This window comes from Streptomyces sp. NEAU-W12 (assembly GCF_026242095.1).
Lineage (GTDB): Bacteria > Actinomycetota > Actinomycetes > Streptomycetales > Streptomycetaceae > Streptomyces.
In genome coordinates this window covers 118,513-176,183 of sequence record NZ_JAPJDM010000007.1, presented here as the reverse complement: position 1 = coordinate 176,183, position 57,671 = coordinate 118,513, and the positions used below count along the sequence as shown (strand labels likewise).

Genomic DNA, 57,671 nt, shown 5'->3' with positions numbered 1-57,671 from the left:
GATCTTCCAGATCGACGTCGGCGCGAGCGGCTACTACGGCCACGAGGTGATGGACACCTGCAGGCCGCTGCCCGACAGCGAGGCGGGCAACGCCGAACTGTCACTGCTGTCCTACCTCGACTGCTGCGAGAACGCCTTCCTGGAGTACCAGCGGCGCGTGGGCCACGTGGACTTCGTCGACACCTTCGGCTACCTGGCGTTCCACACCCCCTTCGGGGGCATGGTCAAGGGCGCGCACCGCAACCTGATGCGCAAGCTGAACAAGGCGCGCCCCGCGGTCATCGAAGAGGACTTCACGCGCCGCATGGGGCCGGGCCTGACGTACTGCCGACGGGTCGGCAACGTCATGGGCGCCACCACGATGCTCTCGCTGGCCAGCACCATCGACAACGCGGACCTGTCCGGCGGCGCCCAGCGCGTGGGGTGCTTCTCCTACGGCTCCGGGTGCTGCTCGGAGTTCTTCAGCGGCGTCGTGCGGCCGGAGAGCCAGCAGCACCTGCGCCGGATGGGCATCGCCGCGTCCCTGGACGACCGGTACGAGCTGGACATGGACCAGTACGATCTGCTGCTCAAGAACAACGACGCGGTCAGGTTCGGCACGCGCAACGTCGAACTCGCCGGCTCCACGCTCCCCGAGGCCAGGGCCTCGCGCAGCCGTGAGCGGCTGTTCCTGAAGCGGATAAACGAGTTCCACCGGGAGTACGAGTGGAGCTCCTGACCGGCGTCGCGTACGAGACCGTCGAGGTCCGGTTCGCCAACGAGATCTGCTTCCTGCGGATCAACCGGCCCGAGGCCGAGAACCGGATCAGCAGCCGCCTGGTCGAGGAGTGCGCGAGGGTCGTCGAACTCTGCGAGCAACACGCCAAGGTGCTCGTCCTCGAAGGCCTGCCCGACTTCTTCTGCACGGGTGCCGACTTCCAGGAGATCAGCTCGGCGCCGCAGGGCGACGGCTACCAGCGGTCGCACGCCGAGGCGCTGTACGACCTCTGGCTGTCGATCGCCCTCGGCTCGTTCGTCTCCGTCGCGCACGTGCGCGGCAGGGTCAACGCCGGGGGAGTGGGCTTCGTGGCCGCCTGCGACGTCGTCCTGTGCGAGGAGAAGACGGTCTTCAGCCTGTCGGAGCTGCTGTTCGGCCTGATGCCCGCGTGCGTGATGCCCTTCCTCATCAGGAAGGTCGGCGTCTCCAAGGCCAACTACCTGACCCTGATGACCCAGCCGGTCACCGCGAGGCAGGCGCTCGACTGGCAGTTGGTGGACGCCTGCGAGGACAACAGCGCCAACCTGCTCCGCAGGCACCTGCTGCGGCTGCGCTACCTGTCGAAGAGCGGCGTCGCGCGTTACAAGAAGTACCTCGGAGCGCTCGACGACAGGCTGGTCGCGTCCCGCGAGAAGGCGATCGAGGCGAACCGTGAGGTGTTCTCCGACCAGGAGAACCTGGCCAGGATCTCGCGTTACGTGCGTACGGGACAGTTCCCCTGGGAGGAGGAGTAGCGCATGCAGGACGATCCGGTGGGCTACACCGACGTCGGCGACGGCGTGGTGCAGATCACCATGCAGGACAGGGAACACAAGAACACCTTCTCCGGCCGGCTCATCAACGGCCTCAGCGAGGCGTTCGAACGGGTGGCGGCCGACAGCCGGTGCAAGGCGGTCGTCCTCACCGGCTACGACAACTACTTCGCCAGCGGCGGCACCAAGGAGAGCCTGCTCCAGATCCAGGATCGCCAGATCAGCTTCACCGACTCCCACATCTACGGGCTCGCCCTGGACTGCCCCGTCCCGGTCATCTCCGCGATGCAGGGCCACGGCATCGGTGGCGGGTTCGCCATGGGGCTCTTCGCCGACTTCGTCGTCCTCAGCCAGGAGAGCGTCTACACGACGAACTTCATGCAGTACGGGTTCACCCCCGGCATGGGCGCGACGCTGATCCTGCCCACGAAGCTCGGCTTCAGCCTGGGCCAGGACATGCTGCTCTCCGCGAGGACCTTCTACGGGCGCGACCTGAAGGAGCGGGGAGTCCCCTTCCCCGTACTGCGGCGCGCCGAGGTCCTGCCCTACGCGCTGGAACTGGCGGAGAACCTCGCAGAGAAGCCGAGGGTGTCCCTCATCACCCTCAAGGACCACCTCGTGTCGGACCTGCGGGCCGAACTCCCCTCGTACATCGAGCGCGAGGTGGCGATGCACGACAAGACCTTCCACCAGCCCGAGGTTCGCGACCTCATCCAATCCCGGTACCTAGGCGGTTGACGAGATGTCCATTCAAGAAGTGTTCGACCTGGTCGTGAAGCACACGTGCGAGGTCATACCCGAACTCGACGGCCACACCTTCGTGGCCACCGACTCGCTGCGCGAGCTGGGGGCCAACTCCATGGACCGGGCGGAGATCATCGTCATGACGCTGGAGGCGTTGTCGCTGTCCGTCCCGCTGGTCGAACTGGCCGGCGCGAACAACATAGGTGAACTGGCGAAACTCATCCATGACAAGTCCTGACCAGCGCGATGTGGTGATCACCGGCCTAGGGGTCACCACCGCGGTGGGGCAGGGCAAGGACGACTTCACCGCAGCGCTCTTCGAAGGCCGCCACGCCTTCGCCCCGATGCGCAGGCCAGGCCGGTCGCTGCCGGGCGACGAGTCGGCGACGCCGTTCCTGGGCGCCGAGATCGCGGAGCTGTCGGTACCCGAGGCGCTCCCCGCCCGGGTGCTGCGCACCGCGTCCCTCTCCGCCCGCGTCGCCCTGGCGACGATCTCCGAGGCATGGCACGAGGCGAGTCCGGACGACGTCGACCCGACCCGCATCGGCCTGGTCGTCGGCGGGTCCAACATCCAGCAGCGGGAGTTGACACAGGCGCACGCCCGGCACGCCGACCACCCCGAGTTCGTACGCCCCACGTACGGCCTCGCCTTCATGGACAGCGACCTCTGCGGTCTGTGCACGGAGCTGTTCCCCGTCCGCGGCTTCGCCCACACGCTGGGCGGGGCCTCGGCCAGCGGCCAGCTCGCCGTCCTGCAGGCCGTGCGGGCCGTGCGGTCGGGCCAGGTCGACGTGTGCATCGCCCTCGGGGCGCTGATGGACCTCTCGTACTGGGAGTTCCTGGCGTTCCGGTCCATGGGCGCCATGGGCTCCGCCCGCTTCGCCGACGACCCGGGCTCGGCGTGCCGGCCGTTCGACCGGCAGCGCGACGGGTTCGTCTTCGGCGAGGCGTGCGGCGCGGTCGTCGTGGAGCGGGAGGGCGCACGCCGCCACCCCGAGCCCTATGCCCGGGTGCTCGGCATGGCCACCGCCGTGGACGGCAACCGCAACCCCGACCCCTCGCTGGCGGGAGAGATCAGCGTCATCGAGGGAGCGCTGGCGGAGGCCGGTCTGACGGCGGGCGACGTCGAGTACGTCAACCCGCACGGGACCGGCTCGGTGATCGGTGACGACACCGAGCTCCGCGCCCTCGCCGAGTGCGGCCTGGGCCACGCGCGGATCAACGCCACCAAGTCGATCACCGGGCACGCGCTGACCGCCGCGGGCGCGGTGGAGGTCGTGGCGACGCTGCTGCAGATGCGGGAGCGGCGGCTGCACCCCACCCGCAACCTGGTGGACCCGGCGGACCCGTCCTTCGGGTGGGTGCGCGAGGAGTCACTGCCGTACGAGTTCGAGACCGCCCTCAGCCTCAGCATGGGGTTCGGCGGCCTGAGCTCGGCGATCTGCCTGCGGAAGTGGCGATGACCAGACCCGTCGTCTTCATGTACTCGGGACAGGGGTCCCAGTACTTCCACATGACGCGTGAGCTGTACGAGCACAACGCCCGCTACCGGCTCTGGCTGGAACACTGCGACGAGATCGCCTCGCCCCTGATCGGGAAGTCGCTGCTGGACACGGTCTTCGACCCCCGGCGGGACAGGAGCGACCCGTTCGACTCCCTGCCGGACTCCAGCGCGGCGCTGATCTGCGTCGAGTACAGCCTCACGCGCGTCGTCCAGGAACTCGGCCACGAGTGCGACTTCCTCCTCGGCTACAGCCTGGGGGAGATCACCGCGGCCGTGGTCGCGGAGGCGCTGCCCCTGGAGGACGGCATCGGCTTCGCGGTGGAGTTCGCGCGGCTGCTGGAGCGATGCAGCCCGCGCTCCGGCATGCTGGCGGTCGTCGGCTCGCAGGGCCTCCTGCGGACGCACGAGTCCCTGTTCGCCGACTGCTGGGTGACGGGGCGCAACTTCGAGGGGAACTTCGTCGTGAGCGGGCGCGCCGCCGACATCGACGTGCTCGAACGCGCGCTGGAGGCCGAGTCGGTCCTGTGCCAGCGGTTGCCCGTCGACTACGGCGTGCACACCGAGCTGATCGACCCCGTCGAGGAGCAGGCCCGGCGCCTCATGGACTCCCTGAGCTTCGCGCCCCCGCAGACCCCCGTCATCTCCTCCGCCACGGCGGAGAGGGTCGACGAGGTGTCGGCCGACGGGATCTGGGCGGCCGTGCGGGAGCCCGTCGAGTTCTCCCGCACCATCGAGAAGGTGACCGCCGCGGGTGGCGCGACGTTCGTCGACCTCGGCCCCAGCGCCACGCTGGCCACCTTCGTGAAGTACATCGTCGGACCGGGCGGCGGCTCCTCGCACGTGAGCGCCGTCAACCGGTTCGGCAACGACGTGAAGTCGATGGACGACTTCCAGGCGTTCATGGCAGCGCTGTGACGTTCCCACACCATCCGTTCGGCACGGTTGCCCGATGTCGACAGAGCATGATGGAGGAGTTGTGCCGATGAGTGACGGCAGCCCGATGCCGAGCGATGCCGAGCAGCAGGCGTTCGAGCAGAACCCGCACCTGCTGTACAGCGCCCTGCGGGCGGAGGCCCCGGTCAGCAAGGTGACCGCGCCAGGCGGCCTCGGCGTGTGGATGGTGACCCGCTACGCTGACGCCCGCCCCGCCTTGAGCAGCACCAAGCTGTCCAAGAACGTCGAGGTCGGACAGAAGGTGATCGAGCAGAACACCGACAACGAGGAAATGCGGCTGATGTTCGCGACCGAGCTGTCGGCGCACATGCTCAACTCCGACCCGCCGGTCCACACCCGCCTGCGCAAGCTGGTCAACAAGGTGTTCACCCCGCGGGCCGTGGAGCGGCTCCGCCCCCGGATCGAGGAGGTCACCACGGACCTGCTCGACGCGATGGAGCGCGAGGGCCGGGTGGACCTGATGACCGCCTTCGCGGCCCCGCTGCCGATCGCGGTGATCTGCGAACTCCTCGGTGTCCCGCTGCTCGACCAGGACAAGTTCCGCGGCTGGGTCGCCGCACAGCTCTCCGGTGACCCGGAGCGGCTCGCCGAAGCCGCACCCGCCCTGCTGGCGTACCTCGACGGACTCGTCGAGAGCAAGCGCACCAACCCCTCCGAGGATCTTCTCACCGACCTGGTGCACGCCAGCGACGGGAACGACAAGCTCAGCGCCCAGGAACTGGTCTCCATGGCGTTCCTGCTGCTCGTCGCGGGCCACGAGACGACGGTGAACCTCATCGGCAACGGCGTGCTCGCGCTGCTGCGCCACCCGGACCAGCTCGCCGCGCTGCGCGCCGACCGCTCGTTGCTCCCCGGCGCCATCGAAGAGTTCCTGCGCTACGAGGGCCCGGTCAACACCGCCTCGCTGCGGTTCACCACCGAGCCGGTCGAGCTGGGCGGGGTCGTCATACCGGAGAACCAGCTCGTGGTGGTCGCCGTCGCATCGGCCAACCGCGACGAGGACCAGTTCCCCGATGGTGACAAGCTGGACATCACCCGGGAGACCGGCGGCCACCTGGCGTTCGGCCACGGCATCCACTACTGCGTGGGCGCCCCGCTGGCCCGCCTTGAGGCCGAGATCGCGTTCGGTCGGCTGCTCGACAGGTTCCCCGACATCCAGCTGGACGTCGACGGCGAGGACGTGCGCTGGAAGCCCGGCACGGTGCTGCGGGCGCTGAAGGAACTGCCGGTGCGCGTCAGCACGCAGTAGCCGGGCACGGGGCCGCGGGGGGGGGGCGCCCCCCCCCCCCCCCCCGCCCCCGGGGGGGGGGGGGGCGCCGGGGGGGGGGCGCGGCACCACGCAGTCGCGGGGCCCGGGCCCGGGGGGCCCGCGCCCCCGCGCGGCCCCCGCGGCCCCGTGGCAGGGGATCAGCCGGCGCGGTGCTTGGCCACGACCTCTTCGAGCTGCGGAACCAGCCCGTTGAGCGAGGGGGCGGCCAGGATCTCGTCGCGCAGCGCGGTCGCGCGCTCGGTGAACCGGGGCTCGGTCAGGAGGCGGTGGACGCTCTCCTTGATGTTCTGCCCGGTCGCCTCGGAGGTGTGGATCTCCAGCCCCGCGCCCTGCTCGGCCAGCTTGCGCGCCAGGAGCGGCTGGTCGAAGTGGTAGTGCAGGGACAGCTGCGGCACCGGGTGGCGCGCGGTGGTCGCGAGGGTCGCTGCCCCCGCGTGGTGGATGACGGCCGAGCACGTGGGAACGATGGCGTGCCACGGCACGTAGGAGACGAGGCGGACGTTGTCCGGAACCTTCCCGAGCTTCTCCTGCTCGCTCTCGGCGATGGTCGCGACCAGCTCGATGTCCAGCTCGGCCAGCGATTCGAGGATCTCACCGAGCGGGATGTTGTAGCCGTTGAAGACCTCGGTCGCGGTCAGCCCCAGGGTCATGCCGACCCGCGGACGCTCCGGAGCCGTCTTCAGCCAGTCCGGTACGACCGCCGGGCCCCCGTACCCGATGAACTGCGTCTGCAGGACGTCCAGGCTGGTGTCGAGCTGCAGGCTGCGTGGGAACTGGTCGATCGTCACGTGGCCGGTCGTCATGTCCTCACTGAACTCACCGCCGAACGCGCGCGCGTGACCGCCCAGCCAGTCAGCCAGCGGGTCCAGCTGCTCCGCTTCGGGCTGCTGCGCCTTGAGCCGCAGGTAGATGTCGCGGGTCGCGCCGAACACGTCGGCGCCGAAGACCACGCGCGCGTGCGCCGCACCGCACGCCTTCGCCGTGATGGAGCCGATGTAGCTGAAGGAGTCCCAGACCACCAGGTCCGGCTTCCAGTAGCGGGCGAACGCCACGAGGTCGTCGATCACCGCGGCGGCCTCGCCGCCGTGCGCGCCCTCCACAGCGGCCTTGTGGCTCTGCGAGGTGCGCTCCCAGGTCGTGCCCTCCGGGTCCTCCGCCACGTCCCACGGCGGGGTCAGACCGGGCCGGATCGATTCCAGCAGCTCCGGGTACTGGCGGCCGAACTGCCACTTGTCGAAGTCGTCCCCGACGGGCACCGCGGTGAGCCCGGCCTGGGTGATGGTGGGGGCGAAGCGCGGTTGACTGGCGATGAGTACCTCGTGCCCGGCCGTGCGCAGCGCCCACGCCATCGGCACGAGGTACATGAATATGTTCTTCTCAGGGTTGACGGTGAAAAGCACGCGCATGATGAGGACTTCCTCGGTTCGGTTCGGCGGAAGCAACGGTTACGCGGCCTGGTGGGACCCGTTTCCGGTTCAGGCTCCGGCACCCCGGTGGTGTGACGAGAACGTCCCCCCAGACTCCTGGGCCACACATTACGCGTGATGCCTCCGAAGATGGAAAGATCATCGAAGTTCCTCCTCCCTCCCGGCTCATGTGGAGTTCCGGTGGAGTTTTGGACCTTGAACCGCTGCCCAACGGACGGGCCCACTGGTAGCGTTCGAGGAGTTTCGGCAGGTGGAGCCGTGTCTACTGATCTACTGAGGAGCTCAGATGAGCACTGGTATATCGCTTCCCAAGCCCGAGGAAGTCGGTGCGTTCTACGATGCGGCCAACGGTCTGATCGCCCAATTCCAGGGCGGCAGCATGCACTACGGCTACTGGAACGGCCCCGAGGACAACAGCACCTTCGAGGAGGCGTCCGACCGGCTGTCCGACATCATGATCGACAAGTTGGGGCCCGGCCCCGACGACCGGGTGCTCGACGTCGGCTGCGGCGTGGGCACGCCAGGCGTGCGACTGGCCACCAGGACGGGTGCGGAACTGGTCGGCATCTCGATCAGCGCCCGCGACGTGGAACTGGCCAACGCCCGTGCTGAGCGCGAGGGATGCGCGGACCGGGCGCGCTTCCAGCACGCCAACGCTTTGGAGATGCCCTTCGACGACAACTCCTTCGACCACGTCCTGGCACTTGAGTCCATCGTGCACATGCCGGACCGGGTACAGGCGCTCCAGCAGATCGCGCGGGTGCTGCGGCCCGGGGGTTCACTGGCGCTCACCGATTTCGTGGAGCGCCAGCCCGTCTCCGCCAACCTGCCCAAGCCCTCGCTGCTGAAGAGGATCCAGGGCAGCATGGTCGAGAAGGTGCAGCAGGCGGCGCTGGCCAAGGTCATGGAGTCGTGGCACACGGCTCCGCTGGTCAGGGCGGCGGACTACACGTCGTTCGCCTCCGCCGCGGGCCTGGAGGTCGTAGAGGTCACCGACATCAGCCAGCACACCAAGTACACCGCGCAGCGGTTCTACGGGGCGGTCTACGAGTACGCCAAGCACAACGAAGTCCCGCCGGAGGTCAAGAGGATCCTGCAGGCGGGCCCCGGCGAGAAGCGGCTGCACTGGCTGATCGAGGACGACCCGGCGGTCGGTGTGATCATCGCGGTGCTGCGCCGCCCCTCGCGGGGCTGAGCCGGCTACCGGCCGTCGGTCCGCTGGGCAGAGCGGGCGGGTTCCCGCACCGCGCTCAGGTGGTACCGCCAGGTGTCGGCCAGCCCTTCGGCGATGCCGATCTCCGGCCGCCAGCCGAGGACTTCCGCCGCGCGTCCGATGTCCAGCCACACATCCCTGCGGTCGAACGGGCGAGCCGGTTCGCGTTCCACGGGAACCGGCCGCCCCACCGTGGCTTCCAGGAACTTGTGCAGGTCGTCCAGCGAAGTCGGCTCACCGGCACCGATGTTCAGCACGGTCGTCCGGTCCGCAGCGCGCAGCGCGTCCGCCCTGCACAGCACGGCGAGCATCGAGTTCGCCACGTCGTGGACGTGCACGTAGTCCCTGCTCGACCCGCCGTCGCCGAGTATTCGCAACTGTTCGCCGGCGAGCACTGCCTGCATCCAGTGTCCGATCACGCCGTACCCCGCAGCGGTTCGCTGCCCGGGGCCGTACGCGTTGGACAGTCGCAGCACAACGGGAGCGAGCCAGTCCGACGCGGCGGCCAGCGCTTCCTCCTGCTCCAGCTTGGCCTTGCCGTAGGTGTTGCTCGGACCCACGGGTGACTGCTCGTCGTACGGCGGTTCGCACCGCGATTCGTACACGGTGCCGCCCGACGCCGCGAGCGTCACGACCGGCCGGCGCGGATTCTCGCGCAGCGCGTCGAGGAACGTCCGGAAGGAGGCGACCTCCTGGGCGGCGCGCTCGGGTTCATGCTGGGCGATCGCCGGACTGATCCGGCTCGCCAGATAGAAGACCGCGTCGCAGCGGCGGAGCGCGGGGTCGAGCCGGGTACCGTCAACGGCCGGTGCCGCGCTGGTGAACGCGAGTGCCTCTACTCCGGCTCTGGACAGTGTGCGCATGACGCTTCTGCCGAGGAAACCCCCTGCGCCGACGACGGCCACGACGGGCGCGGGCCGGTGGTGGCCGTCGTGCGGCAAGAGTGCTGCGGGCATCCTTATCCCCCCAATGAAGAACCGGCGACCTGTCACCGGTCAGGAAACTGGGACCAGACCGCCCGCGCGCTCGGAGACTTCCGGATCATGAAACCGAACGAATGGCGCTGAAGATCGGCAATTCTGGTCAGAGAAGGTGCGGTCAGGGATAAGCGGATGCGCACCTTGCAGTGCGGCGACCCGCTCTTCGTCGATACGACACCGTGTCGATACGGAACAGTGGGGCACGAGGTCCTGCCCGCCGGTAGCCGCGATCACCGTCAACGCACCTTACCAGTCCCCTGGTTTCACTACTACACCTCACCAATCAACAACTAAGGCGCGGATGGTGTCGATGTCCGGGCCGAAATGCTCTTGATGCGGGAGCTGTTCAGGAGGACCGGATGAACCCCAGGTGGCGGGCACCCGGTTCCGTCGCACCGGACCTCCGGCGCGTTGACCGATGCCGTCCAAATCCGTTCAAGATCGAGCCGAGTTGACCACCAACAGCTAGTATCGCGCGCATGACCACGAGAAGTGATGCGGTCGCCGAGCGCCGACCGGCCTACCTGTCAGACCTCGCCGCCGGAACCGAGCGGTTCTTCGAGGAGCGCAGCGAATCCTGCCCGTGGTGCGATTCCAGGCAACTCGGTGTCCTGCTGCGCACGACGGACGTGATGCAGCACAAGCCGGGCGTCTTCGTCCTGGAATCCTGCAAGGAATGCGGGCACGTCTTCCAGAACCCCCGGCTGAACGACGACGGGCTCGAGTTCTACTACCGGGACTTCTACGACGGTCTCGGCGAAGAGAACATGAACAAGATCTTCGCGACCAAGCGCGCCGGGCACGACGGGCGGACCCGCATGGTCGCCGCCCAGGTCAAGCCCAAGCAGTGGCTCGACGTCGGCACGGGGCACGGGCACTTCCTGGCCGACGCGAAGAGGATGCTGCCGGACACCGAGTTCGACGGGCTCGACCGGACCGACGGAGTACTGATAGCCCAGCAGAAGGGCCGGGTCCGCAAGGCGTACCAGGGCAGCTTCGTCGACTTGGCCCCCGGGTTCGCCGCTGAGTACGACGTGATCAGCATGTACCACTACCTGGAACACACCGCGGACCCCAAGGCGGAGATGGCCGCCGCAGCGGCGGCCCTGCCGGCGGGTGGGCACCTGGCCATCGAGCTGCCCGACCCGGAGTGCGCCTGGGCCAAGCTCCTCGGCAAGTGGTGGATCTCCTGGCTGCAGCCCCAGCACCTGCACATGATCCCGATCGCGAACCTGCGCTCCGAGCTGAGGTCCCTGGGGCTGACCGTCGTCTCCGAGCAGCGGGCCGAACCGCACAACGGGCAGGACGTCGTCAGCGCCGCGGTCCTGGCGATCAATGCCGGGCTGATCGGCGGGGAGGACCTGGCGTGGCGACCGGCCCCGCCGACCCGCGCCCGTGCGCTGCTGCGCAAGATCTCCTTCAACGCGAGCGTGCCGGTGCTGGCGCTGGCCTACCTGGTGGACCGGGTCTCCGCGGCGGTCGGAGGCGGTCGCGGCCTGTCGAACACGTACCGGGTGCTCGCGCGCAAGACATCCTGACGGGACGAGGTGACCGGGCGCCCGGCCACTCCTCACTCTCTCCTCACCCCCTCCATGCGCTCACCCATTGCGCCCGGCCTCTCACTCAGTGTTGCCGGTGTGTCGACTTCAAGTCTGTGACCAGCTGCTTTCCGAGTTGGCTGAGCACGGGCTTGACCTTGACACGGTGAGAAGCTTTCTACTTGGGCGCAGGAGGTGGTCCCGATCAACACGACCAACGCGACCGCGCAGCACACCCGCTTGATCAACGCTCTGGGTGCCCAGGACTCTTCGGTCCGGCTTCAGGCGGCCCTGACGGCCGGCTCGAACCCCGACCCCGTCTTCCTGGAGACCCTCGTCGAGCGGTGCGCGGTCGAGCCCGACTTCTTCGTACGAGACATGCTCTCCTGGGCACTGATCCGTCTCCCGCCGGAGATCACCCTGCCCCGGATCCGCAAGGAGCTGGACTCCGAGCGCAATCAGGCCCGCAGCCAGGCGCTGCACACGCTCTCCAAGATCAACGACAAGAGCACGTGGGCCTGGATCACCCGCGACATGCTGCGTGACGCCGACGACGAGGTCGCGCGGACCGCGTGGCGCGTGGCGGTCGTCCTCGTACCCGAGGACGAGAGGAAGGGCCTGGCCGAGGAACTGGTCCTACAGCTCGGCCGCGGCAACCGCAACGTGCAGCTCAGCCTGAGCCGGGCCTTCGTCGACCTCGGCGAGGTGATCAAGCCCGTCCTGGAGAAGGCCGCGAGCCACCCGGACGCGGACGTGGCGGCGCACGCCCGTGCCACCGAGCTGCTCCGGCAGAACCCGGAGACCGGTTTCGACGCGGCGATCGAAGAGGCGAAGCGCACGGTCAGGCTCGGCCCGGACCGCGCGGCCGCGGCCGAGGCGGCGGCGGCGGGCATCCGGGCGGGGGAGACCACGGAGTCCGCGGCGGGGGCCGAGCAGACCGAGTCGGCCGACCGGACCCGGGCCGCCGAGTCCGCGGAGAGCTAGGAGACCGCAGGTTGCTGATCGGCGATGTGGCCCGTCATTCCGGGGTGAGTACCCGGATGCTCCGGCACTACGACGCCATCGGGCTGGTACAGCCGACGGGCCGCACCGTCGGCGGTTACCGCGAGTACTCGGCCGACGACGTCCGCAGGATCTTCCACGTGGAGAGCCTGCGGTCCCTCGGGTTGTCGCTCAAGCAGGTCGGACGCGCGCTCGAGGATCCGGCCTTCACGCCGTCCGCCCTGGTCAGCGACCTCATCCAGTGGACGGAGGACCGCCTGGCGCGCGAACAGGAGCTGCTGGAGCGACTCCGGGTGATCGACGCGTCGGCGCCCACCGGTTGGCAGGACGTGCTGCGCGTCGTCGAACTCATGCGGGAACTCAACTCGACCAGCCCCGCGCGCAGGCAACAGGCCGTCCTGGCACGGCCGGAAGACGTGTCGGTCCCGGCCGAGCTGCTGGTCGGGGCGGTCCTGGCCGAATCCGACCCCCATGTCGCGGGGGCGTTGCGCTGGGCACTCGCCCGAGCGGGCGGCGAGGGCGTGGCGGCGCTGGCGGCCGTCGCACGCTCGGAGGACGCGGCCATCAGGCGGCGCGCGGTGCTGGCGATCGCCGAGATGCCGGAGAGCCCGGGGGCGATCGCGGTGCTCGCGGACGCCCTCGGGGACCCGGACGCGGTGGTGCGCGGGCGCGCCGCTCTGGCTCTCGGCAGACAAGGAGTGGCAGCGGCCGGGCCGGTGCTCGTCGGCATGGTGGTGGAGGGCCGCAACGACGTGGACGCGGCCGAGGCCCTGGGAACGCTGTCCAGGGACCCTGAATGCGGGGCCCGGATCGCGACTGCCCTGGCCGACGAACTCGCCGCGCCCACTGCGGACTCGGAGACGCGGATCCGCCTGACCCAGGCGCTGGTCGAACTGGAGGGGACCACTGCGCAGGAGATGCTGCGCCACTTGGTCCACGACCAGGACCGAGCAGTCGCCCTCGTGGCATCGGCCCTGGTGGGGGTCCTGGACGAGCGAACCGACGACGGCTCCTGAAACACATCGGAGAGGCGGTCCGTGGCCTTCGCGATCAGAGCCGATCGACTCGCCTGCGGGACCGGAGCCGTGCGGTCGCAGCCGATCACCTCCACCTCCACCTGTCTCGCGTTCCGCGGACGGCGTTTCCTTGATCATTCTCTTGTGTCCCCGAGCCTCGAGGCCAGGACACGCCATCGGAACTCCGCAGGTGATCAATGAAGGCATCCGGTGTCTTCACCAACCGCCGGGCAGGTTCGACGAGAGTGGCCCCGTTACCCGACCGCCCAGCCTCAGGGGGCCGGCATCCCGCCGTGCCGCGCGGCACCTGCCCGCGTCGGCCCCGGTACCGCGGTTCCGGTGGCGGCGCAGGAACATCACGCGGTGCGTCCGTGCGCCCTGCATCCGGCTGAGAGAACGGGGAGATGCGAAAAGCACGGGAGCCTGAAACGAGGGCGGTCCATCGTCGGGAGACCGATGACGATGGCGATGGTTCTCCTGCGTCCGGTTCTCCTGCCGGCCCTGATCCTTTTCGGCGCGGGTTTCGCTCTCGGGGCGGTGCGGTGGATCGCGGTGCTCGTTCTCGTCGTGTGGGTGCTCGGCTTTGTGGTGCGGCCGGCGGGACCGCTCCTGCCGTCCGTGGGTGACCAGGCACGGGACGGGGTGACGCGGTGGGGCCGCGGTCCGTGACCGTGTGCCCGAGGGGGAAGGCGGGCGGGGCGGAGCAGGGCGGATGCGCCTCGTCGGAGCCCGGCTGCCCCGCCCCGTGGCCGTGGCTACGGCCCGGCCGGAGACGGCTGCGGCACCACCGGCTTCGGCAGCAGTGCGATCAGGACGGTGCCGGCCACCAGGAAGGCCGTGCCGATCTGGAAGGCCAGCGAGTAGCCCGCGGTGAGCGCCTGCGCGCCGGTGGTCGCTCCCGGGAGCGAGGAGACCCGGTCGGCCGCCGCCGTGGCGAGGACCGTCAGGCCGAGCGCGCCGCCCAACTGGCTGGACGTGTTGAGGAGTCCGGAGACGACCCCCTGATCGGCCGCCGGAACCGAGGAGGTGGCCGCCGTCGTCATCGGCGTCATCAGCAGCCCTGTCCCGAGCATCATCAGGACGCCCGGCCCGAGGAGCGTGCCGACGAAGGTGCCGTGCGCGGTGAGCGTGCTCTGCCAGGCCATTCCGCAGGCCGCGAGCAGGCCGCCCCCCGCGCCGATCAGCCGCTTGTCCAGGTGGTTCATCAGCCGGGGAGCCAGTTTGGCTCCCACGATGACCGAGACGGTGTGCGGGAGGAAGCAGAGCCCGGTGCGCACGGGGCCGTACTGGAGCACGTTCTGCATGTACAGGGAGAGGAAGTACCAGACGGAGAAGGTCGCCGCGCCCACGGCCAGCAGAACCATGTTCGCGGCCGACACCGAGCGGATGCGGAAGAGGCGCAGCGGGACGAGGGGTTCGGCGGTCCGCGCCTGGACCCGGACGAAGAGCCCCAGGGCCACCGACCCGGCGGCGATCGGCAGCATCGCACGACCGGAGAACCAGCCCTGCGACTCGCTCGCCGTGATTCCGTACGCGAGTGCGGCGACGCCCGAGGTGACCAGGACGGCGCCGGACACGTCGAGCCGCCGGGCGAGGCCGCCGCGGTGCACGGGGAGACAGAGCAAGGCGCCCGTCAGCAGCACCACACCGATCGGCACGTTGACCAACAGCACCCAGCGCCAGGAGAGGTAGTCCGTGAGTAGTCCGCCGACCAGGCCGCCCGCGGCCCCTCCACCCGCGCCGACCGCGGTCCAGGTGCCGATGGCCCGGGTGCGCCGGGCACCGTCGGGGAACGAGGTGGTGAGTATCGACAGGGTGGTCGGCGCGAGCACGGCGCCACCGAGTCCCTGTACGGCGCGGGCGGTGACGAGTGTCCACGGGCCCTGGGCGAGTCCGCCGGCGAGACTGGCCACGGTGAACACTCCGAGGCCGATCAGGAAGGTCCGCTCCCGGCCGAAGAGGTCGGCGATCCTGCCGCCGAGCAGCAGGAAACCGGCGAAGGTGAGCACATAGGCGTTGACCACCCACTGCAGTCCGGCCCCACTGAGAGCCAGGTCCGAACGGACCGACGGCAACGCCACGTTGACCACGGAGACGTCGAGCACGACGAGGAACTGCCCACCGCACACGACCGCGAGCACCGCCCAGACCGGCGGTACGCGTCCGGGGCCGCCCCCTTCCGTGTGCTGCCGTTCACCGGGTAAAAGGCTCATGCCGCTCACTCTTCCTGTGCAATCGACCGCGGGGCGCATGGATCCGACCGGCGACCCAGGACCCGGTGCTGCTCCACGCCGATGCGTGAGGGGTGTCGGTCACGCAGGTGGGCCGTCGAGGTGGAAGTGGCATCCGCAGTCTAGTCCTGCGACCGGAGGCCTTCACCGGCTCGCCATGCCCGGCACGGCACCTCGCCGCGTTGTCGCCTCACCCGAGTACGTCCGGTTCAGTACGCGGGTGACGCTCCGCCGTGCGATGCACCGCACCGGACGCCGTGAGCCTCCGGCATACCTTTCCGGTCACCGCACCGGAGGCAGTGCGGGACCCGTTCCACGCGTCCCGCCGGGTACGGGATCTCGCGGGCGCACCTGGGCGCACCGGTGCGACACACACGTGTCCGGTGTCCCGGGCAGGAGGCGCGGCGAGTGCTCCCGGGGGAGGCCCTTCCAAGGGGGCGACGCCTCCCCGGCAGTGTGGCCGTGCGACCGGGAACGCGCCGGAGGCACGCCACGGCAACGCCGCAGGTGCCGCGGCGGTCCGCGACTGTCGTGGGGCGTCCGGTCGTCGAGGGGCCCGCGGCAACCCTAGCCGAGGCGTCACGTGTTCAGGCGGCCGTCCGCGGTCACCGCCCCGTCGAGCGGGACACCTCTGCGTGCGGGGAGAGCCGGTGACGGACTGGCAGGCGTGATCGAACACCATGGTCACGTACGGATCCGCTGTATTAATCTCGCTCGGGAACGGCCCACGGGAGCCGGGCATTCAGTACATACGGGTCGCCGAGCGGACCGTGCTCAGAGGGACGAGCGAAGGGGCGTCCGAGCCGAGGGCCGTGCCGGGGACGCGGCCGGTCCCCGGGGCCGCACCGGACTCCCTCACGGTTCGGTGGAGGGGGCAGCCGTGGAACCGGTTCCGCAGCGGACCCCGTCGAGCGGTGCCTCGGCTGCCATCTGACCTGGGAGTGATGCGATGGGCGAGTCCGCCCCTGCTTCGATACCGCCGGCCGCCTCCGGCACCGCGAGAGAAGACGGGTCCACCGGCGGCAGAACGGAAAAGTCCCTCACCGTCCTCGACGACGAGAGCCCCGAGCCGGACGCCGCTGCCGGCCGTGGAGAGGCGGCACTGGAACTGAGCGGTGCCGTCAAGCACTTCCCCCTGGGCCGGCGTACCCTCGTGGCGCTCGACGGAGTGGACCTCACCGTTGGCAAGGGCGAGTTCGTGAGTCTGCTCGGACCATCCGGCTGCGGTAAGTCCACCGTGCTGCGGCTGCTGGCCGGCCTCGAGGAGACCACAGCGGGACAGGTGCACGTCCACGGCCGTATGCCCGCCGCCCTGGTCAAGGAGCACCGGCTCGGCATCGCCTTCCAGCAGCACGCGTTGCTCCCGTGGGCGAGCATCGCCGAGAACGTCGCCCTGCCCTTCCGGGCCGCGGGGCGCCCGGTGGACCGTGCCAGGATCACCGAGCTCCTCCGGCTGACCGGACTCGCGGACTTCGCCGACGCACGCCCCCGCCAGCTGTCGGGCGGCATGCGCCAGCGGGCCGCCATCGCCCGCGCGCTCGCCCTCGACCCCGAAGTGCTGCTTCTGGACGAGCCGTTCGGCTCGCTGGACGCGGTGACGCGGCGCCGCCTGAACGTCGAACTGGCCCGCATCTGGTCGGAACAGCGCATCACCACCCTCCTGGTGACCCACGACGTCGAAGAGGCCGTGCTGCTCGCCGACCGCGTGGTGGTGCTGACCGGCCGACCGGGCCGGGTACGGCACGTGGAGCGGATCGGCCTGCCCCGCCCCCGCGACGGCCGACTGACACGGGAGCCCGAGTTCCACGACATCGTCGACCGGCTCACGGAGCTGCTCGACGGCGACCTGGCGAGCGGTACGGGCCCCGGCAGGGGCGGCGCCCCGGGACCGACCCACCACCCGGCACCACGGCGGCCGCGATGAGACCCGCACGGACCGGCCGGGTGCGCGACACCCTGCTGGTGACGGCGGGCGCCGTCCTGGCGATCGCCTCGATGGAGGTGGTGGGCCGCCTGCAGCTCTTCGGCACCAGCTGGCCGCCGCTCAGCGACGTGCTGGACGTCCTGCGCGTCCCGGCCACCCGCGCCCTGCTCGCCAGGGCGCTGGGCGCCACCGCCACCGAGGCCGGGATCGGGCTGCTGGCAGGGACGCTGGCGGCGGCCGCCGTCGCCGCGCTCGGCGTCCTGCTGCCCGTGCTCCAGCCCGGCCTCGACCGGCTGGCCGCCGTCGTCAACGCCATTCCGCTGATCGCCCTCGGCCCCCTGCTGATCGCCCTCGTGGGCCGAGAGGACAGCCCGGCGGTGGTCGCGGCGCTGGCCGTCGGGTTCGTCATGTTCGTCTCCCTCACCTCCGGGCTCGAGGCGGCGAGTCGGGCGCACAGCGACGTGTTCGCCGCCCTCGGCGCGTCCCGGGCCACCACACTGCTGCGGCTGCGCCTGCCCGCCTCGGTGCCGACCGCGCTCGACGGCCTCACCCAGGCGGCTCCGGCAGCCGTTCTCGGAGCCGTCATCGGCGAGTGGTTCGGCGCACCGCGAGGGCTGGGGACGCTCCTGGTCAGCACCATGCAGAACTACCAGACCCTGTTGCTGTGGGCAGCGGGCACGACCGCCGCGCTCCTGGCCATGGCGTCGTACGCGGTGGTGGGCACCGCGCGCTCCCTGATCGCGTGGAGGTTCCAGTGAGCACCCCCGGCGCGCCGCTGCGGCGCCTGACGACGGCGCTGGGAGCGCTGCTCAGCAGGTACTGGACCGTGCTGGCGCTGGTGCTCGCCTGGGAGTCCTGGGTCCGGGTCCGGAACCTGAACGAGATCGTGGTCCCCGCCCCGTACTCCGTGGTGAGCGACATCGTCGGCAGCCCCTCCGCCTACACGAGCGCGGTCGCGCACACGCTGCTGAACACGGTCGTCGGGCTGGCCCTCGGCATGGGGCTCGGGGTGTGCTGCGCCGTCGCCGTGTGGTCCTCGCGGGTGCTGGAGGGCCTGCTGACGCCCCTGATGCTGGTCATGCGGTCGGTCCCCGTCGTGGCGATGATCCCTGTCATCGCCTTCGTCGCCGGGTACGGCGCCGCCGCGGTGACCACGGTCACCACCCTGGTCTCGTTCTTCCCCACCTTCGTCATGGTCCTGTCCGGACTGCGGTCGGCCCCGGCCGCGACGACCGACATGTTCACCGTCCTCGGCGCCTCCCGGACCCTGGTCCTGCGCAGACTGCTGCTGCCGCACGCGGTCCCCCAGCTGCTCGTCGCCCTGCGGCTGACGGCTCCCTCGGCGGTGCTGGCCGCGATGCTGGCCGAGTACCTGCTGGGCCGGGAGGGCCTGGGCACGCTCTTCGCCGACGCGACGATCTTCGTGGCACCGCAGCGCGCCTGGGGCGGCGCGCTGATCGCGACCGTGATCTCCACCGCCGGGTTCGTGGCGGCCCGTGGCGTCGAGCGCTGCTACTCCGGCCTGTTCCGTTGACCTTCCCCCGAGCAGGCGACCCGTCCTCGGGCGCCCCGCGTTGTTCTCCTCCCGCTCCACACGAAAGGGCCGCACATGAAGCCCACAGCCCGCAGTTCTCGGCAGAACGAGTCCACGCCCGCCTGGTCCCGCAGACACTTACTGAAGGCGGCCGGTGCCACGGGGGCCGTGGCTCTGGGGGGCGGTCTCCTCGCCGGATGCAGTGACGCCGGCAGCGCTCAGGCGTCGTCGTCGACCGACAAGGTCCGGGTGGCACTCGGCTGGCTCAAGGACATAGAGTTCGCCGGATTCTGGAACGCGGACGCCTCCGGCTACTACGCCGAGGAGAACCTCAGCGTCGAGTTCCAGGCCGGCGGCCCGAACGCCCCGGACGCCACCGGCCTGCTGGCCAACGGCCAGGCCGACATCGGCGTGCACGCGAACATGCAGATCCTGCTCCAGGCCATAGCGAAGGGCAACGACTTCAGGATGGTCGGGGCCGCTCTCCAGACGAACCCCGGCGGCCTGCTCTCCCTCGCGTCCGATCCGGTGCGCGAGCCCCGGGACCTCGTGGGGGCCAAGGTCCTGGGCCAGGTCGGGGCCAAGCCCCAGCTCAACGCGATCTTCGCCCTCGCCGGCCTGAAGCGGGACTACGAACTCGTCCCCGTCGGCTTCACCGTCGACCCGCTCCTGCAGAAGAAGGGGAAGGTCCTCACCTGCTACATGACGGGACAGCCGGTCACCCTGGAATCCAAGCACAAGATGAAACCCGGCAAGGACTTCGTCGCCGTCACCTACGAATCGCTGGGACTGCCCGCCTACGCGACCATCGTGTTCTGCAAGCAGTCGTTCCTGAAGGAGAAGCGGGACGTCATGGAACGGTTCATGCGCGCCACCCTCCGCGGCTGGCAGGACAACAACAAGGACCCCGAGCACGCGGCGCACCTGGTCGTCGAGAAGTACGGCGCCGACCTCGGCCTCGACCTCTCGGAACAGATACGCGGGAACGAGGTCCAGATCACCTTCATGGAGAACGACCTGACCCGCGAGAAGGGCCTCTTCCGCATGGACGCCGAGCGGCTGGACGGGCCCATGTACGCAGGGCTGCGCGCCGCGGGCGTCAAGGACCTGCCGGACGCGCGGGAGGTCATCGACAGCAGCGTCCTCGACGCCGTCTACCGGGGTCGCACCCGCGTGTGACGACGTCCTGCGGACGGTGGGGTGGGGGGCCCCGGCGCACGTAGCCCCCCCCCCCCCGGGGGGGGTGGGGGTGGGGGGGCTCCGTTCTCGGGCCCCCCCCCCCCACCGGGTGGGAGGGGACGTCAGCGGCCCTCCAGAGCCGCCCGCAGCTCGTCCTCGACCTGCGCGGGGGAGGGCTGCGGGTCGCCGAGCGCACGGTAGAGGACCTGGAGCGTGCGCTCGTAGTAGTGGTGGTCCAGCGGAACGCCCGCTTCGAAGCGGGCGTACGCCATCTGGTACATCACCGGCATGAACCGGCGCACCTGCTCGGCGCGCTCGGTCGCGGCCGGCCAGCGCTCGCAGATCAGGTGCCAGTTGTCCTCGTAGACCTTCAGGGCCGCGATGTCGTCGGAGGTCGGTGTCGTCAGGCTCTCGACGCCGGGGATGCGGTGCAGGGCGATGGCGACCTCCGGCTGGTGCACCACCCGGTACTTGTGCCCGTGTGCCAGCCTCAGGAAGAAGTCCCAGTCCTCCTCGACACCCAGCGCCGTGTCGAAGAACGCTCCGGCTGACCGGGGGGAACGGCACACCACGGCCGACGGGGCGAAGTGGTTGGTGACGTCCAGCAGCCCGCGGTCGTAGGGGAATTCCAGCCGAACGAGGACCTCGGCGTCGGCGATCGTCGTACCGGTGACCCGCGTCCGCGCGATGTTGATGTTGACGTAGACGAAGTCGGCCCCGCCCTTCAGCAGGGGAAGGGTGCCGCTCAGGTGCTGTGGGCTGAAGACGTCGTCGTCGTCGAGGAACGCGACGTACTCTCCGCGGGCCACCTCCAGTCCGGCGTTGCGCGCCCCCGACGGCCCGCTCTGGGACGGCTGGTCGATGAGGCGTACGTCCAGGGACCGGCCGGCGGCCTCGACCACGTCATCGACCGGGGCGCCGTGGTCGTTGACCACGATGACCTCGAGCTGCTCACTGTCGAAGTCCAGGGTCTGCACGCTCTGCAGCGCGACGGCCAGGCGTTCCGGACGGTTGTAGGTGGGGATGATGACACTGACCAGCACGGGGGGTTCCTTTCAGAACTTCGGGGCGGCCGCGGGAGAACGCCGTGACGGCCCGGGAGCGGACTCGGTGCGTCGGGGAGGACGGTGCCGCCGGCCGAACGAGGTGCCGTCGCCCGTCGGCGGCAGGACGCACCGGCCCGCGGGCGGTCCCGGTGAACCGCGCAGGAGAACGGGCGGGTCGATTCGGCTCTCGCCGCCACGCTTTCACCCCGGAGCGTCTCCGCCGGCGGTACGGCTCTGCTCACGCCGATCCCACCGACCGGGCATACGGCGGGAGTTGAGTCTATAGGTTCGGAGGTTTCCCCGCCTCGGACTCGACATCCCGGGCAGAGCCCGCCGACGGCGGGCCGGCCGACCGGTGCAGGATGCCGGTGAGGCAGCCGAATGCGCCGGCCGCCCGGACGTACTCGCTGACGTCCACCACCAGGGTCTCCAGACCCGCCGCCTCCAGCCGCCGCCGGGTGCGCGGGCACCCGGCCGGCATGAGGACCCGTCCGGGAGCGAGGGTGACGATGTTGAGGCTGCGGGAGCGCACCACCTCGTCGTCGGGCTCGAACTCGAGCAGCTCGTAGTCCCGGGCCCGCAGGGCGGCCCGCAGTTCCCCGCTCGCGGCGGCCGCGTGTACCACCGCCCGCCGCGGGCCGACGGGAACCATCGAGCCGAGCAGGTGCTGCACCCCGGGGCCGAGTGCCACCGGAAGCACCGTCGCCCCCTGCTCGCCCAGCACGCCGCGCAGCGCCTCCACCCCGGCCGGGTCGGTGCGGAACCCCGTGCCCACCAGCACCGTCTCCTCGTCGGCCCACAGGGCGTCGGCCCCCTCGAACGTCGCCGTCCCCCGGACCGTGTGCAGGATCGGGATCCCCGCCCGGGCCAGCGCCAGCGCCGCGTGGCGCTCCTCCCCGGCCCGCTGCGCCGACGCGGTCCGCCCCAGCACGGCCCCCTCGGGGGTGACCAGGAACAGGTCCCGCAGGAAGATCACGTTGGGCGGAGCGTCCGGCGGCGGGTGTGCCACGTGCACCGTGACCCCCTCCGCCCGGAACGCCTCGGCCACCGCGTCCGTCTGGGCGCGCAGCCGCCCGAGGTCGACCCGGTCCGTCATCAACTGCCCGGCGGCGTCGGTCACCGCCCCGATGCTGTCGGGCGGTCGGGCGATGAGCACGGCCCGCAGGGGGTCGGCCTCCGAGCGGTAGCCGCAGCGCTCCCAGGTCCGGCCCGCGCGGACCTCGGCCGCATGGCTGCCGGACCGGGGCACCCAGCCGGGCCCGCCCAGAGTGCTGGACCGTCCCGGCCGCGAGGAGGAGGTGTCCATGCCGGAGCCCCGGTCAGACCGAGTAGCCGAGGGAGCGGAGCTGGCCGCGCATCTCGTCGGTGACCGTGGTCTGCTCGGACTCCCGCAGGGCGGTGCGGTAGTCGTCGAGCATGGCCAGAAGGTCCGCGCCGTCGTCGTCCGGGACCGGCCGGGGCACGCCGTCGGCGTCGAACCGTTCGACGCGTACACGGTCGTACGGCGTCGCCCGCTGGAGCGCCTCGGAGTAGTGCCGGGCCATCCGCACCACCCGGCGGTCCCCGAGATAGGCGGCGTGACCGACCAGGAAGTGCGGCAGCGGCCCCGGGGTCCGGCCGCTGAGCTGGCGCTCCTGGAAGGCGATGAAGTCGTTCAGTTCGACGTTGTAGGACTCGGCGACGGCGGGCGCGTCCCCGCCGAGTACCTCCTCGCCGCGCGCCACGGAGGCCAGGGAACGCCCGTCGAAGACACCCGTGGCGGGTGCGGGGACGCCGGCCAGCTCGAGCACGGTGGGCGCGATGTCCACCGTGCGGATACGCCGCTCGTGCGTGCCCGGCTCGACCCCGTCGCCGACGATGATCAGCGGGACCCGCAGGACGCCTTCGGCCATCGAGTTGAAGTGCCCGTTGGTCTGCTCGTCGAACTCTTCGCCGTGGTCGGCGAACAGGACCAGCAGCATCCGCTTGCCGGTCGCGGCGACGCGTTCGGTGAGCCGGTCGAGGAAGGCGCTCAGACGGGTGGCCAGGAAGTGCTCGACTCCGTCGAGGTACAGCTGGAAGAGCCGGTCGTAGGCACCCTGCTGGTGCAAGTACGTGGTGACACGCTTGTACCGCATCAGCAGGTCCGCGTCCTCGGGATCGCGGTAGGTCTCCACCAGCCGGTCGACGAAGGGCAGTTCGTCCGGGAGTCCGGCCTCCAGCTCGGCCACTTTCTCCCGGTAGGCGTTGCCCCCCAGCGTCAGGTTGTGGAATCCGTACGGAACGTGAACGCTGCCGAAGTGGGCGAGCGCGACGGTACGGTCGGCCGATGCCACGGCCTCGATGAATCCCTCGTCGTCCTCGATGAGATACGTGTCGATGTCCCGGGTGAATCCGAGCTCCTTCCCCAGAATGATGGGGAAGTCGACCTTCATCACCGTGCGCCGACCGTCGCGCCGACCGTAGGTGAATACCGAGGGCGCCTTCAAGGAACCGTTGTAGAATTCGTGCAGACCATTGTGCAGCGGGTACTGGCCGGTGAATATCGCGCCGTGCGAGGCCGCGGTGTAGGGTGCGGCGCTGATCATGTTCGGGAAGTACGCCCCCCGGGACGCCAGCGTGTCCAGCACCGTGGTGTCCACCCGGCGGACGTCCCGGTAGGTGTGCGGCCAGAGCGGGTTCGGATGCGCGGACAGCGCGTCGCTGCGCAGCGTGTCGACGGACACCAGGACGACGTGGTCGTAGTGGCTCGGCTCATGCACGGGAATGCGCCTCCGTGGGCTCTTCGATGGACTGCGGGGGGCGGGGCGGCCGTGTTCGACCGGGGAACGCCGCCGGTTGAACGGCGCTTCGGCAGTCGTGGGACGCGGAGGGCAGGCCGGGGCGTCAGTCCCCGGCCGCGGCCTGCGCGCCCTTTTCCTCCGCCTGCGGGGGGTAGATCTCCGGGTTTTCCAGGGGCAGCTTCAGCCAGGAGAGCATCTGCCGGAGCTGGTCGTAGGCGGCGAGCCGCGCTTCGTCGGTGCCGGCGCTCTCGGCCCGGGCGACGGGCTCCCAGAGCCGGTGGATCATCACGGGGCCGATCTCGAGCAGGCCGCCGCTGCCCCCGGTGGCCCACCGGGCCAGGACGTACCTGGCGATGGCCCCGACGGGGATGTCCAGGTTGCGGGACATGCCGCGCACGGTGTGCAGCGGGTCGAGCAGGCCGTACCCCACGACGTCCGACTTGAAGTTGGCGTGCGGGTCGTCCTGCGGCCAGGTGCCCTGCCAGCGGCGCAGCCGCACCACGTCCTCGCCGTCCTCACCGATCCACGCGTCCGCCTCAGGGGAATCACTCGTCACCCGGGTCTCCCTTCCGGATTCCGGCAGCTCGGGTCGAGTGTTCCTGTGGATACACGGCTGCGCAACGCCCTTTCGAGGCGGCCGGATGTTCACTCCGCCACGCTGTACAGCGGGAACCGGGGCGGGTTCAATCTTGTAGCCACGCCTTTTCCGGCAGCGCTCCGGCGTCTCACCACACCATCTCTGATCCCCTGGGCCATTCATTTCCTTCCGAGTGGTGCCGGGTGAAAAGGAGTAGCGAATGCTGTCCATCGCCAAGGAGTTCCACTTCTCTGCCAGCCACCAATTGGCACACCTGCCGCCGGACCATGTGTGCACCCGGCTGCACGGACACAACTACGTGGTGGTCGTCGAACTCTCCTGCGCGGACGACGAGGTGAACCGTGCGGGGTTCGTACGGGACTACCGGGACCTGGACGTGATGAAGAAGTGGATGGACGAGGTCCTGGACCACCGGCATCTCAACGACGTCATGAAGGACCTCCCCCCCTCCGCGGAGAACCTCGCGCGGTGGATCCACGGGAAGTGGTGCGACGAGTTCCCGGAACTGACGGCGGTGCGGGTGTCCGAGACACCGAAGACCTGGGCCACGTACCGGCCGGCCCCGTAACCGCAGCGACCGGCGGGGGAACCGCGGGCCGGGGCCCGGACGGCATCTCACGCGTCACCGGACCAACGACGTCCAAGGAGGTGGGGCACATGGACAGGCCGAAGCTCGTCGTCAACGAAATCTTCGGCCCCACCTAGTCCATTCAGGGTGAGGGTCCCTCCACGGGCCGATCGTGCTGCTTCCTGCGCCTCGGCGGCTGCAACCTGACCTGCACCTGGTGTGATACGCCCTACACCTGGGACTGGACGGGAAGTTCGAAGTCCAAAGTGGCGTACCGGCCGGCCGACGAACTGCATCCGATGACCGTCGAGGACGTGACCGAGCGGCTGACCGCCTTCGGCACCGGGCTCGTGGTCGTCTCCGGCGGCGAACCGTTGAGCCAGCAGACGCGGCTGCTGCCCGTCGTCCGGGCGCTGCGCGCGGCCGGCACCGATGTGGAGATAGAGACCAACGGAACCGTCGTCCCCGCACCGGAGTGGGCGGCCACCGGTGTCCGGTTCAACGTGTCGCCCAAGCTCGCCCACTCCGGGGTCGCCCTGGAGAGACGGATCGTGCCCGGCCCGCTCACCGCGTTCAACGCGTTGGCCGGTACGTGCTTCAAGTTCGTGTGCTCCGGGCCCGACGACCTCGCCGAAGTGGAAGGACTGGTCCGTACGTACGGGCTGGAGAACATCTGGATCATGCCGCGCGGACATGCGCCGGAGGAGATCGCCGAAGGGCTGCGGGCCCTCGCGGATCCGGTCGGCGTCCGCCGGTGGAATCTGACCGGGAGGCTGCACGTGACTCTGTGGGGAAACCAGCGGGGGGTATGAATGAGCCAAGACGTCGACGCATCGACACCGCTCTGTCCACCGGACACGGGCCGGCAGCAGCCGGACCCCCTGGAGCGCATTGCCAGGGAACTGCTGCTCGAACTGGGCGAGGATCCGGAGCGTGAGGGACTGCTCGGCACGCCCGCACGCTGGGCACGCTGGTGGCGGGAGTTCATCCGGTACGAGCCCGGCACCCTGGAGACCGTCTTCGAATCCGCCAGCAGCGCCGAGACTATCTCGGTCTCGGGGATCGAGGTCTGGTCCCTGTGCGAGCACCATCTGCTGCCGTTCTCCTGCAAGGTGACCGTCGGCTACCGCCCGCAGGGGCAGGTCCTCGGACTCAGCAAGTTCGCCCGGATCGCCCACCAGCACGCCCACCGCCTGCAGTTGCAGGAACGACTGACCGCCGACATCGCCGACACCGTGGCCAAGCTCACCGCCTCCGCCGATGTCGCGGTGCTGTGCCGGGGCGAGCACATGTGCATGGCCATGCGGGGCATCCGTACGCCGGCCACGATGACCACGGTCACCTGGCGGGGCTCGTTCGCCGATCCGGCCGTGCGGGCGGAGTTCCTCGCACTTCAGCCGCCATCCGTCACCGGGACGCGTTGACCCGGGCACCCGGTGCAGAGAGGACCGCGACGCCAGATGCACATCACCACGGAGCCCCCGACCGGGCTCAGCTTCGACGATGTCCTGCTGGTACCGCAGCGCACGTCGCTGCGCAGCCGCCGGCATGCCGATCTGACCACGGAACTCCTGCCCGGCCTGCGGCTGCGTATTCCCGTCGTGTCGGCCAGCACCCAGTGGTGCACCGGTGACCGGATGGCCACGGGCATGGCCCTCAACGGCGGGATCGGCGTCCTGCACCGGATGCAGACCGTCGGCCAGCAGGCGGACCAGCTCCGGGCGGTGAAGACCCACGAGCCGTCCGCCGAGCAGCGGGCGGCCGGGGCCTCGCTGGACGCGGCGGGACGGCTCGCGGTGGGCGCCGCGGTCGGGGTCACGGGGGACTGGCGGGAGCGGGCGGACCGGATGGTGGCCGGGGGAGCCGACCTGCTGGTGGTCGACGTGGCGCACGGCCACAGCGACCAGGTCCTCGAGGCCGTCGCGGAACTGCGTCGGGCGCACCCCCGGGTGAGCCTGATGGCGGGGAACGTCGCCACCGGGGCCGGCACCCGGGACCTCGCCGACGCCGGTGCCGACCTGATCAAGGTCGGCATCGGGCCGGGCGGCGTGTGCACGACCCGGCTGGTGGCGGGCACGGGCGTGCCACAGCTGACCGCCATCCTGGACTGCGCCGCCGAAGGCGCCCGGCACGGGGTACGGGTGGTGGCCGACGGTGGCATCCGGCAGGCCGGGGACATCGCCAAGGCGCTGGCGGCCGGCGCCTGCGCGGTCATGCTCGGCAGTCTCCTCGCGGGGGCCGAGGAGAGCGAGGCGCTGCCCGTGGAACGCGACGGCCGCGTGTTCAAGACGAGCCGCGGGTTCGTCTCGCTCGGCATGGAGCTGACGCTCCGGCGCGCCGCCGGCGAGCGGATCACCGCCGAGGAGGTGGACGACTACGTGCCGGAGGGCGTGGAGGCCACCTTCGCCCACACCGGCTCGCTGACGCGGACCCTGCGACAGCTGACCGGAGGCGTGCAGTCGGCGCTCAGCTACTCCGGTGCCGCCGGGCTCGACGACTTCCGCGACCGGGCCCGGTTCGTCCGGGTCACCCCGGCCGGCCAGGTCGAGAACACCCCGCACGTGCGCGCCCGCACCGAGCACATCGACATCGACCACGTCGCCGAGGCGGTGAACAGTGAACAGTCGTGAGGCGGTGGGGGACACCGCCGTGGCGGGCGAGCAGCCGGGCATGTGGACCCGGCAGGGGCCCTACGAGCTGAGCTGGGACGACCTGAAGGAGGTCCTCGACCGCATCGTCGAGGCGGTCCGCGCCGACGGCTTCACGCCCGGCGCGGTCCTCGGGGTCGCACGCGGCGGGCTGCTCGCAGCGAGCTACCTCACCTGCGCTCTCGACGTGCCGGTGATGCACACGGTGCGGGTGCGCCGCACCCGCGACGACAGCCAGTACGCGGCCAAGCGTCCGCCGCTGCTGGAACAGGAAGGGCCGGCGCCCGTGTTCACGGGTCCCGTCCTCGTCGTGGACGACATCGTGGGCACCGGCGCCACCTGGGACGTGGTCCGCTCCCACCTGTCGGCCGCGGGCGTCGCCGCCGCCGACGTGCGGTTCGCGAGCCTGGTCCGCAACCACCGCTGCGGCCATGTGCCGGACTACTGCCCGGCGGTCGTCGACGACTGGGTCGTCTTCCCCTGGGAGCAGGGCTGGGGCCGCACTCCGGGCGTACGGCCCTTCCCACTGGGCGAGGCCGGGTGAACGGGCAGCCGCCGCCCGACTTCACCAGCAGCGGACTGACCCGCGTCGCCCCGGCGGAGGCCGGACTGCCCGCCTGCTACGGGGCTGTGGACGTCTACACCTGCGACCGGCCGCTCAGCGCCGAGGTGGAGGTGGCCCGCACCCTGGCCGAGCTGGAGGAGCGGCACGGCGCGCGGCCCACCACCGTCTTCACCCGGATCGAGGACCGCCCCGGAACCCGCGTGCTCGGCCATCCCTATCCGCGGGCGGTCCTGCTCGCGGCGCTGGGTGCGCAGGAGGGTGCCCATCTGACGGAGATGTCCGCCCGGTTGGCCGGGGCGCCGCACCGGGTACGGACCACCACCGGCGGAGGAACCTCCGCGGACGGCACCCCGCCGGGGCTGGAGCAGCTGAAGGGCTTCGACGACCTTCCCGTGCTGCAGCACCGTCCGGGCGACGGCGGACGGTACGTCACCGCCGGGATCGGGGTGACGACCCGGCCGGACGGCTCCGGCGTCAACCTCGGCTTCTACTGCGTACAGGTGGTCTCACCGCGCCGGGCCCGGATCTTCCTCGACCCGCGCACCGACGCCCACCGCAACCTCCGGGAGTGGACGGCGGCCGGCCGGTCCATGCCCCTGTCGGTGTTCCTGGGCGCGAACCCGGTCCACGCCGTCGTGGCGGCCTCCCGGCTCCCCGCCGAGGGCGACGACTACCAGATCGCCTCACGGCTGCTGTGCGAGGACGTCACCGTGCACGGCGCGCCGCCCGTCCCCGGCGACGCCACGCACGTCCTCACCGGTCTGGTGCGCGACGAGCGGGAGACGGAGGGCCCGTTCGGCGAGTTCAAGGGCTACTACGTGGAACAGCGGGAAGGGTTCGTCCTCGACCTCACCGGTGTCGCCGCCCGTCCCGGCGCGCCGTGGCCGAGCATCGTCGCGGGCGCCGAGTCCGGACTGACGCTGATGAGTTTCCAGAACGAGTACCTGATGTACGCGCACCTGTCCGGACGAGGGCTGCCGGTGCGGTCGGTGCGCTACTCGCTCGAGGCGCGCGGCGAGTTCGTCGTGTCGATCGAGACCGACGCCCCCGACCTGGAACTGGTCCGCGAGGCGATGCGGTTCGACGTGCGGTGCAAGCTCGTCCTGTGCGGGCCCGACCTCGGTCACGTCGGGCAGGCCCTGGCCACCCACGGGTTCGTCAGTCACCGCGAACCGTACTACCGGAAGGGCAGAATCGAGGGTGAGCGACTGGGCCTCGCGCTGGTCATCCCGCCGAGCGGACGCCCCGTCGAGTACTGACGACGAGTTGAGGACACCCCACACCGTGACCGACCGCTTCTCCCGCATCCTGCCCGTCTCCCTCATGGTGCTGCCCGGCCCGGACGGCACCGTCACCTTCGTGCACCAGCTCAAGGGCCCCTACGCCGGCAACTGGCTGCTGCCGGGGGGCGGCATCGAGCCCGGCGAGTCCGCCGGACAGGCGGCCCTGCGCGAGGCGTACGAGGAGACGGGCTGCCGGGTGGCGTCCTGCTCACCGTTCGCCGTCTACGAGTTCACCGGGCAGTGGGCCGAAGGCCGCTACCACCTGCTGATGTTCGGCTTCCTCGCGCACGGCACCCACCGGGTCCCCGACGGCTTCGAGGGGCACAACGTGGGTGCCGTGCGGCAGGCGCGCGTCGGTGACCTCCCTCTGCACTCGACCGACCTGCAGATCCTGACCGACGCGGGGCTGGCCTCCTTCGGGGAGGCGGAGATCGGCGACGCCCTGGCCGCCGACGGCATCACCATGCACGCCCTGCGGGTGAGCGGGGCCGTGACGGCGCACGCGGTCGCCCCGGAGGGCGGCGGGTGACGTCCCGGCGTCCGGGACGGCGCCGAACCGAATTCACCCGCCCCGGACGCCGGCACAGGGCGTCGACTCCTCATCGGGCGGGTCCGGTATCCCGAACCCGTCGAAGATGAATTGACTCGCATTCAAGCCGGTGTGGACCCCGTTTGCGGCCGGGGCGGCCGGGACCGGATTTCGCTCGGCCGTGCGGTTTCTTGCCCTATCCTTCAGATGGTGGCACGCGAACGGCCGTTTCGTGCTGGGCGACTTGGGGAGAATCTCCGCCGTACGGGCCCGGCGCGGCAGCGGGGATGAGAAAGGCCTGCAGTATGGCGCAAGGTATTCGTTTCGTCCTGCTGGGAGCGGTTCGAGCCTATCGAGGTGACGTCGAAATTCCCGTGGGCCCACCACAACAACAAGCCATACTCGCGACATTACTTCTGCGCCACGGGCACGCGGTGTCCATGGCCACCCTCGTCGAGGCCCTGTGGGGGGAGAGGCCCCCGGTCCGCGCCGTGACGACCGTACGGACCTATGTCTGGCAGTTGCGCAGACTGCTGGAGGCCGACCTGACGCGACCACTGGTCATCGTGTCCGTGGGAGACGGCTACCAGATGAAGGTGCCCCAGACGGCGCTGGACACCTGGCACGCCGAGTCGCTGCTGCGTACGTCGACCCGGGCCCGCGCCGCCGGCGACCGGGAGAAGGCGGTCGGGCTGCTGGACCAGGCTCTGCAGCTGTGGCGCGGCGACCCGCTGGTCGGCGTGCCCGGCCCCTTCGCCCAGCGGCATCGCGCGCGGCTCGAGGAACTGCGCAACGCCATCCAGGAGGAGCGGTTCGACCTCGCTCTCGCCGGTGGACAGCACAACATGATCATTCCCTCGCTGTTCGAGCTGACGGCCTCCCACCCCCTGCACGAGGGACCGCACCGACTGCTCATGCGGGCCCTGTACGCGGCGGGCAGAAAGGCGGACGCCCTGGCCGTGTTCAGCGACTTCAGAAGCAGGCTCGTGACGGAGCAGGGCATCGACCCCGGGGCCGACCTGCTGGCGCTGCAGCGCAGGATCCTGGAGAGCGATCCGACGCTGCTGGAAGGGGATCCGCCCCCCGACCGGCGCACCGGGCGACGGCCCGGCGCGGCGTGCCCGGACCCTCCGCGCGGGGACGAGCCGCCGGAGACCGGCCGTGGCCCGGCCCTCGCGTGCCGGGAGGGAAACGGTCCCGCGGTGCCGGCCCCCGCGCAACTGCCTCCCGACCTACCGGACTTCACCGGGCGGGTGTTCGATGTCGCCCAGCTGTACGACCTGCTCAGTGCGCCGCGCAGTGGGGCGGCGGTCTCGGTGGCGATCAACGGCATGGGCGGTCTCGGCAAGACGGCCCTGGCGTTCCACGTCGCGCACCGCATCCGTGACGCCTACCCGGACGGCCAGTTGGTCGTGAACCTGCACGGCAACGACGACGTCCCCGCCGAACCTGCCGCGGTGCTGGCCGGATTCCTCGTCGCGCTCGGTGTTCCGGCCGACAAGGTCCCCGACACGCTCGACGAACGCCGCAAGCTGTTCCGGTCCGTGCTCTCCGAACGGCGGGTGCTCCTGGTGCTGGACAACGCGCGTGACACGGCCCATGTCCAGGACCTGCTGCCCGGACCGGGCGACTGCGGGGTCATCGTGACCAGCCGGCGGTCCCTGTTCGGAGCGCCCCTGACCTATCAGTTCGGGCTGAAGGCCTTTTCCCCCGGCGAGGCACTCGACCTGCTCGGTGCGGTGATCGGGCAGTCGCGCCTGACGGCGGAGTGGGCACAGGCCCAGAAGCTCGTCAAGGCCTGCGCCTACCTGCCGTTGGCCATCCGGATCGTCGCCGCCCGACTGGCCGCCCGGCCCCTGTGGTCCATCGCCACGCTCTCCGCCCGTCTGGGCGAAACGGAGTCCCGGATCGCGGAACTGCACGTCGGAGACATCGATGTCAGTGCGGTGTTCGAGATGAGTCACCGGCAACTCACGGCTGAACAGGCGCGTGCCTTCGGCCTGTTGGCGATAGCGCGGATGCCCGAGACGGGGGTGCCGGCGGCCGCCGCGATGCTGGGACTGGAAGAGGCCGCGACGGAGGAACTGCTGGAGTCGCTGGTCGACGCGGCCATGATGGAGTCGCCCCGGCCCGGCCGGTACCGCTACCAAGACCTGCTCGGCATCTTCGCCCGGCAGCGGGCACAGGATGCCGGGGCGGGCGACGACGCGCTGCGCCGGCTGCTGACGTTCCTGTCGGCCACGGCGTGCAACGCCTTCGGCCACATGGTGCCGGGCGACACTCTGGCCCAGGTGCTCGGCCCGCTGCCCACGAGCGGCCTGCGCTTCCCGGACGTGCACGCGGCACAGGCCTGGAGCACCGAGGAGATGGGGAACATCGCGGCACTCGCGCTCTGTGTGGCCGACCGGCACACGCCGCGGCGAACCGAGTTGCTCCGCCTCGCCGTCGACCTGCTCATCGCCGTCAGCCCGTTCCACCGGTCCGTGCGCGGCGGGCACCTCCTGACGGCCGTCCGCGCGCTGCTGCGCAGGGCCGAACAGGTCGGCGACCCGCGCACCACCGGCCGGGCGCAGCAGTTGCTGAGCACGCTGGCGCTGCAGGCCGGCTCCCCGGCCGAGGCGGAGCGGCACGCCACGGCCGCGACGGCGGCGGCCCGGCAGGCCCACGACACCGTCATCCTGCGCCAGGCGCTCAACGACCTCGGCCTCGCCGTGCAGTACGCGCACCGCTACGACGAGGCCATCACGTACTACGACGAGGCCATAACCCTCGCCCGTCGACTGGGTCACCGGTCCGGCGAGGCGAGCACCACCGTCAACGCGGCGCTGGCGCGGTTGCGCAGTGGCCGTGAGGACGAGGCCGTCTCCGCCTGCGCGACGGCGCTCACTCTGCTGCGTGGACTCGGGGACCACACCGGTGAGGCCTACGCGCTGTACGTGCTGGGCCTGGCCATGCACGCACAGCAGCGGTACGACGAGGCGTTGGCGCGCTACACCGAGTGCCTGGAGATCTGCCGTGCCTTCGACGCACGGGACCGGGAGGCGTACACGCTCTATCAACTGGCCGAGACGCTCTGGGTGGTCGGTCGCACGGAGGAGGCGGTGGAGCACGCGGCGAGGGCGGTCGACCTGTGCAGCGAGATCGGGTCCGTCCGCGACCACGCACGCGCCCTCATGGTGCTGGGGCGCATGCGGTCCGGTCTCGGACAGACAGCCTCCGCCCGGCATCACCTCAAACATGCGTGGACGCTCCTTGCCGGTCTCGGACTGCCGGAGGCAGCCGAGGCCAAGGAGCTCTTCGAGGCCCTGCTGCCGGAAACCACGCCCTGATCCCGGGGCGTCCGCCGGTCAGGTGCGGCGAACCGGGGCCACTTCACCGGAGCGAACGGGCCGCGTGCTCAGGAGCCCGTGCTGTTCCACGAGTCGTCTTCTTCCCGGGGGGCCCCGTCGCCGACGGCGAATGCGCTGCGCGTACGAAGAACGGTACCTCGTGCGACTGCGGGAAAACAGGATGCGCGCGTCACGGATATTCCCTCCACGTATGTCATTTAAGGGTTGTGTGCGGGAACGACGTGCCCTGCGGGAAGTGACTTTTTCTACCACAGGGGCCGCGGCCCCCACCGCTTGTTCAGCCTTCTCCGGCTCCGTCGGCCGAAAGGCCGCGGAACCGGGGAATCGAGCCGGCCGCCCCGCGGGCTCCCGGCCGGCGGCGGAGCCTCCTCGTGGCGTCCGCCGGGAGCCCGCGGTTACTCCGCCGGCCGGGCCGAGACCTCGCCGGGCCGTGGGATCCGGCCGAAGGCCACCGCGAGGGCGGCCGCCGCCAGGCACCCCCACAGCAGCCGGATGCCCGGCACGGCCGTGTGTGCCGAGCCCGCGAGGGCGACGGCCACGAGCGGCCCGAAACTGGCTATCGTCGCGCCGAGTTGGTAGGTCACCGCGAGCGCGGAGTAGCGGTGCTCGGGTGGGAACATGTCGATCAGGAGCGCCGAGATGGCCCCGTAGATCGCGGCGTGTCCGATGCCCATGGCCAGGACGAAGGTCAGGACGATCAGCGTCTGGTTGCCCGAGGTCAGCCAGTGCGGCGCCACAAGACTCACCAGCGCGCACACCGCGTATCCGAAGAGGAGGACGGGGCGGCGTCCCAGACGGTCGGACAGCAGACCGGCGACCGGGAGCAGCACCGCCTCCGTGAGCGCGCCGACCAGCAGTCCGTTGAGCACGTCGGTGCCGTGCCCCTGACGCGGGCCCGAGGAGGCGTAGGACAGCAGATAGACCGAGTAGATGCTGACGGTCATGGCCAGTCCGAGGGAGGCGAACGCGCCACGCAGCACGGGCGTCCAGCCCTGCCGCAGCACACCGGCCAGCGGCACCCTGCGCTGCTCCCCGGCCTGCTGGACACGCACGAACTCCGGCGACTCCGCCACCTTGAGCCGGACGAACACGCCCACCACCACCAGGAGGATGGAGGCGAGGAACGGCAACCGCCAGCCCCAGGACATCATCTGGTCCTCCGGCAGTTGGGAGACCAGCTGGAACACCACGGTGCTGCCGAACAGCCCGAGGGGGAAGCCGCTTGCGGGGAAACTGGTGAACAGACCGCGGCGGTGTAGGGGCGCGTGCTCGCCGCTCATGAGCACGCCGCCGCCCCACTCGCCGCCGAGGCCGATGCCCTGCACCACCCGCAGCAGCACCAGGAGGACGGGGGCCAGGATGCCCGCCTGTTCGTACGTCGGCAGGACGCCCACGAGGAACGTGGCCGTCCCCATGATGAGCAGGGTCAGGACCAGCATGGACTTGCGGCCGATCCGGTCCCCGAAATGCCCGAAGACGATGCCGCCCAGCGGACGGGCGACGAATCCGGCGGCATAGGTGGCGAACGAGGCCAGTACACCCGCCGTGGGTGATTGGTTGGGGAAGAACAACGGCCCGAGCACCAGGGCCGCAGCCGTCGAATAGAGATAGAAGTCGTACCACTCGATGGCACTGCCGATGGTGCTGGCCAGGAGAACCCGTCGGGAGACGGTTCGGTCCGTGCCCGCGGGGCTCTTCGCCGGGACTTCGATGCTTTCAGCAGCCTTCAACGCCGGCCTCCGAAGGTCTGCGTGGTTCCGTCACCATGGATCTGTTTCCCTCTTGTCCGTTGCTCGGGAAGCACACGGCGCGAAAGAGACGGCGAGGGGCGCGTGTGCGTGGCTCAGGGCCGGTCCGGCGGGCGCGCGGGTGGGGCCGTGAGCTTTCGTGCGTCGTCCGGGCGCCGGTCGTCCTCGATCAGCCGGATCACCGAGGTCGGGCAGAGGTGCGCGGCCGTCCGTACCGCGGCGTGCTGCGACGGCGGTGGCGCGGCGTCGAGCAGCAGCACCAGACCGTCCTCGTCCCGCTGGTCGAACACCTCCGGAGCGGCCTCGACGCACTGCCCGCCGCCACAGCACTTCTCCTCGTCGATCTCGATCCTCACCGTGTTCCTCCCGGTCGTGGTCGGTCGCGCGTGGCGTGGTCCGACGCCAGCGGGCGGCTCACCCCGTCACCATGTGACGGGCAGGGCGTTCACCGAGTAGACAACGTTTTCCTCGCGGAAGGAGACCTCCTCCAGGGGAACGGCCAGGCGCAGCCCGGGGAAACGCTGGAAGAGCGCCGGCAGCGCGATCTGCAGTTCGACGCGGGCCAGATACTGGGCGATGCACTTGTGCAGGCCGTGTCCGAAGGCCAGGTGGCTGCGGGATTCCCGGCCGATGTCCAGCTCGTCCGGTGCGTCGAAGGCGCCGGGGTCCCGGTTGGCCACGTGGATCGGGAGGATCAGGCCGTCCCCCTCCCGGACGGTGACGTCCCCGATCTCCACGTCGGCCGTGGCCACCCTGCGCAGTCCGACGTGCACGATCGACAGGTAGCGCAGCAGCTCCTCGATCGCCGCGGGTACGACCTCGGGTTCCGTCACGAACCGGTGCAGCTGGTCGGGGTGACGCAGCAGGGTGATCACGCTCAGGCCGATCATGCTGGCACTGCTCTCGTGCCCGTTGATGACCAGCAGGGCCGCCATGCCGGCGATCTCCTCCTTGGACAGCTCTCCTGTGCGCAGGCGGTTGACGACCAGATCGCTGAGCATGTCGTCACCGGGGTTGCGCTCCTTCTCCTCGACGAACTGCATCAGGTATTCGGCGATGTCGGTGCGCGCGGAGTACGCCTGGCCCTCGCTCAGGCGCATGTCGCCGATGGCGGCGGAGTTGGCCTGGAAGAGGTCGCGGTCGGCGTGCGGTATGCCGAGGACCTCGCAGATCAGGTGCGAGGGGAGCGGACGGGCGAAGTGGGCGTGCAGGTCGGCCGGACGGGGCCGGCGCTCCAGTCCGTCGAGCAGCTCGTGTGTCAGCTCGACGATGCGCGGGCGCATGCGCTCGATGTTCTTGACCATGAAGGTCCTGGTCAGCGTCCGGCGTACCGCGCCGTACTGCGGGGGATCCATCTGGGTGAAGTTGCCGAGGCTCTGTTTCGGCTCCTCGGGACGGGGTGAGGGAAATCCCTTTTTCGTGATATCGGAACTCATACGGGTGTCACCGAGCACCGCGCGCATTTCTTCGTAACGGGTCACCAGCCACGCCGTCTCTCCATTGGCCAGAGCGACGGAGCGAATCGGGCCTTCGGTCCGCCAATCGGCGTATATGGAGGGCGGATCGAGCGGAGAACGGTCTCGATGAAAAGGAAGTGATGGGGCCGTCGAGTTGCTGCCGGTCACGAGGAAAACACCTCCACGCTGGTCTGCTGACGGGATTTCGAAGGGCCGGGAACGGTACTTCGCCCACCACCATCGTCTCAGTTCGCGAATCCTGGCAAGCCTTTTCGGCCGCATCGCTCAAGGACCCGCTGAAGGTATGGGAAACATTTTACGTGAGTCCGCCGCATGGAAATCCGGGCGTTCGGGCGAGGAGATTCCTCACTTGAACCCTGCTCTCCCGTGACGGGCTGCCGGCGGAGTCGGGTCCCGCTTCGCTGCCGGCGGCCGAGGGTGGGCAGGCCCAGGTCCCGTCCCCCGCTTCGCCGTCCGGCCCGGCCGCGGGCGCCCAGGCCGGCGCGGGGATCTTCGGGACACGCTGGTGAACGGCCTCGGTGATCACCCTGCCGACCGGGGTCGACCGAACAGGGCAGCCGGCGTCCGCGCTGGGCGAGCCGGACCGCGAACCCGTGGGTGCCGCCCGCGCGGTCGCACCGGATGAGGGCCTGCCACCCCCGGTGGGGTCCGGACGGTGGTCGACGAAGCCCGTCAGGGGGTGGTGCCCGTGGGTCTTCCTCAGGGTCGGGGCAACATCCTGCTCGTCCGAGTGGGCGAGGACCAGCGCTCCGTCCGGATCCACCGTCGCCCGCCCCCGGAGTCCGGAGCCCGGTGGCAGGCCGGCGTCCGGACCCGCCTGCGGACTTCGGAACGTGCGGCGCTGATGGCGGCCGGTGCCTTCTCACCCGCAGCGTCGCGATGCCGGCGAGGTGGTCCCCGCCGGGCGCGACCGCCGGCGCGGGGTCCAGGAGGACCTTGCCCGGGGCGTGGACGGGCCGCTCCACGAAGGTGCCGGGCCGAAGCGGCGCCCGCCGTGGTCAGGGCTTCGGGACCACCGCGGACGACACGGTCTGCCCGCGCTGTTCGTTCGGGTCGGACCGCAGGTCGTACAGCTCGACCGGGTCCGCGCCGATCGCCCAGATCACCTTCTTGCGGCTGCCGGAGGAGTCGTCCTGGAGCCGGACCGCGGCCAGCGGAGCCAGGTCGGGGTACTGCCCGTCCGCCCGGCGTTCCTCCGGATAGTAGGTCTCGCAGTACGCGGGCCGGGAGGCGCCGTCCGTCCCGCGGCGGAAGAACTCGGCGAGCGACAGACCGTCGACGTCGCCCGCGTCCATGCCCAGCAGGTCCAGCACGGTCGGCGCGATGTCCACCAGCCGTACCTGGGCGTCGACCTCGACGCCGGCCGGCAGTCCCGGTCCGCCGACGACGAGCGGCACGTGCTGGGTGGCGTCGAAGAGCAGACAGCCGTGGCCCTCCTCGTACGGGTGGCCCAGGGCACCCGCGTGGTCGTTCGGGTACCACCCCGCCAGGTCCTCGCCGTGGTCGGAGAAGCACACGATCAGGGTGTCCGCGAGCGCGTGCCCCATCTCCTCCATGCCCCGCAGCAGGACCTGGAGGTAGTGGTCGCTGTAGGCCACCTCGCCCTCGTAGGGGTTGGCCGCCTCGGGACAGAAGTCCTCGGGGGGCTCGTACGGCCAGTGGGCGTCGAAGAAGTGGGCGAAGAGGAAGAACGGCCCGTCCTGATGCCGCAGCCACTCCAGGGCGCGCTCCACCACCAGCGGCGCGCGTTTCAGGGCCAGCCCGCGCTTCTTGACGTCCGGGGTCGTCAGCGGGTCGCTCCCGTCGGGCAGACGCGGGATCTCGTCGTCGTAGTGGTCGAACCCGCGGTCCATTCCGTACCACTTGTTCAGCCCCGGACAGGAGACCACCGCCCCTGTGGCGTAGCCGGCGGACTTCAGCCGCTCGGCCAGCGTGGTCGCCTCCGGGGCGAGCTGCTCGCGCAGGAGGTGGCGGATGCCGTGCCGGGCGGGCTGCAGCCCGGTGAATACGCTCGCATGGCTGGCCGGGGTGAACGGCGCCGACGAGACCGCCTGACGGAAAGTGACTCCGCGGCGCCTGAGCGACTCCACGCCCGGCATCTTGCCCGAATAGGCGACATCGGCCCGGACGGTATCCAGGGAGACGAACAGGACATTCCGCATTTATTACCCTTCCGCTCGCTACTGATCGGCCATTGATCAGATATTGATTGGCGCCTCGTACCCTGCCTGATGAAGGGGATGTTCCGCTATGCCCCCGCCAACTGAATAGTCCACAAGTGCTGCGCGAGTGGAGGTCCGTTGTCGCCCGAGGCAGAAATTCAACTCGATGTACTGGACGAGCCGACGCACATGGTTCCGGTCGATTCGTTATCCATTGAGGATTGCCCTCGCCTCGAAGGGGAAGACCTCCAACATACCCAGCTTCTCCTCGCGTCCGAAACCGTGCTGCCTCCCATCCTCGTCCACCGGCCCACCCTGCGGGTGATCGACGGAATGCACCGGCTGCGGGTCGCCCTGCTGCGGGGGCAGCCGGAGATCGCCGTCCGGTTCTTCGACGGATCGGAAGCCGACGCCTTCGTCCTCGCCGTGCGGAGCAACGCGGTACACGGTCTGCCGCTGACCCTGTCGGACCGGACCGCGGCGGCCACCCGCATCGTCACCTCCCATCCGCACTGGTCGGACCGGGCCGTCGCCAGGGTCAGCGGCCTGTCGCCGAAGACCGTCGCCGCCATCCGCCGGCGTTCGACCGCGGACACTCCCCCCTTGAACGCCCGCGTCGGCCAGGACGGCCGGGTGCGCCCGATCAGCGCCGCAGCCGGGCGGGAGCGGGCCGGCCGGCTGATCGCCGCCAACCCCGGTATTCCGCTGCGGACCGTCGCCAAGGAAGCCGGCATCTCCGTCGGCACCGCTCACGACGTGCGCGAACGGCTGGCCTCGGGACGCGACCCGGTGCCCGACCGGGAGCGGCGGGGTGCCGGTGCTCCGGCACGCGGCCGCACCGAAACGAACGTGCAGCAGTTGCCTGCCCGCCCCGTCTCTCCCGGTGTGCTGCGCGATCGGGCCCGCAACCCGGCCGTTCTCGTGCACCGGTTGCTCAAGGACCCGTCTCTGCGTTCGACGGAGACCGGTCGTACCTTGCTGAGGTTGCTCGACGCGCAGGCTCACGTCGTGCAAACCTGGGACAGGCTCGTCGATGGCGTCCCTCAGCACTGTTCCGAGATCATCGCTGATCTCGCGAACGAATATGCCAAGTTCTGGCATGAGTTCGCGGCACAATCGCACACCGTCGCGCACGGCGGTGACCGGCAGATCAGCGGTTGAACACGCAAGGAAAGCCGGCCGAAGAAGGAGTGTCCTGTGGCGCCCAAATCCCTTGCTCTTGAACTGTACGCGAATGCCGATGAACTGGTTGACCACCACTTCATGAACCAGATGCGGGAACAGGACGCGGAGCCGGTCCCGACCGATCCGTCGAAGCCGCGCTTCACGCTCGTCGTCGGCCCGTCACCCTTCACCATGCCGCGCGGTTGGGAATTCTTCCTCACCTCGCCCTACGAGGGCGCGAGCTACATCTCCACGGTGCTGTTCAACGCCGGCTACCCGGTGAAGATCATCGACGTCCGGTACGACCTCGACCCGCTCAAGACGGCGTACGACCAGATCATCGGCGACACCGATGTACTGGGGGTGTGCACCTTCGAGGACAACTTCCCCTTCTGCCGCGAACTGATGGCGAAGGTGCGGGAGTCGGCGCCGGACATGCCCATCATCGTCGGCGGCTCGCTCGCCACCTCCGTGCCGCACGTGTTCATGAAGAACACCGACGCGGACATCGTCGTCATCAGCGAGGGCGAACTCACCATCCTGGAACTGATGGAGAGCTACACCGCCGGCAAGTGGTCCCGCGACCTGCCCAACATCCGCGGCATCTGCTACCGCACCCCGGAGGGCGAGCCGAAGCGCACCCGGCCGCGGGGCCAGATGATGGACCTCGACGCGCTGCCGAGGATGCGGCTCGACCTGTGGCCCCAGTACCACAGCCCGATGGGCATGCAGCCGCAGATCATCTCCTCCTACAGCCGCGGCTGCAAGATGGACTGCTCCTTCTGCTACCGCACGACTCCCCAGGTCAGGGCGAAGTCGCCGGAGAAGATGGACCGGGACATGGACTGGCTCAAGAGCCAGTACGGGATCGACTTCTGCTTCTTCGTCGACTTGACGTTCAGCTCGCACCGCAAACAGACCCTCGAGATCTGCGACGTCATCAAGGACCACGACGTCCGCTGGACCTGCCTGACCCGCTGTGCCGACATGGACGTCCCCAGGATCAACGCGATGCGCGACTCCGGCTGCGACATCATCCTCTACGGTGTGGAGTCGCTCGGCACCGACGTGCTGCGCGAGGCGCGCAAGGGCAGCAGCGAGAACCTGACCGTGCGGGCGATGCGCACCACGTTCGACGCCGGGGTGCGGTTCGGCTCCCTGCTCATCGTGGGCCTGCCCAACGAGAGCGAGGAATCGCTCAACCACATGGTCGAGTTCGCCGAGACCTACAACCACGTGACACGGGTGAAGTACCTCTCGGCCATGCCCGGCACCACCGTCTACAAGCAGGCGATCGGCTCGGGCATGATCCGCTCCGAGATCGACCACCTCAACTGGCTCTCCGTCGAACAGGCCCTGCACGAGGACGAGTTCCTCAACGTCAGCGGTCTGCCGGAGCAGGTCTGCCGGGACGCGTACAAGCGCATCTACGACGCCTACCAGCCCGGCCCGGTCATGGAGTTCCGTCACTTCCCCGAGGGCTTCCAGTACTTCCACCCGCAGCCCGACGACGGTCAGGCGCGCTCCACCGACTACGCCGGCACGAAGTGGCGGAGCGAGTTCAGCTCCGCGGCCGGTCCGCTGGCCCCCGGATCAGACCGGTTCACCCTCGACAAGTGCGCCGACCCGGAGGTCGCGGCGGCGGGCAGCAGCCTGATGGAGTGCGGTGCCAAGCGGATGGAGAAGCTGACCACCGTCGGTGAGGCATGACGGCACCCGGAGCCGAGAGCCCCGTCCTGATCATCGGCACCGAGCGGTCCGGATCGAACCTGCTGCGGCTCATCCTGGAGTCGCACTCACGGATCACCGTTCCGCACCCGCCGCACTTCATGAGGTACCTCGCTCCACTCGCCGGTTCCTACGGGGACCTGGCACGGGCACACAACCGTGCGCGGGCCGTGGGTGACGCCCTCGGCCTGCTGCGCCGGCACATCCACCCGTGGCCGCATCCGGTCCGTGCCGACCGGATCGTCGCCGAGCCGGCCGGACCAGGGCTGTTCGGGATCGTCGCGGCGATCTACGAGCAGCACAGGGCCGCCACGGGCAAGGCGCGCTGGGGATGCAAGAGCACGTTCATGGTCGCCCATGTCGCGGACGTGCTGGAGGTCTTCCCCGACGCCCGGTTCGTCTGGCTGGTCCGGGACCCGTGCGACGTCGCCTCCTCGGCGAAGCACGCGGTCTTCGGGCCCAGCCACCCGTACCGGATGGCCCAACTGTGGCGCGCGCAGCAGGAGACGGCGCGCGCCGCGCTCGACGCCCACGGTCCGGGCGTGGTGCACCTGCTGCGCTACGAGGACCTGGTCTCGCGTCCGCAGGAGGAGATCGGCAGGCTCTGCGACTTCCTCGGGGAGAAACCGGAGCCGGACATGCTGCGGCACCACACGTCCGCCGCCGCACGCCAGACGGCCGCTCTCGCCGACGCGTGGCGCAGAGCGGGCCAACCGGTCACCACCGACCGGATCGGAGCCGGCCGGCGCGGTCTGAGCACCCGCGAACGCCTGTGGGTGGACAAGGTGACCGGACCGGTGAAGCAGTCGCTCGGCTATCCCGTCGACGCGCGGGCCGCTGCCGTCCCCGATCCGGGGCGGCCGGAACTCGCGCTGCGTTCGGCGTGGCTGCGCGCCGGCATCGAGTACCGCTCGATGCGCGAGGACGACAACCACCGCGCCCGGCTCCGCCGGGACGCCTACGTACGGTGGCTGCGGGTGAGGGCCCGGATGCGCGGCGGGCTCCGGGCGCCCGTGCGCCGCACCGCCCCCGCCGCGCGGGGCGAACCGCTCTGAGACCGGCCCGCGCATGCCCCTCCCCGGTTCTGCCCCCCACCTCGACCGTGCACGGGGAGAGCCACCACGAGTCGACCGCTTGGAGTCGCGTTGACGATCAGCCGGCACGATGTCACCCACCACTTCGCCCTGCGGGCCGCCACCTACGACCGGTCGAGTTCCTGGTGCACCGACAGTGAACTAGGCGACGTCCTGCTGGACATGACCGCGCCCCGGCCGGGGGACCGGGTGCTCGACGTGGCCTGCGGCACCGGACTGGTGTCCCGCCTCTTCGCCGGGCGGGTCGCCGAGGTGGTCGGGGTCGACGTCACCGAGGAGATGGCCGACCAGGCAAGACCGCACCTCAGCCGGCTGGTCGTGGCACCGGCCGAGAACCTGCCCTTCGAGGACGACGAGTTCGACCTGGTCGTGTGCCGCCAGGGCGTGCAGTTCATGGACCTGCCCGCGGCGGTGGAGGAGATGGTCCGGGTGGTGCGGCCCGGCGGCCGCGTCGTGATCATCAACCTGTGCGCGTACGACGAGCGGGACCGCGACGAGTACTTCGAGATCCTGCGGCTGCGCAACCCCGTGCGCAGGCACTTCTTCCTCCCCGCCGACCTGAGCGATCTGCTCCGCAAAGCGGGCTGCGACCGGCAGGAGACCCGTTCGTACGTGTCCGTGGAGGACGTCGACGTCTGGTCGGACAACGGCGCCATCGAGGAGGAGCGCCGGGAGGCGATCCGCGCGGTCTACCGAGGAGCCTCGGCCGAGTTCCGTGCCCTGCACGCCGTCCGCGAGGCCGACGGCCGGTTCGTCGACCACATGCTGTTCATCCTGGCGGCCGGGACCAAACCGCCCGCCCCGGCGGCGTCCTAGGGCGTCGTGCGCACGTCCCGCCTGCCGCTGCCTCTCCACACGGTGCGGCCCGGTCCTCGCACTCCCGCGCGTGACGGGGGCGAGGCCCACGACCCGGCCGGTATGTTCCGCGGCCGTCCCCCGGCCGCGGCCCCGCGGCTCCGTACCCGTCGCTCCCGGCGTCCGGGAGAACGGGGACGCCACCGTGCGGGGACCACGCCGGGGGCCTCACATGAACCACACGGACCACATGAACCACACGGACCACACGGACCACATCCGGCCCACGGGCCGCCCGAGAAGGTACGGAGATCCATGGCGCATCTGAGTGACGGCCTCGCCGCCGACCTCCGGTCGGCCATCGCGGCGGAGGCGACGGCCGCCCTGCGATACACCTACTTCGCCCAGATCGCCGAGGTCGAGGGCCACACCGAGATCGGCCAGCTCTTCACGGAGCTGGCCGAGAGCACCCGCTGCGTCGTCCACGGCCATCTGGACGTGCTCCGCGACGCCACCACCCCCGGCCAACGGAACGACATCGGGGACACGCCGCTGAACGTGGCCTCCGCGGTGGTCGGCGCCCTCCAGGACGCCGGCGAGCTGTATCCGAGGCTGGCCTCCTCCGCCCACGCGGAGGGCCATGCCGACGTGGCCAGCTGGCTCACCACCCTGACCGCGCTGAAGAAGCGGCACACCGCCCGGTTCGACATGGCGCTGACGAATCTGACGGGTACCTCGGGCACGGCCCCCCTCCCGACGCCCCACGGAGCGACCGATGACTGACGACCTTCTCGCCGCCGCCCCGCCCGCGGCGGACCTGCAGTACGACGCCTCCGCCATCGTGGTGTTCTCCGGCCTGCAGGCCGTACGCCGCAACCCCTCCATGTACATCGGCTCCACCGACGCGGACGGTCTGCACCACCTGGTGTACGAACTGCTCGACAACGCCGTGGACGAGTACGAGGCCGGCCACTGCCGTGCGCTGTCGGTGACGCTGCGCGCGGACGGCTCCTGCGCCGTCGAGGACGACGGCCGGGGCATCCCGGTCGACCCCCACCCGGACACCGGCCGGCCCGCCTGCGAGGTGGTGCTCACCACGCTGCACGCCGGCGGGAAGTTCGGCGGCAGCTCCTACGTCCACTCCGCCGGTCTGCACGGCGTCGGTCTGTCCTGCGTCAATGCCCTGGCCCGCTCGCTGCGCGTGGACATCCGCCGCGACGGCGTCCACCACACCCAGGAGTACGTCCGGGGCGAGGCGCGCACCGAACTGACCGACGTCGGTACCACGGAGCGCCGGGGCACCACCATCACCTTCCGCCCCGATCCGGAAATCTTCGACACCTGTGACTTCTCCGCGCGGATCATCGGCGAGCGGCTCCAGGAGATCGCGTTCCTGCACAGCGGGCTCACCGCCCGGCTGGTGGACGAACGCAGCGGCACGGTGGCCGAGTACAGCTTCGACGGCGGGGTACGGGCCTTCCTCGCCCACCTCAACACCGACGCCCTCGCCGTCCACCCCGAGCCGGTGGTGGTGTCCCACACCGGCGAGACGGTCTCGTTCGACCTCGCCTTCCAGTGGACCGAGGGCTACACCGAGGAACTGCGCAGCTTCGTCAACGGGGTCCGCACCGACCAGGGCGGTGCCCACGTGGACGGCATCCGGGCCGCCCTCGCCGCGGTGATCAACCGGTACGCCACGGCCCACCACCTGCTGGACACCCGCACCGGTGAGCGGATCACCACGGTCGACATCCTCGAAGGGCTCACCGCGGTGGTCTCCCTGCGGATGGTCAGCCCCAAGTTCGACGGACAGACCAAGAAACGGCTGCAGAACCCCGAGGTCAGCAAACTCGTCCAGGACGTCGTGGACGCCGGGTTCACCCGGGTCATGGAGGCGGACGAGGGCTTCGGCCACCGCGTGGTGGCCCGCGCCCTGGACGCCACACGGGCCCGGCTCGCCGCACGCCTCGCCAGCCGCACCGCCCGCCACCAGCGGCGCGAACTGGACATCGACTACGGCGTCTACCAGCGGCAGTTCGGCATCCGGTCGAAGAACTGGCACGACTCGTGCACCTGGCTGACCGACGAGGAACTGCTCGCCAAACACGCCGAGATGTGCGACGTGCCGGCGGACGCCCGCATGCTCGACGTCTGCTGCGGCAGCGGCGTCGTCGGCGCCTCGTTCAAGGGCAGGGTCGGGGAGATGATCGGCCTGGACCTCACCCCGGAGATGGTCGCGCTGGCCTCGACCCGGCTGGACCGCGTGGACCAGGGCACCGTCTACGACCTGCCCTATCCCGAGGCGTCCTTCGACCTCGTGGTCACCCGTGAGGTGCTGCACCTGCTGCCCCAGCCCGAGCGCCCGGTGTCGGAGATCTTCCGCGTGCTGCGGCCCGGCGGGCAGTTCATCGTCGGCCAGATCGTCCCGTTCGCCGACGAGGACGCCTTCTGGATGTACCGCGTGTTCAAGAAGAAGCAGCCCCTGCTGTACCAGATGTTCCGCGAGGCGGAGTTCCGTTCCCTGCTGGTCGACGCAGGCTTCGTCGACGTGCGGATGACGGAGTACCTGCTGTGGGAGTCCATCGACCAGTGGATCGACACCCACGAGACGACGCCCGCGCACCGCCAGGAGATCCGGAGGCTGTTCTACGAGGCGCCGCGCGAGGTCCGTGAGGTGCATCCGTTCGAGATCCAGCCCGACGGCTCCATCCGCGACCAGTGGCGTTGGTGTGTCTACTCGCTCAGGAAGCCGTGGTGAAACCCGTATGACCCTGCCCGCGCACGCCATTGATGTGTCCGACACGCTCCGCAGACTGCACGAGCGGCTTGCGGAGCTGCGCGCCCTGCGCCACAGCGACGTGCGGCGGTTCTCCACGCAGGTCCGCTCCGTCCTGGTGGTCGCCTCCAGCTCGCGCGGAGGGTCCAGCATGGTCACCGAGACCCTGCGTGCCTCACGGGCACTCGTCCACCTCCAGGCGGAGATCAATCCGTTCCTGCGGCTGGCCGGGCTGGGCTTCCCCGACAGCGGCAGCGGCTCGGACCTGCTCGACGCGTCCCACGCGGCGGCGCTCACGCCCGCCGCGCGGGAACTGCTGGACGAGGAGCTGGCGCGGGACGTCGGCACGGTGGCCGACCTGCCCGACCCGGAGCAGTTCTCCCTCGACGTGGCGTGGCGGTTCGCCGTGCAGTGGCCGGAGCTGTCGTTCAACCCGCTCACCGTGGCCGAACGGGTGCGTCACATGCCGCCGGGCATCCCCCCGTGGGATCCCGCGGCGGTCACCATGACCGTGCTGCGCGACCTGCACCGGCAAGGCGTGCCGGTCTCTCCCTGGTACTACGACCTGCCACGGGACGTGTTGCGCCACGAGGCGTTCGGCACGCCCTCGCCCCGCGCGCCCGGCCGGCTCCTCGTCGAGGAGCCCCCCTTCGTGCTGGCCCGGCCCTGGCGCCGGGCGGAGCCGGCCGACCTGCGCGACAAGACACTCGTGATCAAGACGCCCAGCAACGCCTACCGGCTGGATTTCCTGCGTGCGCTGTTCCCCCAGGCCCGGCTGCGCGTCCTGCACCTGACGCGCAACCCGGCCGCCGCGGTGAACGGCATGTACGACGGCTGGCTGCACAACGGTTTCCACGCCCACCGGATGACCGCGCCCCTGGCCATCGCCGACTACGTCGAACGATGTCCGGACAACCGCTGGTGGTGGAAGTTCGACCTGCCGCCGGGGTGGCAGCAGTACACCGACGCGCCGTTGCCCCGGGTGTGCGCCTTCCAGTGGCGCAGCAGCCATCAGGCGATCCTGGACGATCTCGAGCACACCCGCACCGACAGCCTCACCCTGCGGTTCGAGGACCTCATCAGCGGGCCGGACGGACGCATCGCGTCGTTCGAGCGGCTGAGTGACTGGCTCGGCATCCCGCTGGAGGGCGGGTTCCGGCACGCGGTCCACCACGGCATCGCACCCGTGGTCGCCACCGCGCGCCCCCGGGCCGGCCGCTGGCAGGAACGTGCGGACCTGATCAAGCAGACGCTGGACGCGCCCACCATCCAGGTCGCCGACCGGCTCGGATACGCCGACGCCGACGGCTGGATCTGAACGGTCCGCGGCCGGGCTCGTTCGCGTGACGTGGTGGTGCGGGACACCCCGGGCGGTGCAGGCGCCAGGCGCTGATGCGTCCATGACCGGCGCACCCGGAGCGTTCCGCCGCCGTGTCACCGGTTCCGCGTGACCGCGGTCAAAGAGGGATGACGGCGAGCCGCCGATGCCTTTCGCGGGGCCCGGCGGACGCCACGGGCCGGACGCGCCGTGGGCCCGTCCGCCCCCGCCGCCCCCGCCGCCCCCGCCGCCGTCAGGAAGCACAGCGTGCAGTCGGTTCCCCCCGCCCGGTCCGGGCCGCCCCGCGAGGGGGCGCAGGCTCGTCTTCTGCCGCGGGGCCGTTCGGCCGCCCGCGGCATCACCTCCCGGCCGTGCGCCGAGCCGGTGCGCCGAGCGTGAATGAAAACGACATCTATACTCATCTGAGCGTTGATCCATGTGTCGGCAGGTGGCAGCCGACGGCAAGGGCTCCCGGGCTTCCCCCGGGCACGCCACCGACGGAGCCGCCGGTCTCCCCTGCCCCGACGCACCGGGCCGCCCGGGACGGGACGACGCCGAGGGCGGGGAACGGAAGCGTGGAGAAGCAGGAATACGTGGACGGCCGGCGGGGCTCGGCTGCTGACGCGGTGCGTCTCGTCGTGCGCACCCTCGTGTACGTGGTGGTGGGCGGTGGCGCGCTCTTCGTGATCGCCACCATCGCCTCGGTTCTCGGGCCGCCGCTCGCCATCGCTCTCTACACCCCGCCGGTGGCCGCCTGGTGGACGGTGTTCACGGCGATCGTCGTGCAGGGGATCCCCTTCCTGCTGCTCGGCACCCTGGTCTCGGCGGCCATCGGGGCCTTCGTGTCCGAGCGGGTCTTCAGCAGGCTGCTGCCGCGCAGTCCGGTGCTCGCCGTTCCCGTCGCGGGCGCCGCCGGTGTCGTACTGCCCGGGTGCGAGTGCGCGTCCGTGCCGGTGGCCGGGAGTCTGATGCGGCGCGGGGTGGCTCCGGCGGCCGCGCTCGCCTTCCTCCTCTCGGCGCCCGCCGTCAATCCGGTGGTGCTGGTCTCCACCTCCATCGCCTTCCCGGGCAACCCCGGCATCGTGCTGGCACGGCTCGTCGCGTCGCTCGCCACCGCCGTCGCCATGGGCTGGCTGTGGGTGCGGTTCGGGCGAGAGGAGTGGCTGCGACTGGCCACAACGCGTACGACGTCCGGGGCGTCCGGGTCCCGTTGGCAGGATTTCGGGGCCGGGCTGCAGCACGACTTCCTGCACGCGGGCGGCTTCCTGGTCGTCGGGGCGGCGGCCGCGGCGACGTTCAACATCGCCGTACCCCGGTCGGCGCTGGACGTCTTCACCGGGTCGGAGTGGCTGTCGGTGCTGCTGCTGGCCGTCCTGGCGGTGGTCCTGTGCGTGTGCAGCGAGGCCGACGCGTTCGTGGCCGCTTCGCTGAGCGGGTTCTCGCCGACGGCGCGGCTGGCGTTCATGGTCGTCGGGCCGATGGTGGACCTGAAACTGGTGGCGTTGCAGGCGGGTACCTTCGGGCGCGCCTTCGCGGTGCGGTTCTCGGCGGCCACATGGGTCGTCGCGGTGGTGAGCAGTGTGCTCGTGGGGTGGTGGCTGCTGTGAGACGCTACGGTCCGGCGCTGGTCCTGGTCCTGTGCGGGGGCGCGGTGCTGAGAATCTCGCTGTTCAGCGAGCTGTACCTGCGGTATGTGCAGCAAGGACTGCGGCCTTACCTGATCGCGTCGGGTGTGCTGCTGCTGGTGCTGGGGACCGTCGGTGCGGTCGTCGTGGGCAGGGGAACCCGCGACGAGGACCGGCACGAGCACGCAGACGGGCACGACCACAGCCACGGTCCCCGCGTCGCCCGGCTGCTCGTCGTCCCCGCGCTGGCCCTGCTGCTCTTCCCGCCGCCCGCCCTCGGCTCGTACAGCGCCGAGCGGGAGGCGGCCGGATACGCCGCTCAGGGCATCGGTACGTTCCCCGCCCTGCCCGAGGGCGACCCGGTCGATCTCGCTCTCGGAGAGTTCACCTCCCGCGCCCTTTACGACAGTGGCCGGACGATGAGGAACCGCACGATCCGGATGACCGGGTTCGTCACCAAGGACGACGAGGGCACCTGGTACCTGACCCGGCTCCGCGTCTCCTGCTGCGCCGCCGACGCACGGGCGGACAGGATCGAAGTACGTGAGGCCGGCGCCCCGGCCGTCGACAGCTGGGTGTCCGTCACCGGCACCTGGGTCCCAAAGGGCAGGCTCGGCTCCGACGAGGCGTGGCCGCCCGTGCTCGCCGCCACCGACGTCAGGCACGTCGGGCAGCCCGAGAACCCGTACGAGAAGCGGTAGTTCCCGCGGAGCGGGCGTCGTCGCCCGGCGGGACGCCCGCTCCGCCGCCATGAGCCCGGACGGGGGCGGCGACGACCCGGTGCTCCCCGGGGGCGGTGCCGTCGCCTCGGGCGGCGCGCGACCGAGGTGGCCCCTCGGGGACAAAGGTGCCGAAGCGCACCGTGAACACCAAGATGGTGGGTACGAGGTCCCGTCCCCCCCGGAGGTGACCGCAGCGACAGCATGGCGGACCCCGCACGAGCGTCCCAGGAGAGGCCATGACTCCCACAAGCCGGCACGGCAACGCACTCGGACCGGTTGTCGCAGGCGTCGACGGCTCCGCGTCGTCGCGGGAGGCGGTCCTGTGGGCGGCTGGCGAGGCCGACAGGCGAGGACAGCATCTGAGGCTCGTCCTGGGGGCGGATCTGGACCGGCTCGGCCGCTTCGCCGCGTTCGAGACGACCGAGCGCCTGCGAGAAGCGGGGAGCACGCATCTGGCCGAGGCACACGAGGCGGTTCACGAGCACTTCCCGGGGCTGCCGGTGGAGCGCGAGTTGAGCAACAAGAACGCGGTGGCGGCTTTGCAGGAGGCGGCCGCACCCGATGCGACCGTCGTCGTCGGCAGCAGAGGTCTGGGGGGCTTCCCCGCTCTGCTGCTCGGCTCCGTGAGTCTGGCTGTCGCCACGCGTTCCTCGGTTCCGGTGGTCGTCGTACGGGGCCGGGCCGACCGGCCCGGTACCGGAGTCGTCGCTGCCGCCGTTCGGGACGAGACGGACGCCGACTGGGTGCGGAGGGCGGCCGCCGAGGCGGAGCTGCGCGGGGGAACGCTGCATCTGATCAACGTGTGGAACCCGCTGTCCCACGTCGGGAACATGGTCACCGCGCTCGACGGCCCGGGCGACATCACGGAGCAGGGACGGGCCAGGACCGATGCCCTCGCTGCCGTGGTCCGCCGAAGCCACCCCGCCCTCACGGTCACCACCGAGGCCGGGGCGGGCACCGCGACCGCCGCCGCGCTCATGGACGTCTCCGGTCGCGCCGACCTGCTGGTGATGAGGGCCCGACGCCGGTTCGTGGGCTCGGGGCCGGCCCTCGGCCGTCTGGGACACGCTGCTCTGCACCACGCCCGGTGCCCGGTCGAGATCGTGCCCCGGCCGGGTGAGCCGGAGCAGGAGGAATCATGGCGGTAGCGGATGTCCGCAACGAGATCCTTGTCGGGGTGGATCCGAAGGACTCGTCCCGTCCGGCTCTCGCGTGGGCCGCTCAGGCCGCCTTGTCGAGGGGCGGTGACGTGCGTCTTCTGCTGTCCGTACCACCCCTGCGCGCCACGCATCACGGGGATGCCCAGCCCCACCACGAGGCACTGCGGGCGGAAGGCGAGGAAGCCCTGACGGCTGCCGTGGAGACGATCAGGGCCCTCGCCCCCGACGTCGCGGTGACCGCGGTCCTGTTCGACGGCATGCCCGCTGCGGTGCTGTGCCAGGAGGCGGCGGGACGCGCTCGTCTCCTCGTGGTCGGGTCCCGCCGGCTCACCCGTCCGAAGGACGTGTTCAGCGCCGACTCGGTCGTCGTGCCGGTCAGCGCGCGTGCGGACTGTCCGGTGGTGGTCGTCCGGGAGACGGAACACGCCGGACAGGCGCCTCTGCGACTGGTCGTCGGAGTCGACGGCAGCAGCGGTTCCCGGTCGGCCGTCGACTTCGCGGTCCAGGAGGCCGGCCCGCGCGGCGCGACCGTTCACGCCGTGTGGGTGTGGCCGGAGCACGTCGCCTGGCCGACCGGTCTCGGCGACGAGCGGGCCGGTCTTCTCGAGCGGCGCCGGCTCCTCGCGGAAACGGTGGCAGGGCCGGGGGAGCGGTACCCCGACGTGGGGATCACCCAGGAGGTTCTGCGTGGTCATCCCGTCGAGGAACTCGCACGGGTCTCGGCGACGGCTCAGGCCGTCGTGGCGGGGCGCCACGGGCGCGGCGGACACACCGGTATGAGGCTGGGGTCCGTCGTGCACGGGTTGCTCCACCGGGCCGGGTGCCCCGTCGTCGTGGTGCCCCCGGTATGAGGCGCTGCTCGTACCGGACCAGGACCTGCCCGTCCGGCAGCGGTCCGACCGGGGTCCACCCGGCTCCGGGCCCGTGTGCTGACGCACTCCACGGGCGGCACCCCTCCCGCCGTGCGCCGGAGGCGGCCGGTGCTGTCCAACTGGTCTCGTAAGCAGGGCCGTTCGGCCCGGAGGCCGGGCCGTGCAGCCCCTGCGGCGGGTGCGGGTGACGCGAGACATTGAAGGTGCAACGAGAGTCGTTCACCTCCTGCACCTCGCGTCACCCCGGGAAGGGATGAGCATCATGGCAGTTCACGACGGTTCCCCACGGCATTGGGGAGTGCGGGTGCCGACTGCGCGCCGGGCGGGCGGGGCGGCTCCCGCGTCCGCCGGGCCGGCGACCGCGGCGGCGGTGGTGGCGTCGGCCGCGGCCGGCGCGTACGTGCTGGCCGGGCTCCGGATCCTGACGGGCTTCGTCTTCCTGTGGGCGTTCCTGGACAAGGCGTTCGGTCTCGGCTATGCCACTGCCTCCGGCCGGGCGTGGGTCGAGGGCGGCTCGCCGACCCAGGGGTTCCTCGGCGGCGTCGCCGTCGGACCGATGGAGCCGGTCTTCCACGACTGGGCCGGTGCGGCGTGGGCCGACTGGCTGTTCATGCTCGGTCTGCTGGGCATCGGCGCGGCCCTGACCGCGGGCGTCGGCCTGCGGCTCGCCGCGGTCGGCGGCACCGTCATGATGGCGCTGATGTGGGCCGCGGAATGGCCGCCCGCCCGGCACCTGTCGGACGGATCGCCGAGCATGTCGACGAACCCGTTCGTCGACTACCACCTGATCTACGCCGTGGTCCTGATCGCCCTGGCCGCGGCGGGCGCCGGCGCCACCTGGGGCCTGGGCCGGATCTGGGCGCGCCTGCCCCTCGTCGGCCGCCACCGCTGGCTGCTCTGAGAGAGCCGCCCCCCCCCGGGGCCCCCCGCCCCCCCCCCCCCCCGGGGGGCGCCCCCCCCCCCCCCGCGCGGCCCCCACCCCGGACCCGTCGCTCCTGTCCCCGGCCGGACTGTTCCTGCGGTGTCCCGGGATCCGGGGACCGGATGCCGCGGCTCGCCGGGCTCGCCCTGCCCGCCGTGGGGCGGGACCTCCGTCACCTGCCGTCACTGCCCTCCGGTCCCGGGCCGCAGAAGGGGGAGGAAGGGGGAGCGGGAGACGTGATCGAGCCCGACGGCCCCCACCACCGTGGACGCTCCCGTGGTTCGGACGCTGCCGACCGGGGAAGTCTTCGCGGCGCTGGAGGCCTCCTCGCGGGGACCGGCGCAGGCGGACGCGACGGCGCGGCACGGCCGTGCGGGCCCCAACGAGCTGCCGCCCGCGAGCCGCAGACGCCTGTGGCGGGAACCGGCGGACCAGTCCACCGATCTCTTCGCCGTCGTCCTGCTCGTCGCCTCGGCGGTCACCTTCCCGGCGCCACTGGGGCCTTCGGCAACGCGGCGAGGCGCGGTGCCGGGCCGCGCGACCCGGGCGGGCACAGGGAAAGGCCCCCTGAGGGCCCGGACCCCGCCGAGTGGTCGGGGCGCCGCGCGGACGACCTCGGTGAAGCGGCAGACCCGCACGCCCGGCAGCCGCTGGATCCCGTGCTCCTCCAGGTGCCGCAGCACCCCGTCCGTACCGGAGCGGTCAGCCCGCCGGCAGCACCAGCGTGCAGGTCTCTCCCGGTGCGACCGTGACAGCCCGGTCGGCCAGTACCACGCGGATCGGTGGCTGCTTCGAGTCGGGCACGTCGATCCGCAACCGTCCGCTCCGCAGCCGCACACCGACCCCCCAGTGACCGCGATAGCGCAGTGAGAACCCGTACTCGGACAGCGCCGGAAGCGGCACGGGGTCCAGCCACAGCGCGTCCTCACGGGTCTCCAGTCCCGTCAGGCCGCGCTGAACCATGTCGAGGGTCCCGGCCATGGCACCGAGATGGATGCCTTCGCCGGTCGTGCCCCCCTGGAGATCGGCGATGTCCGACTCCAGGGCCTCCCGGGAGTACCGCCATGCCTCGGCCCGTCCGGCCCGGGCGAGGACCCAGCCGTGGACGAGCCCGCTGAGGGTGGAGCCGTGGCTGGTGCGCCGCAGGTAGTAGTCGACGGTCCTGTGCCAGATCTCGTCGTCCATCGCGTACCCCAGGCGCCGGAACACCTTCCGCAGCTCCGCGGGGGAGAAGAGGTAGCCGAGCATCAGGACGTCAGCCTGTTTGGACGCCTTGTACCGGTTGACCGCGTCGCCCTCGGACTCCAGTATCCGGTCCAGCCTCCGGATGCTGTCGTACCGCCCGCGGTAGCCGTCCCAGTCCAGTTCGGCCAGATCGCCGTAGCCTTCGAACTGACTGATGACGCCCTGGTGGTACGGCACGCGCAGCCGTCGGGACACCTCCTCCCACTTCAGGAGTTCGTCGCCGCCCAGCCCCATGCGGTCGAACAGTTCCTCCCGGTGCCACGAGGGAAGCCGTCGCACGAGGTCCAGGGCACGGCCGAGGACCCAGGCAGCGGTGACGTTGGTGTACGCGTTGTCGTCCAGGCCGGGCCGGACGGAGCCCGGGTAGCCGTCGTGGTACTCGTCGGGGCCCATCACACCACGGATGCGGTAACGGCCCGTCCCGGGGGCGAACTCCGCCGTGTCCGCCCAGAAGCGGGCGATGTGCAGCAGCATCTCCGCCCCCTTGGTGTGGAGGAACTCGATGTCGCCGGTGGCCTCGCAGTACTGCCACACGTTGTAGGCGACGGCCGAGCCGACGTGGTGCTGAAGCCGGGAGCGATCCGGCAACCAACGTCCCGAGCGGGGGTTGAGATGCAGTTCCTGGGTCTCCTCACGGCCGTCGCTGCCGCTCTGCCACGGGTACATCGCGCCTGTCCGGCCTGCTGCGGCCGCCGCCCGGCACGCCTGCGGCAGACGCCGGTGCCGGTACATCAGCAAGGCCCGGGAGATCTCCGGAAAGTGCAGGTTCAGGTACGGCAGCACGAACAGCTCGTCCCAGAACACATGGCCCCGGTACGCCTCGCCGTGCAGCCCCCGGGCCGGCACTCCCACGTCCAGTTCCGCGGTGTGCGGTGACAGTGTCTGCAGGACGTGGAACTGGTGCAGGCGCAGGACACGACCGGCCTCACCGGGCACCTCGACCTCCGCTCGCCGCCACAACTGCTCCCAGGCGGCGGCGTGGGAGGCCATGAGCGCGGGGAAGTGCGGGGCCACGGTCACCCGGTCGACGGCCGCATCGAGCGGATTGGAGATCGCCGTGTCGCGTGAGGTGTGCAGTGCCACGGTCTTCTCCACGCCCACGGCCCGGCCCGGCGCGACGCGGACCACGACGCGATGCGCGGCACGCCGAGGGGCGGGACGCGATTCCCGGGAGACGGGCCGCTGTCCGGGGACGGCGGTCCGGGCCGCCATGGCGATCGTGATGTCGGAGGCGCTGGTGCGGCAGCGCAGCCACACCCTGTCGGGCTCTTCCACCCCTGTTGCCACCCGCGTCAGGTGACGGCGGTTGAGAGCCCGGTAACGGTGCACGTTGCCGTTGATCACACCGCCGTCCAGGGCGGACTCGACCTCGATCTCTCCCGACCAGTCCTCGGCCGTGAAGACCGTCCGCAGCGCGGCCAGATGGGGGTGCCCCATGTGGACGAGGCGGACCTGCTCCACACCCACGACGCCCGCGTCGTCCCGGTAGCGAAGCGTGCGGGTCAGGGTGCCGCGGCGCAGGTCCAGAGTGTGCCGGTGCTCGAGCAGGGCGCAGCTGTCCGGGGAGAACCAGGGTCCCCAAGGTCCGTCGGCGGGACGGCAACGGAACCGTAGGAGCAGCCAGTTCGGCAGGTTGACCAGATCCTCGTTCGCCACCCGCTGCCCCGCCACGGTCGACTCCAGCCGGTTGTAGCAGCCGGCTGCGTAGGTGCCCGGGCAGTGCACCACGCCCGCTCTGCTCTCGGGCACCGCGCCGCGGGTGGCGAAGTAGCCGTTGCCGAGGGTGCACAGCGCTTCCCGCAACCGTTCGGCGGCAGGGTCGTACCCCTCGTACTCCCACGTCCACCCCGGCATCCGCAGCGCTCCCTCCTCTTGTCCCACGAGGCGGCCCGCAGGGCGGACGGCGCTCAGGCCCGCTGAGGGACCACGGCGACCGGGCACCCGGAGTGGTGCAGCAGGGCGTGGGCGGTGCGGCCGAGTTGCAGACCGAAGTGGCCGCGCCGCCTCACGGCGCCGACGACGACCAGGTCGGCTTCGGCTGCCGCGTCCAGGAGAACCCGGTGGGCGGGGCCTTCGACCGGCCTGCGGCGGACCTCGACCCCGGGGTGGTCCCGGAGCTCCTCGTGCAGTGCCTCGGTGAGATTGGCCGAGGCGCGTTCCTCGCGGGCGCCGGCGGCATCGTCGGCGAGAAGGGGATGGTCCACGTGCTCATGGGCCGGGCGGCGCCAGGCCCGCACGGCATCAAGGGGGCAGCCGCGCGCCTCGGCCTCCCGGAAGGCGAACCGTACCGCGCCCGAGCCCGTGGTCGAGTCGCCGACCCCGACCACCACCCGACCGAAGAGGCCCTGCCGGCTGCGCTCCGAGCCACGGACGACGAGGACCGGACACAACGCGCGGGCCGCCACCGTGAGGCTGACCGATCCCAGGAGCAGCCCGGTTATCCCGCCTCGCCCGCGTGAGCCCGTGACCAGGGCGAATGCCTCGCGCCCCGCATGCAGCAGCGCGGACACGGCATCGTCGGGCAGCAGGTCGCCCGACACCTTCACCTCGGGATTGCGCAGCCGGGCACGTTCCAGGCTCGAGGCGATGACGTGCTCCGCCATGACCTGTTCGGCGGGGCGATCGGTCCCGAGGGAGGGGAGGGCTCCTTCGTAGCGTTCCCACAAGGAGGCGTGGACGAGGCGCACGGGCACGCCGAGGCGCGCCGCCTCGTCCACCGCCCAGTCCACTGCCCGAAGGCTGCAGTCCGACCCGTCGACGCCTGTGACCAGCGGGGGTTCCATGGTGTCCCTCACCTTCCGTCCTGTGCGGGCGATGGCAGATCCTCTGCCAACACGGTCGCACTACCCGCGGACCGCCGCAGCCGCAGCGACCGGCTGGAAGCCTTCCCGGCCTCGAGGCGTACGACCACCGGGGCCGGCGAACAGGTCCGACGGTTCGCAGAGAGCCGGCACGAAGGCGCCTCAGGGCTGGATGTCGAGTACGTCCGCCACCGGTCGGCGTGGCGTGGCGGGGCCTGGGGGGCCGTATCCGAGGCGCAGCACGATCTGTGTGTGGCCCGTACCCGAGACGGGGTCGCGCAGGGGCCAGCGCAGGTCCCCCCACTCGAGGGCCTGGGTGGCGAAGGAACTGGACAGGCCTTCCAGGGTGGCCAGCAGCAGGACGCGCTCCATGGCCTGCCCGGCGCTCAGCCAGTCCTCGGGGCCGTCACGGACCGTGCTGAGAAGGGCCAGCTGCGGCGTCCGTTCGAACTCGGTGCTGTCACGGCCTGCCACCGGCCTGGGCCCGGCGAAGTCACGCATGGGGGCCTTGCCGCCCCGCTTGCGTGGTCCGAAGGCGTAGCCGGGCACGCCGTCCGAGCCCTTCTCCCCGGACGGGGCGTCGATGCGGGTCCATCGCGCCAGGTCCTCGTCGCTGCCGCGGTCGGTGAGGTTGCGTGCCTCGGCCTCCTCGAGCAGCCGCAGCACCTCGTCGAGGTGCCACGAGGA

49 protein-coding genes and 3 pseudogenes (2 of these 52 only partly in view) are annotated in these 57,671 nt (G+C 70.9%); 37 read left to right on the top strand and 15 right to left on the bottom strand.

The features are described 5' to 3' along the window. From ORI94_RS11180 to ORI94_RS11150, 7 genes are all read left to right on the top strand, one after another. Positions 1-718, top strand: partial view of a hydroxymethylglutaryl-CoA synthase family protein gene (locus ORI94_RS11180; RefSeq protein WP_323056039.1) — the 3' portion only. It extends 542 nt beyond the left edge of the window; the window shows 718 of its 1,260 coding nt (coding positions 543-1,260); the start codon falls outside the window, past its left edge; its stop codon occupies positions 716-718. Continuing rightward, positions 706-1,491: an enoyl-CoA hydratase/isomerase gene (locus ORI94_RS11175; protein WP_266074321.1), complete on the top strand. Its 786-nt coding sequence runs from the start codon at positions 706-708 to the stop codon at positions 1,489-1,491. The genes ORI94_RS11180 and ORI94_RS11175 overlap by 13 nt, the downstream gene beginning before the upstream one ends. A gap of 3 nt (positions 1,492-1,494) precedes the next feature. Further along, a complete protein-coding gene (locus tag ORI94_RS11170) occupies positions 1,495-2,247 on the top strand; it encodes a polyketide synthase (protein WP_266074320.1) in 753 nt (250 codons plus the stop codon). Between the two features lie 4 nt (positions 2,248-2,251). Beyond that, a complete protein-coding gene (locus ORI94_RS11165) occupies positions 2,252-2,491 on the top strand; it encodes an acyl carrier protein (RefSeq protein ID WP_266074319.1) in 240 nt (79 codons plus the stop codon). Continuing rightward, on the top strand, positions 2,478-3,716 hold the full coding sequence (locus ORI94_RS11160) for a beta-ketoacyl synthase N-terminal-like domain-containing protein (RefSeq protein ID WP_266074318.1): 1,239 nt from the start codon (positions 2,478-2,480) through the stop codon (positions 3,714-3,716). The genes ORI94_RS11165 and ORI94_RS11160 overlap by 14 nt, the downstream gene beginning before the upstream one ends. Beyond that, a complete protein-coding gene (locus tag ORI94_RS11155) occupies positions 3,713-4,672 on the top strand; it encodes an acyltransferase domain-containing protein (protein WP_266074317.1) in 960 nt (319 codons plus the stop codon). Before ORI94_RS11160 ends, ORI94_RS11155 begins: the two co-directional genes overlap by 4 nt. 67 nt (positions 4,673-4,739) lie before the next feature. Beyond that, complete coding sequence (locus tag ORI94_RS11150) at positions 4,740-5,960, top strand: cytochrome P450 family protein (RefSeq protein WP_266074316.1); 1,221 nt, start codon at positions 4,740-4,742, stop codon at positions 5,958-5,960. Positions 5,961-6,118: 158 nt separating this feature from the next. Here the strand turns inward: ORI94_RS11150 and ORI94_RS11145 are convergent, their stop codons facing one another. Next, the gene (locus tag ORI94_RS11145; protein WP_266074315.1) at positions 6,119-7,387 is read right to left on the bottom strand and encodes an activator-dependent family glycosyltransferase; all 1,269 of its coding nucleotides are present in this window, start codon (positions 7,385-7,387) and stop codon (positions 6,119-6,121) included. Between the two features lie 307 nt (positions 7,388-7,694). Here ORI94_RS11145 and ORI94_RS11140 point away from each other — a divergent pair, with 307 nt between their 5' ends. Then, positions 7,695-8,603 carry a methyltransferase domain-containing protein gene (locus ORI94_RS11140; RefSeq protein ID WP_266074314.1) on the top strand — a complete coding sequence of 303 codons (909 nt, stop codon included), beginning with the start codon at positions 7,695-7,697 and terminating at the stop codon, positions 8,601-8,603. A 5-nt stretch (positions 8,604-8,608) separates the two neighbouring features. Here ORI94_RS11140 and ORI94_RS11135 read toward each other — a convergent pair whose 3' ends face one another. After that, positions 8,609-9,577, bottom strand: coding sequence for an NAD-dependent epimerase/dehydratase family protein (locus ORI94_RS11135; protein ID WP_266074313.1), 969 nt, complete (start codon positions 9,575-9,577; stop codon positions 8,609-8,611). A gap of 503 nt (positions 9,578-10,080) precedes the next feature. Between ORI94_RS11135 and ORI94_RS11130 the strand changes: the two genes are divergently transcribed. From ORI94_RS11130 to ORI94_RS11115, 4 genes are all read left to right on the top strand, one after another. Continuing rightward, positions 10,081-11,139 (top strand): class I SAM-dependent methyltransferase, encoded by a 1,059-nt coding sequence (locus ORI94_RS11130; RefSeq protein WP_266074312.1) that lies wholly within the window; start codon positions 10,081-10,083, stop codon positions 11,137-11,139. Positions 11,140-11,334: 195 nt separating this feature from the next. Continuing rightward, a complete protein-coding gene (locus ORI94_RS11125; protein ID WP_416237799.1) occupies positions 11,335-12,123 on the top strand; it encodes a HEAT repeat domain-containing protein in 789 nt (262 codons plus the stop codon). Positions 12,124-12,134: 11 nt separating this feature from the next. After that, complete coding sequence (locus ORI94_RS11120; RefSeq protein ID WP_266074311.1) at positions 12,135-13,157, top strand: MerR family transcriptional regulator; 1,023 nt, start codon at positions 12,135-12,137, stop codon at positions 13,155-13,157. A gap of 468 nt (positions 13,158-13,625) precedes the next feature. Continuing rightward, the gene (locus ORI94_RS11115; RefSeq protein WP_266074382.1) at positions 13,626-13,826 is read left to right on the top strand and encodes a hypothetical protein; all 201 of its coding nucleotides are present in this window, start codon (positions 13,626-13,628) and stop codon (positions 13,824-13,826) included. Between the two features lie 86 nt (positions 13,827-13,912). Here the strand turns inward: ORI94_RS11115 and ORI94_RS11110 are convergent, their stop codons facing one another. After that, positions 13,913-15,370 (bottom strand): MFS transporter, encoded by a 1,458-nt coding sequence (locus tag ORI94_RS11110; protein ID WP_266074310.1) that lies wholly within the window; start codon positions 15,368-15,370, stop codon positions 13,913-13,915. A 967-nt stretch (positions 15,371-16,337) separates the two neighbouring features. Between ORI94_RS11110 and ORI94_RS11105 the strand changes: the two genes are divergently transcribed. The 4 genes from ORI94_RS11105 (at position 16,338) to ORI94_RS11090 (ending at position 20,025) form a co-directional block, all read left to right on the top strand. Continuing rightward, positions 16,338-17,312 carry an ABC transporter ATP-binding protein gene (locus ORI94_RS11105; protein ID WP_266074309.1) on the top strand — a complete coding sequence of 325 codons (975 nt, stop codon included), beginning with the start codon at positions 16,338-16,340 and terminating at the stop codon, positions 17,310-17,312. Continuing rightward, positions 17,309-18,070: an ABC transporter permease gene (locus ORI94_RS11100; RefSeq protein ID WP_266074308.1), complete on the top strand. Its 762-nt coding sequence runs from the start codon at positions 17,309-17,311 to the stop codon at positions 18,068-18,070. The genes ORI94_RS11105 and ORI94_RS11100 overlap by 4 nt, the downstream gene beginning before the upstream one ends. Next, entirely contained in the window at positions 18,067-18,846 is a 780-nt protein-coding gene (locus ORI94_RS11095) for an ABC transporter permease (RefSeq protein WP_266074307.1), read from the top strand. The genes ORI94_RS11100 and ORI94_RS11095 overlap by 4 nt, the downstream gene beginning before the upstream one ends. A gap of 75 nt (positions 18,847-18,921) precedes the next feature. Then, complete coding sequence (locus tag ORI94_RS11090; RefSeq protein WP_266074306.1) at positions 18,922-20,025, top strand: ABC transporter substrate-binding protein; 1,104 nt, start codon at positions 18,922-18,924, stop codon at positions 20,023-20,025. 122 nt (positions 20,026-20,147) lie between these two features. Here the strand turns inward: ORI94_RS11090 and ORI94_RS11085 are convergent, their stop codons facing one another. The 4 genes from ORI94_RS11085 to ORI94_RS11070 all read right to left on the bottom strand — a co-directional run bounded on the left by ORI94_RS11085 (position 20,148) and on the right by ORI94_RS11070 (position 24,389). Then, on the bottom strand, positions 20,148-21,068 hold the full coding sequence (locus ORI94_RS11085; protein WP_266074305.1) for a glycosyltransferase family 2 protein: 921 nt from the start codon (positions 21,066-21,068) through the stop codon (positions 20,148-20,150). A 283-nt stretch (positions 21,069-21,351) separates the two neighbouring features. Further along, entirely contained in the window at positions 21,352-22,377 is a 1,026-nt protein-coding gene (locus ORI94_RS11080; RefSeq protein ID WP_266074304.1) for a dimethylarginine dimethylaminohydrolase family protein, read from the bottom strand. Positions 22,378-22,390: 13 nt separating this feature from the next. Next, positions 22,391-23,812, bottom strand: coding sequence for a sulfatase-like hydrolase/transferase (locus tag ORI94_RS11075; protein WP_266074303.1), 1,422 nt, complete (start codon positions 23,810-23,812; stop codon positions 22,391-22,393). Positions 23,813-23,936: 124 nt separating this feature from the next. Further along, entirely contained in the window at positions 23,937-24,389 is a 453-nt protein-coding gene (locus ORI94_RS11070) for a DUF6027 family protein (protein ID WP_266074302.1), read from the bottom strand. Positions 24,390-24,630: 241 nt separating this feature from the next. Here ORI94_RS11070 and ORI94_RS11065 point away from each other — a divergent pair, with 241 nt between their 5' ends. From ORI94_RS11065 to ORI94_RS11030, 8 genes are all read left to right on the top strand, one after another. Next, complete coding sequence (locus ORI94_RS11065; RefSeq protein WP_266074301.1) at positions 24,631-24,999, top strand: 6-pyruvoyl trahydropterin synthase family protein; 369 nt, start codon at positions 24,631-24,633, stop codon at positions 24,997-24,999. Between the two features lie 140 nt (positions 25,000-25,139). Next, on the top strand, positions 25,140-25,811 hold the full coding sequence (locus ORI94_RS11060; RefSeq protein ID WP_266074381.1) for a 7-carboxy-7-deazaguanine synthase QueE: 672 nt from the start codon (positions 25,140-25,142) through the stop codon (positions 25,809-25,811). After that, positions 25,812-26,423 carry a GTP cyclohydrolase I gene (gene folE / locus ORI94_RS11055; RefSeq protein WP_266074300.1) on the top strand — a complete coding sequence of 204 codons (612 nt, stop codon included), beginning with the start codon at positions 25,812-25,814 and terminating at the stop codon, positions 26,421-26,423. Positions 26,424-26,459: 36 nt separating this feature from the next. Then, a complete protein-coding gene (gene guaB / locus ORI94_RS11050; protein ID WP_266074299.1) occupies positions 26,460-27,629 on the top strand; it encodes an IMP dehydrogenase in 1,170 nt (389 codons plus the stop codon). Continuing rightward, positions 27,616-28,191 carry a phosphoribosyltransferase gene (locus ORI94_RS11045; protein WP_266074298.1) on the top strand — a complete coding sequence of 192 codons (576 nt, stop codon included), beginning with the start codon at positions 27,616-27,618 and terminating at the stop codon, positions 28,189-28,191. Before guaB ends, ORI94_RS11045 begins: the two co-directional genes overlap by 14 nt. Beyond that, positions 28,188-29,471 carry a UbiD family decarboxylase gene (locus ORI94_RS11040; protein ID WP_266074297.1) on the top strand — a complete coding sequence of 428 codons (1,284 nt, stop codon included), beginning with the start codon at positions 28,188-28,190 and terminating at the stop codon, positions 29,469-29,471. The genes ORI94_RS11045 and ORI94_RS11040 overlap by 4 nt, the downstream gene beginning before the upstream one ends. 25 nt (positions 29,472-29,496) lie before the next feature. Next, a complete protein-coding gene (locus ORI94_RS11035; protein ID WP_266074296.1) occupies positions 29,497-30,024 on the top strand; it encodes an NUDIX hydrolase in 528 nt (175 codons plus the stop codon). A gap of 287 nt (positions 30,025-30,311) precedes the next feature. Continuing rightward, positions 30,312-33,353 (top strand): AfsR/SARP family transcriptional regulator, encoded by a 3,042-nt coding sequence (locus ORI94_RS11030; RefSeq protein ID WP_323056038.1) that lies wholly within the window; start codon positions 30,312-30,314, stop codon positions 33,351-33,353. Positions 33,354-33,769: 416 nt separating this feature from the next. Here the strand turns inward: ORI94_RS11030 and ORI94_RS11025 are convergent, their stop codons facing one another. The 5 genes and pseudogenes from ORI94_RS11025 to ORI94_RS11005 all read right to left on the bottom strand — a co-directional run bounded on the left by ORI94_RS11025 (position 33,770) and on the right by ORI94_RS11005 (position 38,762). Continuing rightward, positions 33,770-35,104 (bottom strand): MFS transporter, encoded by a 1,335-nt coding sequence (locus ORI94_RS11025; RefSeq protein WP_266074294.1) that lies wholly within the window; start codon positions 35,102-35,104, stop codon positions 33,770-33,772. Between the two features lie 179 nt (positions 35,105-35,283). Continuing rightward, positions 35,284-35,478 (bottom strand): annotated as a pseudogene (locus ORI94_RS11020) (ferredoxin); the annotation flags it as partial. Between the two features lie 66 nt (positions 35,479-35,544). Continuing rightward, the gene (locus ORI94_RS11015; RefSeq protein WP_266074293.1) at positions 35,545-36,603 is read right to left on the bottom strand and encodes a cytochrome P450; all 1,059 of its coding nucleotides are present in this window, start codon (positions 36,601-36,603) and stop codon (positions 35,545-35,547) included. Positions 36,604-37,027: 424 nt separating this feature from the next. Then, positions 37,028-37,559, bottom strand: a pseudogene (locus ORI94_RS11010) (IS1380 family transposase); the annotation flags it as partial. Positions 37,560-37,598: 39 nt separating this feature from the next. After that, positions 37,599-38,762, bottom strand: coding sequence for a sulfatase (locus ORI94_RS11005; RefSeq protein WP_266074292.1), 1,164 nt, complete (start codon positions 38,760-38,762; stop codon positions 37,599-37,601). Positions 38,763-38,900: 138 nt separating this feature from the next. Here ORI94_RS11005 and ORI94_RS11000 point away from each other — a divergent pair, with 138 nt between their 5' ends. From ORI94_RS11000 to ORI94_RS35495, 13 genes and pseudogenes are all read left to right on the top strand, one after another. Then, a complete protein-coding gene (locus tag ORI94_RS11000) occupies positions 38,901-39,923 on the top strand; it encodes a ParB/RepB/Spo0J family partition protein (RefSeq protein ID WP_266074291.1) in 1,023 nt (340 codons plus the stop codon). Positions 39,924-39,959: 36 nt separating this feature from the next. Continuing rightward, complete coding sequence (locus ORI94_RS10995) at positions 39,960-41,636, top strand: B12-binding domain-containing radical SAM protein (RefSeq protein WP_266074290.1); 1,677 nt, start codon at positions 39,960-39,962, stop codon at positions 41,634-41,636. Further along, on the top strand, positions 41,633-42,709 hold the full coding sequence (locus ORI94_RS10990; RefSeq protein WP_266074289.1) for a sulfotransferase family protein: 1,077 nt from the start codon (positions 41,633-41,635) through the stop codon (positions 42,707-42,709). The genes ORI94_RS10995 and ORI94_RS10990 overlap by 4 nt, the downstream gene beginning before the upstream one ends. A 90-nt stretch (positions 42,710-42,799) precedes the next feature. Beyond that, positions 42,800-43,564 (top strand): class I SAM-dependent methyltransferase, encoded by a 765-nt coding sequence (locus ORI94_RS10985; protein WP_266074288.1) that lies wholly within the window; start codon positions 42,800-42,802, stop codon positions 43,562-43,564. Between the two features lie 294 nt (positions 43,565-43,858). Further along, complete coding sequence (locus tag ORI94_RS10980) at positions 43,859-44,326, top strand: rubrerythrin family protein (protein WP_266074287.1); 468 nt, start codon at positions 43,859-43,861, stop codon at positions 44,324-44,326. Then, positions 44,319-46,301: a methyltransferase domain-containing protein gene (locus tag ORI94_RS10975; RefSeq protein WP_266074286.1), complete on the top strand. Its 1,983-nt coding sequence runs from the start codon at positions 44,319-44,321 to the stop codon at positions 46,299-46,301. Before ORI94_RS10980 ends, ORI94_RS10975 begins: the two co-directional genes overlap by 8 nt. 7 nt (positions 46,302-46,308) lie before the next feature. Beyond that, positions 46,309-47,637: a sulfotransferase gene (locus ORI94_RS10970; RefSeq protein ID WP_266074285.1), complete on the top strand. Its 1,329-nt coding sequence runs from the start codon at positions 46,309-46,311 to the stop codon at positions 47,635-47,637. 575 nt (positions 47,638-48,212) lie between these two features. Then, positions 48,213-49,244 (top strand): permease, encoded by a 1,032-nt coding sequence (locus ORI94_RS10965; protein ID WP_323056037.1) that lies wholly within the window; start codon positions 48,213-48,215, stop codon positions 49,242-49,244. Next, positions 49,241-49,963 carry a TIGR03943 family putative permease subunit gene (locus tag ORI94_RS10960; RefSeq protein WP_266074284.1) on the top strand — a complete coding sequence of 241 codons (723 nt, stop codon included), beginning with the start codon at positions 49,241-49,243 and terminating at the stop codon, positions 49,961-49,963. Before ORI94_RS10965 ends, ORI94_RS10960 begins: the two co-directional genes overlap by 4 nt. 257 nt (positions 49,964-50,220) lie before the next feature. Beyond that, a complete protein-coding gene (locus ORI94_RS10955; protein WP_266074282.1) occupies positions 50,221-51,132 on the top strand; it encodes a universal stress protein in 912 nt (303 codons plus the stop codon). Further along, positions 51,123-51,995 carry a universal stress protein gene (locus tag ORI94_RS10950; protein WP_266074280.1) on the top strand — a complete coding sequence of 291 codons (873 nt, stop codon included), beginning with the start codon at positions 51,123-51,125 and terminating at the stop codon, positions 51,993-51,995. The genes ORI94_RS10955 and ORI94_RS10950 overlap by 10 nt, the downstream gene beginning before the upstream one ends. A 283-nt stretch (positions 51,996-52,278) precedes the next feature. Beyond that, a complete protein-coding gene (locus ORI94_RS10945) occupies positions 52,279-52,917 on the top strand; it encodes a hypothetical protein (protein WP_266074278.1) in 639 nt (212 codons plus the stop codon). A gap of 285 nt (positions 52,918-53,202) precedes the next feature. Further along, a pseudogene (locus tag ORI94_RS35495) lies at positions 53,203-53,406 on the top strand (cation-transporting P-type ATPase); the annotation flags it as partial. 234 nt (positions 53,407-53,640) lie between these two features. Here ORI94_RS35495 and ORI94_RS10940 read toward each other — a convergent pair. The 3 genes from ORI94_RS10940 to ORI94_RS10930 form a co-directional block, all read right to left on the bottom strand. Further along, positions 53,641-56,037, bottom strand: coding sequence for a glycoside hydrolase family 65 protein (locus ORI94_RS10940; protein ID WP_266074277.1), 2,397 nt, complete (start codon positions 56,035-56,037; stop codon positions 53,641-53,643). Positions 56,038-56,090: 53 nt separating this feature from the next. Further along, positions 56,091-56,966 (bottom strand): universal stress protein, encoded by an 876-nt coding sequence (locus ORI94_RS10935; RefSeq protein ID WP_266074276.1) that lies wholly within the window; start codon positions 56,964-56,966, stop codon positions 56,091-56,093. A 180-nt stretch (positions 56,967-57,146) separates the two neighbouring features. Next, on the bottom strand, positions 57,147-57,671 hold the 3' portion of the coding sequence (locus tag ORI94_RS10930; protein WP_266074275.1) for an Acg family FMN-binding oxidoreductase. It continues 480 nt past the right edge of the window; 525 of the gene's 1,005 nt are visible here — the last part of the coding sequence; the start codon falls outside the window, past its right edge; the stop codon is at positions 57,147-57,149.

What these genes read in the sequence shown, in the direction of transcription:
- ORI94_RS11030 (WP_323056038.1), top strand. Translation starts at nt 30,312, where the DNA reads ATGAGAAAGGCCTGCAGTATGGCGCAAGGTATTCGTTTCGTCCTGCTG.
- ORI94_RS11100 (WP_266074308.1), top strand. Translation starts at nt 17,309, where the DNA reads ATGAGACCCGCACGGACCGGCCGGGTGCGCGACACCCTGCTGGTGACG.
- ORI94_RS11140 (WP_266074314.1), top strand. Translation starts at nt 7,695, where the DNA reads ATGAGCACTGGTATATCGCTTCCCAAGCCCGAGGAAGTCGGTGCGTTC.
- ORI94_RS10990 (WP_266074289.1), top strand. Translation starts at nt 41,633, where the DNA reads ATGACGGCACCCGGAGCCGAGAGCCCCGTCCTGATCATCGGCACCGAG.
- ORI94_RS11145 (WP_266074315.1), bottom strand. Translation starts at nt 7,387, where the DNA reads ATGCGCGTGCTTTTCACCGTCAACCCTGAGAAGAACATATTCATGTAC.
- ORI94_RS10970 (WP_266074285.1), top strand. Translation starts at nt 46,309, where the DNA reads ATGACCCTGCCCGCGCACGCCATTGATGTGTCCGACACGCTCCGCAGA.
- folE (WP_266074300.1), top strand. Translation starts at nt 25,812, where the DNA reads ATGAGCCAAGACGTCGACGCATCGACACCGCTCTGTCCACCGGACACG.
- ORI94_RS10950 (WP_266074280.1), top strand. Translation starts at nt 51,123, where the DNA reads ATGGCGGTAGCGGATGTCCGCAACGAGATCCTTGTCGGGGTGGATCCG.
- ORI94_RS11080 (WP_266074304.1), bottom strand. Translation starts at nt 22,377, where the DNA reads ATGGACACCTCCTCCTCGCGGCCGGGACGGTCCAGCACTCTGGGCGGG.
- ORI94_RS11115 (WP_266074382.1), top strand. Translation starts at nt 13,626, where the DNA reads ATGGTTCTCCTGCGTCCGGTTCTCCTGCCGGCCCTGATCCTTTTCGGC.
- ORI94_RS11110 (WP_266074310.1), bottom strand. Translation starts at nt 15,370, where the DNA reads ATGAGCCTTTTACCCGGTGAACGGCAGCACACGGAAGGGGGCGGCCCC.
- ORI94_RS11170 (WP_266074320.1), top strand. Translation starts at nt 1,495, where the DNA reads ATGCAGGACGATCCGGTGGGCTACACCGACGTCGGCGACGGCGTGGTG.
- ORI94_RS10980 (WP_266074287.1), top strand. Translation starts at nt 43,859, where the DNA reads ATGGCGCATCTGAGTGACGGCCTCGCCGCCGACCTCCGGTCGGCCATC.
- ORI94_RS10935 (WP_266074276.1), bottom strand. Translation starts at nt 56,966, where the DNA reads ATGGAACCCCCGCTGGTCACAGGCGTCGACGGGTCGGACTGCAGCCTT.
- ORI94_RS10945 (WP_266074278.1), top strand. Translation starts at nt 52,279, where the DNA reads ATGGCAGTTCACGACGGTTCCCCACGGCATTGGGGAGTGCGGGTGCCG.
- ORI94_RS11005 (WP_266074292.1), bottom strand. Translation starts at nt 38,762, where the DNA reads ATGCGGAATGTCCTGTTCGTCTCCCTGGATACCGTCCGGGCCGATGTC.
- ORI94_RS11130 (WP_266074312.1), top strand. Translation starts at nt 10,081, where the DNA reads ATGACCACGAGAAGTGATGCGGTCGCCGAGCGCCGACCGGCCTACCTG.
- ORI94_RS11065 (WP_266074301.1), top strand. Translation starts at nt 24,631, where the DNA reads ATGCTGTCCATCGCCAAGGAGTTCCACTTCTCTGCCAGCCACCAATTG.
- ORI94_RS11160 (WP_266074318.1), top strand. Translation starts at nt 2,478, where the DNA reads ATGACAAGTCCTGACCAGCGCGATGTGGTGATCACCGGCCTAGGGGTC.
- ORI94_RS11165 (WP_266074319.1), top strand. Translation starts at nt 2,252, where the DNA reads ATGTCCATTCAAGAAGTGTTCGACCTGGTCGTGAAGCACACGTGCGAG.
- ORI94_RS10955 (WP_266074282.1), top strand. Translation starts at nt 50,221, where the DNA reads ATGACTCCCACAAGCCGGCACGGCAACGCACTCGGACCGGTTGTCGCA.
- guaB (WP_266074299.1), top strand. Translation starts at nt 26,460, where the DNA reads ATGCACATCACCACGGAGCCCCCGACCGGGCTCAGCTTCGACGATGTC.
- ORI94_RS11105 (WP_266074309.1), top strand. Translation starts at nt 16,338, where the DNA reads ATGGGCGAGTCCGCCCCTGCTTCGATACCGCCGGCCGCCTCCGGCACC.
- ORI94_RS10975 (WP_266074286.1), top strand. Translation starts at nt 44,319, where the DNA reads ATGACTGACGACCTTCTCGCCGCCGCCCCGCCCGCGGCGGACCTGCAG.
- ORI94_RS11090 (WP_266074306.1), top strand. Translation starts at nt 18,922, where the DNA reads ATGAAGCCCACAGCCCGCAGTTCTCGGCAGAACGAGTCCACGCCCGCC.
- ORI94_RS11135 (WP_266074313.1), bottom strand. Translation starts at nt 9,577, where the DNA reads ATGCCCGCAGCACTCTTGCCGCACGACGGCCACCACCGGCCCGCGCCC.
- ORI94_RS11150 (WP_266074316.1), top strand. Translation starts at nt 4,740, where the DNA reads ATGAGTGACGGCAGCCCGATGCCGAGCGATGCCGAGCAGCAGGCGTTC.
- ORI94_RS11155 (WP_266074317.1), top strand. Translation starts at nt 3,713, where the DNA reads ATGACCAGACCCGTCGTCTTCATGTACTCGGGACAGGGGTCCCAGTAC.
- ORI94_RS10940 (WP_266074277.1), bottom strand. Translation starts at nt 56,037, where the DNA reads ATGCCGGGGTGGACGTGGGAGTACGAGGGGTACGACCCTGCCGCCGAA.